General features: G+C 62.9%; 39 protein-coding genes and 1 tRNA gene. 19 read left to right on the top strand and 21 right to left on the bottom strand.

Going from position 1 to position 40,807, the window contains the following annotated elements; genetic code table 11:
- A partial coding sequence (locus H7225_RS00200; protein WP_290658426.1) for a cupin domain-containing protein occupies positions 1-1,092 on the bottom strand: 1,092 nt, incomplete at its 3' end.
- 59 nt (positions 1,093-1,151) lie between these two features.
- On the opposite strand from H7225_RS00200, the gene H7225_RS00195 reads away from it, so the two are divergent.
- On the top strand, positions 1,152-1,676 hold the full coding sequence (locus H7225_RS00195) for a peptidylprolyl isomerase (protein ID WP_290658423.1): 525 nt from the start codon (positions 1,152-1,154) through the stop codon (positions 1,674-1,676).
- A gap of 14 nt (positions 1,677-1,690) precedes the next feature.
- On the opposite strand, the gene dut is transcribed toward H7225_RS00195, so the two are convergent.
- The 6 genes from dut to alaS all read right to left on the bottom strand — a co-directional run bounded on the left by dut (position 1,691) and on the right by alaS (position 9,754).
- Positions 1,691-2,140, bottom strand: a complete 450-nt coding sequence (gene dut / locus H7225_RS00190; protein WP_290658421.1) for a dUTP diphosphatase — start codon at positions 2,138-2,140, stop codon at positions 1,691-1,693.
- A gap of 6 nt (positions 2,141-2,146) precedes the next feature.
- The gene (gene coaBC / locus H7225_RS00185) at positions 2,147-3,382 is read right to left on the bottom strand and encodes a bifunctional phosphopantothenoylcysteine decarboxylase/phosphopantothenate--cysteine ligase CoaBC (RefSeq protein WP_290658420.1); all 1,236 of its coding nucleotides are present in this window, start codon (positions 3,380-3,382) and stop codon (positions 2,147-2,149) included.
- Between the two features lie 36 nt (positions 3,383-3,418).
- Positions 3,419-4,474, bottom strand: a complete 1,056-nt coding sequence (locus tag H7225_RS00180; RefSeq protein WP_290658416.1) for an AraC family transcriptional regulator — start codon at positions 4,472-4,474, stop codon at positions 3,419-3,421.
- Positions 4,475-4,884: 410 nt separating this feature from the next.
- The gene (locus tag H7225_RS00175) at positions 4,885-5,946 is read right to left on the bottom strand and encodes an AraC family transcriptional regulator (RefSeq protein ID WP_290658414.1); all 1,062 of its coding nucleotides are present in this window, start codon (positions 5,944-5,946) and stop codon (positions 4,885-4,887) included.
- A gap of 115 nt (positions 5,947-6,061) precedes the next feature.
- Positions 6,062-6,946 carry a metal-dependent hydrolase gene (locus tag H7225_RS00170; RefSeq protein ID WP_290658412.1) on the bottom strand — a complete coding sequence of 295 codons (885 nt, stop codon included), beginning with the start codon at positions 6,944-6,946 and terminating at the stop codon, positions 6,062-6,064.
- 159 nt (positions 6,947-7,105) lie between these two features.
- Complete coding sequence (gene alaS / locus H7225_RS00165; RefSeq protein ID WP_290658410.1) at positions 7,106-9,754, bottom strand: alanine--tRNA ligase; 2,649 nt, start codon at positions 9,752-9,754, stop codon at positions 7,106-7,108.
- A 136-nt stretch (positions 9,755-9,890) separates the two neighbouring features.
- On the opposite strand from alaS, the gene H7225_RS00160 reads away from it, so the two are divergent.
- The 4 genes from H7225_RS00160 to H7225_RS00145 all read left to right on the top strand — a co-directional run bounded on the left by H7225_RS00160 (position 9,891) and on the right by H7225_RS00145 (position 12,748).
- Positions 9,891-11,378, top strand: coding sequence for an NAD-dependent succinate-semialdehyde dehydrogenase (locus H7225_RS00160; RefSeq protein ID WP_290658408.1), 1,488 nt, complete (start codon positions 9,891-9,893; stop codon positions 11,376-11,378).
- A gap of 7 nt (positions 11,379-11,385) precedes the next feature.
- Entirely contained in the window at positions 11,386-12,315 is a 930-nt protein-coding gene (locus H7225_RS00155) for an aspartyl/asparaginyl beta-hydroxylase domain-containing protein (RefSeq protein ID WP_290658407.1), read from the top strand.
- A gap of 49 nt (positions 12,316-12,364) precedes the next feature.
- The gene (locus tag H7225_RS00150) at positions 12,365-12,637 is read left to right on the top strand and encodes a hypothetical protein (protein ID WP_290658406.1); all 273 of its coding nucleotides are present in this window, start codon (positions 12,365-12,367) and stop codon (positions 12,635-12,637) included.
- 37 nt (positions 12,638-12,674) lie between these two features.
- A tRNA-Gly gene (locus H7225_RS00145) sits at positions 12,675-12,748 on the top strand.
- 10 nt (positions 12,749-12,758) lie between these two features.
- Here H7225_RS00145 and H7225_RS00140 read toward each other — a convergent pair.
- Complete coding sequence (locus H7225_RS00140) at positions 12,759-12,980, bottom strand: hypothetical protein (RefSeq protein ID WP_290658404.1); 222 nt, start codon at positions 12,978-12,980, stop codon at positions 12,759-12,761.
- A 224-nt stretch (positions 12,981-13,204) separates the two neighbouring features.
- Between H7225_RS00140 and trmB the strand changes: the two genes are divergently transcribed.
- On the top strand, positions 13,205-13,921 hold the full coding sequence (gene trmB, locus H7225_RS00135; protein ID WP_290658402.1) for a tRNA (guanosine(46)-N7)-methyltransferase TrmB: 717 nt from the start codon (positions 13,205-13,207) through the stop codon (positions 13,919-13,921).
- 71 nt (positions 13,922-13,992) lie between these two features.
- The gene (gene putA / locus H7225_RS00130; RefSeq protein ID WP_290658399.1) at positions 13,993-17,079 is read left to right on the top strand and encodes a bifunctional proline dehydrogenase/L-glutamate gamma-semialdehyde dehydrogenase PutA; all 3,087 of its coding nucleotides are present in this window, start codon (positions 13,993-13,995) and stop codon (positions 17,077-17,079) included.
- A gap of 9 nt (positions 17,080-17,088) precedes the next feature.
- Here putA and H7225_RS00125 read toward each other — a convergent pair whose 3' ends face one another.
- Genes H7225_RS00125 through H7225_RS00105 form a run of 5 tightly spaced genes read right to left on the bottom strand, consistent with a single transcriptional unit; the run spans position 17,089 to position 20,843 of the window.
- Positions 17,089-17,916: a peptidylprolyl isomerase gene (locus H7225_RS00125; protein ID WP_290658396.1), complete on the bottom strand. Its 828-nt coding sequence runs from the start codon at positions 17,914-17,916 to the stop codon at positions 17,089-17,091.
- Between the two features lie 28 nt (positions 17,917-17,944).
- The gene (locus tag H7225_RS00120; RefSeq protein WP_290658394.1) at positions 17,945-18,214 is read right to left on the bottom strand and encodes a BolA family protein; all 270 of its coding nucleotides are present in this window, start codon (positions 18,212-18,214) and stop codon (positions 17,945-17,947) included.
- A gap of 16 nt (positions 18,215-18,230) precedes the next feature.
- On the bottom strand, positions 18,231-18,875 hold the full coding sequence (locus H7225_RS00115; RefSeq protein WP_290658392.1) for a septation protein A: 645 nt from the start codon (positions 18,873-18,875) through the stop codon (positions 18,231-18,233).
- Positions 18,876-18,906: 31 nt separating this feature from the next.
- A complete protein-coding gene (gene msrB / locus H7225_RS00110) occupies positions 18,907-19,305 on the bottom strand; it encodes a peptide-methionine (R)-S-oxide reductase MsrB (protein ID WP_290658391.1) in 399 nt (132 codons plus the stop codon).
- Positions 19,302-20,843, bottom strand: coding sequence for a protein adenylyltransferase SelO (locus H7225_RS00105; RefSeq protein WP_290658389.1), 1,542 nt, complete (start codon positions 20,841-20,843; stop codon positions 19,302-19,304). Before H7225_RS00105 ends, msrB begins: the two co-directional genes overlap by 4 nt.
- 129 nt (positions 20,844-20,972) lie before the next feature.
- Here H7225_RS00105 and H7225_RS00100 point away from each other — a divergent pair, with 129 nt between their 5' ends.
- Entirely contained in the window at positions 20,973-21,821 is an 849-nt protein-coding gene (locus tag H7225_RS00100; RefSeq protein ID WP_290658387.1) for an undecaprenyl-diphosphate phosphatase, read from the top strand.
- Positions 21,818-22,639 carry a ferritin-like domain-containing protein gene (locus H7225_RS00095; protein ID WP_290658385.1) on the top strand — a complete coding sequence of 274 codons (822 nt, stop codon included), beginning with the start codon at positions 21,818-21,820 and terminating at the stop codon, positions 22,637-22,639. Before H7225_RS00100 ends, H7225_RS00095 begins: the two co-directional genes overlap by 4 nt.
- Before the next feature lies 1 nt (position 22,640).
- Here H7225_RS00095 and xerD read toward each other — a convergent pair whose 3' ends face one another.
- Both xerD and H7225_RS00085 read right to left on the bottom strand, forming a co-directional pair.
- Positions 22,641-23,561, bottom strand: coding sequence for a site-specific tyrosine recombinase XerD (gene xerD / locus H7225_RS00090; RefSeq protein WP_290658383.1), 921 nt, complete (start codon positions 23,559-23,561; stop codon positions 22,641-22,643).
- Positions 23,545-24,183, bottom strand: coding sequence for a chalcone isomerase family protein (locus tag H7225_RS00085; RefSeq protein WP_290658382.1), 639 nt, complete (start codon positions 24,181-24,183; stop codon positions 23,545-23,547). The genes xerD and H7225_RS00085 overlap by 17 nt, the downstream gene beginning before the upstream one ends.
- Positions 24,184-24,419: 236 nt before the next feature.
- Between H7225_RS00085 and H7225_RS00080 the strand changes: the two genes are divergently transcribed.
- Positions 24,420-25,004, top strand: coding sequence for a hypothetical protein (locus H7225_RS00080; RefSeq protein ID WP_290658381.1), 585 nt, complete (start codon positions 24,420-24,422; stop codon positions 25,002-25,004).
- Positions 25,005-25,063: 59 nt separating this feature from the next.
- Here H7225_RS00080 and ilvC read toward each other — a convergent pair whose 3' ends face one another.
- From ilvC to H7225_RS00065, 3 genes are all read right to left on the bottom strand, one after another.
- Complete coding sequence (ilvC, locus tag H7225_RS00075) at positions 25,064-26,080, bottom strand: ketol-acid reductoisomerase (RefSeq protein ID WP_290658380.1); 1,017 nt, start codon at positions 26,078-26,080, stop codon at positions 25,064-25,066.
- 75 nt (positions 26,081-26,155) lie between these two features.
- Entirely contained in the window at positions 26,156-26,647 is a 492-nt protein-coding gene (ilvN, locus tag H7225_RS00070; protein WP_230179539.1) for an acetolactate synthase small subunit, read from the bottom strand.
- A gap of 175 nt (positions 26,648-26,822) precedes the next feature.
- Positions 26,823-28,556: an acetolactate synthase 3 catalytic subunit gene (locus H7225_RS00065; protein WP_290658379.1), complete on the bottom strand. Its 1,734-nt coding sequence runs from the start codon at positions 28,554-28,556 to the stop codon at positions 26,823-26,825.
- 266 nt (positions 28,557-28,822) lie between these two features.
- On the opposite strand from H7225_RS00065, the gene H7225_RS00060 reads away from it, so the two are divergent.
- The 5 genes from H7225_RS00060 (at position 28,823) to H7225_RS00040 (ending at position 32,151) form a co-directional block, all read left to right on the top strand.
- Positions 28,823-29,407, top strand: coding sequence for an RNA polymerase sigma factor (locus H7225_RS00060; RefSeq protein WP_290658378.1), 585 nt, complete (start codon positions 28,823-28,825; stop codon positions 29,405-29,407).
- Positions 29,408-29,424: 17 nt separating this feature from the next.
- Positions 29,425-30,081, top strand: a complete 657-nt coding sequence (locus H7225_RS00055) for a DUF3619 family protein (protein ID WP_290658377.1) — start codon at positions 29,425-29,427, stop codon at positions 30,079-30,081.
- Positions 30,078-30,881, top strand: coding sequence for a DUF3106 domain-containing protein (locus H7225_RS00050; protein WP_290658375.1), 804 nt, complete (start codon positions 30,078-30,080; stop codon positions 30,879-30,881). The genes H7225_RS00055 and H7225_RS00050 overlap by 4 nt, the downstream gene beginning before the upstream one ends.
- 80 nt (positions 30,882-30,961) lie before the next feature.
- Positions 30,962-31,507 carry an RDD family protein gene (locus H7225_RS00045; RefSeq protein ID WP_290658373.1) on the top strand — a complete coding sequence of 182 codons (546 nt, stop codon included), beginning with the start codon at positions 30,962-30,964 and terminating at the stop codon, positions 31,505-31,507.
- A gap of 11 nt (positions 31,508-31,518) precedes the next feature.
- Complete coding sequence (locus H7225_RS00040; RefSeq protein WP_290658371.1) at positions 31,519-32,151, top strand: TIGR00730 family Rossman fold protein; 633 nt, start codon at positions 31,519-31,521, stop codon at positions 32,149-32,151.
- Positions 32,152-32,178: 27 nt separating this feature from the next.
- Here the strand turns inward: H7225_RS00040 and H7225_RS00035 are convergent, their stop codons facing one another.
- Both H7225_RS00035 and H7225_RS00030 read right to left on the bottom strand, forming a co-directional pair.
- Positions 32,179-32,517, bottom strand: coding sequence for a P-II family nitrogen regulator (locus H7225_RS00035; RefSeq protein WP_230179533.1), 339 nt, complete (start codon positions 32,515-32,517; stop codon positions 32,179-32,181).
- A gap of 63 nt (positions 32,518-32,580) precedes the next feature.
- Positions 32,581-34,299, bottom strand: a complete 1,719-nt coding sequence (locus H7225_RS00030; RefSeq protein WP_290658367.1) for an NAD+ synthase — start codon at positions 34,297-34,299, stop codon at positions 32,581-32,583.
- A 48-nt stretch (positions 34,300-34,347) separates the two neighbouring features.
- On the opposite strand from H7225_RS00030, the gene H7225_RS00025 reads away from it, so the two are divergent.
- Positions 34,348-35,565 carry a GNAT family N-acetyltransferase gene (locus tag H7225_RS00025; RefSeq protein WP_290658365.1) on the top strand — a complete coding sequence of 406 codons (1,218 nt, stop codon included), beginning with the start codon at positions 34,348-34,350 and terminating at the stop codon, positions 35,563-35,565.
- 61 nt (positions 35,566-35,626) lie between these two features.
- Entirely contained in the window at positions 35,627-36,145 is a 519-nt protein-coding gene (locus tag H7225_RS00020; protein ID WP_290658363.1) for a hypothetical protein, read from the top strand.
- 12 nt (positions 36,146-36,157) lie between these two features.
- Here the strand turns inward: H7225_RS00020 and H7225_RS00015 are convergent, their stop codons facing one another.
- Entirely contained in the window at positions 36,158-37,747 is a 1,590-nt protein-coding gene (locus H7225_RS00015; RefSeq protein ID WP_290658361.1) for a serine/threonine-protein kinase, read from the bottom strand.
- Between the two features lie 134 nt (positions 37,748-37,881).
- Here H7225_RS00015 and H7225_RS00010 point away from each other — a divergent pair, with 134 nt between their 5' ends.
- Both H7225_RS00010 and H7225_RS00005 read left to right on the top strand, forming a co-directional pair.
- Positions 37,882-39,045 carry a sensor domain-containing diguanylate cyclase gene (locus tag H7225_RS00010; RefSeq protein ID WP_290658359.1) on the top strand — a complete coding sequence of 388 codons (1,164 nt, stop codon included), beginning with the start codon at positions 37,882-37,884 and terminating at the stop codon, positions 39,043-39,045.
- A gap of 131 nt (positions 39,046-39,176) precedes the next feature.
- On the top strand, positions 39,177-40,619 hold the full coding sequence (locus H7225_RS00005) for an NAD(P)/FAD-dependent oxidoreductase (protein ID WP_290658357.1): 1,443 nt from the start codon (positions 39,177-39,179) through the stop codon (positions 40,617-40,619).
- The last annotated feature ends 188 nt before the right edge of the window (positions 40,620-40,807 follow it).

Raw genomic sequence — 40,807 nt, 5'->3', positions numbered from 1 at the left:
GGCCTTGGCCACGGCAGAAGCGCTGAGTTGACGGCGATCGGCCAGGGCACGCATCAAGCGTGCATCGGCCCCTGCCGCCAACCACGATTCGCCGTTGGCAAAAATGCGCTTGTCGTCGTAGACCATGCGAGTTTTGGCGTCCAGCACCACGCCCGCACCATCGGGCAAAGGCTCACCGGATTCGAACCAGACGCGGGGTTTGAGTTCCGTCAAAGACTCGCCCAAAGCGGCCTGGATCTTTTGTGGATCGTTCAGAAAGCGCTGCACAGCATCAAGCGCAAACTGCTGCAGGTCGACCGGGATGCGCCCTGGCTGATCGGTCGCGGTTTGTTGTGGGTCTCTGTACAGACGGGGCTTGGGGGCCGCCTCCATGGCTTCGGCACACCGGCCCAACACCTCACGGGTGATCTCGACGGCCTCGGGCGCACGAAAACCGATCGAGCAGGTCATGCATTCGCCCTCGGCCACGCCGTCGTGGCCCCACATGGGCGGCAGGTAAAGCATGTCGCCGGGCTCAAGCAGCCATTCTTCTTGCGGCTCGAAGTTGGCCAACACCTTCAGAGGCACATCAGGCCGCAGGCTGGCATCCTTGAGCGGCCCCACGCGCCAACGGCGGCGTCCGTGAACCTGCAGCAAGAACACATCGTAGGAATCGTAGTGCGGCCCGACCCCGCCGCCATCGCTGGCGTACGAGATCATCAGGTCGTCCACACGAGCCTGGGGCACGAAGCCAAATTGCCTCAGCAGCGCGTGGGCTGCCGGCACGTGCAGGTCAAGGCCTTGCACCAGCAGGGTCCAGCCGGGCTGCTCCAACTTGGGCACGGCGCGCCGGGGAATCGGGCCCTGGCGCAAACGCCATTCTTTGCTGACCGGATCTTGCACGATCAGGCGGGATTCGACTTCGTCCTGGCCCGCCAAGGCGAACAAGGCAGAGCGGCCCACCGGGGGCTTGACGCCGGGCATGGCCTGGCGGATCAACAGGGGTTTTTTCTGCCAATGGCGGCGCATGAATTGCTGGGGCGACAGGCCGCCCAGCAAGGTCGATGGCGCGTCCAGGGGCGCGTGGTTCAGATCGTTGGTGGTCAATGTCATGGCCGCCATTGTGCGACCTCTGACGCCAGCCGCCATGGCGTCCATGAGATGATTGAGGGATGATGATTTCCTCCCCCTGCGTCGTCAGCCTGGTCTGGCGACTCGAAGATGCGCAAGGCCAACTGATCGACGAACTGCCTGAACCCATGGAGTTCTTCGTCGGTGGCAATGACCTGCTGGCCAAGGTCGAAGAGGTCCTGATCGGGCAAGCCCCGGGCTTCACGGCCGACCTGAACCTGGCGCCCGAAGAGGCTTTTGGCGACTACAAAGCCGAGCTGGTTTTCTTTGAAACCCGCGACATCTTTCCGGCCGAAGTGGACGTTGGCATGCAGTTCGAAGGCCCCCCTGTGGGCTCGACCACCCCCGACTTGCCGCCAGACGTGCTTTACACCGTGACCGAGGTGTACGACACCCACGTCGTGATGGACGGCAACCATCCATTGGCTGGCGTGGCCCTGCGCCTGTCCATGAAGGTAGAAGGTGTGCGCACGGCCACGCTGGAAGAGATCGAGCAAGGCTCGGTGGCCGAATCGGTGTTCACGCTGGCGCCCAATCTAGCCCCCCCTGGCTCAGTGATGCACTGAGTTCAAGGGCCTCCTCAGCCGCGCCCTGTGGACCCGAAGCCACCTTCGCCCCGCGCGGTGGCCTCGAATGAATCCACCTGCCGAAAGCTGGCTTGCACGATCGGCACGATGATCATCTGCGCGATGCGCTCCATCGGCTCAATGGTGAAGGGCGCATTGCCACGGTTCCAGCAACTGACCATCAAGGGTCCCTGGTAATCGGAGTCGATCAGCCCGACCAGGTTGCCCAGCACGATGCCGTGCTTGTGGCCCAGGCCTGAGCGCGGCAGGATCATGGCCGCCAAGCCGGGGTCGGCCAGGTGCATCGACAAGCCCGTGGGGATCAGTTGGGCCTGCCCCGGCTCCAGCACTACGGCTTGGTCAAGGCAAGCGCGCAAGTCCAGCCCCGCGCTGCCCGGCGTGGCGTAAGCGGGCAAGTGGTCGGCCATGCGTGCATCGAGTACTTTGATGTCAACGGTCGTCATGTCAATTCAGTTCACAGGAAGAAGGTTCAGTCGGCGGGCCAGCTCCAGCATGAGTGCGCGCGCCAGCACCAGCTTGTCGGCCTTGCTGCCGTCCTCGGGCAATTGGCGCTGGTCGGTGGCATCCACCAACACCAAGGCATTGTCATCGTGGCCAAACGTGGCGGGGCCCAGGTTGCCGATGATCAAAGGGATGCGCTTGCGCAGCAGCTTGGCCCGCGCGTGCGCCAGCAGGTTCTCGCTTTCGGCGGCAAAGCCCACACAGTAAGGCGCTTTGGGCAGGGCGGCCACGGCGGCCAGGATGTCGGGGTTCTCGGTCAGCTCGAAAGTGGGCGCCACTTTCTTGCCTTCTTTCTTGATCTTGTGCTGGCTCAGTGAAGCTGGGCGCCAGTCGGCCACCGCCGCCGTGGCGATGAACACGTCGTGGTCGCCGGCCAACGGCAACACAGCGTCCTGCATCTGCAATGCAGACATCACGTCGATGCGGCGCACGCCCCGGGGTGTGGGCAGATGAACCGGCCCGGCGATCAGGGTGACTTGGGCACCCGCTTCCACCGCAGCGCGTGCCAAAGCAAAACCCATCTTGCCGCTGGAGTGGTTGGTGATGCCGCGCACCGGGTCAATCGATTCGAAGGTGGGCCCGGCGGTGATCAACAGGCGCTGGCCTTGCAAGATCTTGGGCTGGAAAAAGGCGATCAGGTCGTTCAGCAGATCAGCAGGTTCGATCATCCGGCCATCACCGACTTCGCCGCAGGCCTGGTCACCACTGTCGGGGCCGAGCAAGATGGTGCCGTCCTCTCGCAGGGTTTGCGCGTTGCGCTGCGTGGCCGGGTGCGACCACATCTCGCGGTTCATGGCGGGGGCGACCAACAAGGCGCAACGCTCACGAGGCCGCGCCAAGCACATCAGGCTGAGCAGTTCATGCGCACGGCCTTGCACCAGTTGCGCCATGAAATCAGCGCTGGCGGGCGCCACCACGATGGCATCGGCCTCTCGGCTGAGGTTGATGTGCGCCATGTTGTTGGGCTCGCGCGCATCCCATTGGCTGGTCGCCACGGGCCGACCGGACAGTGCCTGCATCGTCACCGAGGTGATGAAGGCTTGCGCCGCGTCGGTCATGACGACTTGAACGGTGGCACCTGCCTTGATCAAAAGGCGGACCAGTTCGGCCGATTTGTAGCAGGCGATACCGCCTGTCAGGCCCAGCACAATGTGCTTGCCCAGGAGATCTGAACGTTCTGACATGGGCCGGACTCTAGCAGGCTTGTCCAGCCCGCCAGATCAAGGATGCCGCAAAGCCGTCACAGGTGACTGAAGAACCCGCGCACGGTAGGTGCTGGGCGAAATGCCCGACCATCGTTTGAAAGCGTAGGTGAAAGCACGCCGGTCGGAAAAACCCAGCTCGATGCTGATGATTTCCATGCTGATCGCTTTTTTGCTCAGCATTTGCCGGGCACGGGCGTATTTGGCCTGGGCTTGCAAGTCGGCGAATTTGAACCCTTCGGCCTGCAGGCGCCGCTGCAAGGTGCGGGCATGGATGCCCATGGACTCGGCCGCCTCGTCCAGGCCGCCTTTGAGCAGTTCGGGCTGGCCTTCAAAGGCCTGGCGTACGGCTTCGGTTGCGGCAAAGTGCGGCTTGCTGGCCTCCAACTCGCGCACGATGGCCTGGCGCGCCTGGCCGTGGATGGAGGGCAGCGCGCCTTGCAGCGGGACATCCAGCATGGCTTTGGGAAACACCAAGGCATTGCGGGGGGCCCCAAATTGAACATGGCAAGGGAAGAAATCCTGAAACAAGGCGGCATTGTCAGGCCGCGCCCTTTGAAACTGCACGGCATGCAGCGGCTGCGAAAACAGCGCCAACGAACGACCCAGCATGGCCTTGGCAAATTTGCGGCAAGCAGCCAGCACGATTTCAATCACGAAGGGCGCTTCGGTACGGCGGGCCAATTCGGGATCAAGGGTCACCACAATGGCTGCTTCGGTGTCGGTCTCTTCCAGGCTGACCCACAGCCAGGGCAGTTGCATGGCCCGGATCCAGGGCAAGGCTTCAATGGCCTCTCGCATCGTGGGGCTGGTGGCCAGAAAAGCCTCGACCTGGGGGAAGCGGTCAAACACATAGGCCTCGCCCAATGCCAGGGGGAAATAGTGTGTGGTGGAGTGCTTGACACACACCTCAATGGCCCGCAGCAGCGCATCGGCGGTCACCATGCCAACGTGGGGCTTGTTCACATCCAGCTCAACACCCGCCTCCTGGAAAGCGGACTCGATCGGGAAGCCGCAACGGGCGGCGGCACGAACCCAACTGGGCACGCCAAACATGGGAATGGTGGCGGACAAGCTCGAAATCTCCGGGCTCCAGGAGGCCTGCTCCACACTTGGCTTTAATTGGACATTGGAGGTGAGCAAAATCATTTCCAATCAATATCTGAATACGTACGTTTTCTAATTTATGAGGGAATTCAACGAATATCGAACGATCGTATGAATTGGATAATCCAATCTATTTAAATTCTCGGCCCACCACAAGCTTTTCAGGCATCAAAACGGGAATAAATGACGACATTGATCAAATCCGTGTCGATAATCACGGTTCGTCGGCCACGGCATGGCAGGGAGTTCATGGGCCAAGGCGGCGGCGACGACACGGACAGCGACCGGTCGGCAGGACCATTTGGAAACGAACGTTGTCCGCACTCCAGGCCGTCATCAGGCCTTCGTCAGGCCACATTCAGGCCTGATTCAGCGGCTCACGCCCTGCCCTGCTGATCGCGCCAGTTGCTGGGGGTGCAACCTTCCCAACGTTTGAACGCTGCGGTGAAGGCCCGGCGGTCGGAGAAGCCCAGGCGCGCGCTGATGTCGTCGATGGACATGTCACCCTTGCGCAGCCAATCGCAGGCCAGTCGGTGGCGCATGCGGGCCTGCAGGTGCAGGTAGCCATCGCCTTCGTCCTTCAGACGGCGCTGCAGCGTGCGGGGATGCAGGTTCAGGCGCTCGGCCATGTCTTCCACGCCCAGGGCCAAGAGCCCTGGTTTCAGGGCGATGATTTCTTCGATCTCGGCGGCCACGCCCTGGCGACGGGCCTCTTTGCCCAAGCGCTGCTCGGCCAGGAAGTGCGCCTGCTCGTGCAGGGCCGGGAAGGCGCCTTCCAGCGGCAGGTCAAGGATGCGGCTTTCAAACACCAGCGCGTCCATGGGCTGGTTGAAGTTGACGGGCACCTCGAAGAACTGCTGCAGCTGCTCGGCATACGGTGGCGGAGGCCGTTTGATGGACACCGACACGAAGCCATCGGATGAGCCTTGCAAGGAACGGCCGAACTTGCGGACACAGGCCAGCAGGGCTTCGATCACATAGTGCAACGGCAGGCCGAGGGTTTCAACGTCGACCACGGGCACTTCAAAGCTGATCGCCACGTAGGCCAGATCGCCTTCTTCGCGGATGTCGAACTGTGCCCAGGGCAGCACCATGCGCTTGGCCATTTCAGCCACATCCAGGGCCTGGCGCAAGGTGGGGCTGGTGGTCAGCAGGGTTTCAAACTCGGGCAGGGATTCAAACGCGAAGGTGTCGCCCAATACCACCGGGAAATGCTTGTGGGGCGACATGGCCACGCACTGCTCCAGCACCGAGATCAACTGCAAGGGCGACACACGGGCGTCTTCCAGGCGGATCAGGTCGATGGTGATGCCGGCCTCTTTGAACAGCGGTTGCACGTTGAACCCGCACTTGGCGGCCGCCTTGATCCAGCTGGACAGCATGAACAGCGGAATGGGCTTGATGCCCAGAGCTTTGAGAACGATCGATGGAATCTGCATAAATGAAAACGGCCCACTCAAGGTGAGTGTGCCGCAGTCTACCGAAGATCGGGGTTTCAATAACGACGCAAAAAAAAACCTCCGTCACCGGAGGCCTGCTGGGTCGTCAGCTTGATCACATGGCGAGGGTTTGGCGCATTTGCTCGCTGGCCTTGACCGGGTCGCCACCGCTGCTGTTGAAGGCGGCCAGCCACTCAGGGTAGCCGTGCTGCGTGGACTCTTGCCACGGGTGGAAGCCCACCTTGTAGTAAGTCCAGTAAGCCTTGGCCATGGGGGCCAGCAAGCCATTGGGCTTGATCAACCACCAGATGCCACCAGCCATCAGCTTGATGCGTTGCGTCAGGGTGAAACCATCATGAATCAACATCTTGCGCTGGATGTAGAAGATGGTGACAGGGAACAGGATGGTGGCATCGACCAGGGCCAGCACACGCTTGAAGTAACCCACCTTGGCGACATCGACCATGACGTCGTAGGCAACACCCTTGTGCTCGACTTCTTCAATGGCATGCCAAGCGTACATGGCGCGCACGCGGGGGTCGGCTTCCTTCAGCAAATCGCGCTTGTCGAACATGCTGTGGGCAATGATCGACGTGAAGTGCTCCAGCGCGGCGGTGACCGCCACGGTATAGCTGCGGCTGTACCACTTGCGGTAGCGGTTGGTCAGAAAGTTCTCGACCCAGGCGCTCAGGCTCTCGGTGTCGATGCCTTGCTTGCGGATGCGTTCGTTGTCCTGACGGTGGACGATGCCGTGCTGGGCTTCTTGCTTGTTGAAGTCCTTGATCTCTTGCAGCATCTTCGGGTCGGTGACTTGGTCGCGGAAATCGCGCACACAGGTCATGAAGAACTTTTCACCGGGTGGAAAGATGATCGACAGAGCATCCCAGAAGCGCGACTTGAAAGGGTCGCCGCCAAACCAGTACTTGGGGATGTCGCCGTCCAGGTTGAAGTTCAGCTTCTCGCGGGGGACGATGGGATGGATTGCAACGGGGGTGGTCATGAGCAACACCTTTCTTGTAGTAAGTCGGTCCTCGGTGATTGAACTATAGGGATGCGGTGGCGTCGCTCACAGGATGCTGGATGACAAGATGGCATTGGCGCCGACATTCGCACAAAGAAAAAGGCTCCCGAAGGAGCCTTTTGGGTTGAACTCACGACATCAGAGTCGCTCATTCACCCATGCGGGCACGCCGGCGAGGGCTTGTGCCAGTTTGGAGGGGTCGGTGCCACCAGCCATGGCCATGTCAGGTTTGCCGCCACCCTTGCCACCCACCTGCTGGGCCACGAAGTTGACCAGCTCACCGGCCTTGAGTTTGCCGATGCTGTCGGCGGTCACGCCAGCGGCGATCTGCACTTTGCCACCCTCGACCGAGGCCAGCACGATGGCGGCCGTCTTGAGCTTGTCCTTGAGCTTGTCCATCGTGTCGCGCAGTGCCTTGGCATCGGCGCCATCGAGCACGGCGGCCAGCACCTTGATGCCCTTGATGTCGACGGCCTGGGCCATCAGCTCGTCGCCCTGGCTGGAAGCCAGCTTGCCCTTGATGGCGGCGAGTTCTTTTTCCAGCGCGCGGATCTGATCTTGCGCGGCGGCCACGCGGGCAGACACTTCGGCAGGCGCGGCCTTGAGCAGGCTGGCCAGTCCTTGCACAGTGCTTTCCAGCGACTGCAGGTAGCTCAGGGCATTGATACCGGTGACGGCTTCGACGCGGCGCACGCCAGCGGCCACGCCGCTTTCGGCCACGATCTTGAACAGGCCGATGTCGCCGGTGCGCTTGACGTGCGTGCCACCGCAAAGCTCTTTGGATGAGCCGATGCTGAGCACGCGGACTTCATCGGCGTACTTCTCACCGAACAGCATCATGGCGCCAGTCTTTTGAGCGTCTTCCAGGCCCATCACGGCAGCATTGGTGCCCTCGTTGAGCAGGATCTCGGCGTTCACCAGCTCTTCGACCTGACGGATTTCATCGGCCGTCATGGGCGCGTTGTGCGCGAAGTCGAAGCGCGTGCGGTCTGCCGTGACCTGCGAGCCCTTTTGCTGCACGTGGCCACCCAGCACTTCGCGCAAGGCTTTGTGCATCAGGTGGGTGGCGCTGTGGTTGCGGATGGTGCGGGCGCGCACATCGGCATCAACGCGGGCATTCACCGTGTCGCCCACCTTGATCTCGCCTTCGACCACGCGGCCGTGGTGACCGAACACATCGGCTTGGATCTTGTGCGTGTCTTCGACGACGAAGCGCGAGGTGCCGTTGCGCAGGTCGCCGCTGTCGCCAGCCTGGCCGCCGGACTCGGCGTAGAAGGGGGTGTCGTTCAGCACGATGACGGCGTCGTCACCCGCGTGGGCGGATTGGGCGGGGCTGCCGTCCACGTAGACGGCGGTGACCTTGGAGCCTTCGTGGGTCAGGTGGTCGTAGCCGTGGAAGGTGGTGGGGGTGCCGGTGTACGCCAGGCCGGTGGCCATCTTGAACTTACCGGCGGCGCGGGCTTGTTGGCGCTGGTGGGTCATGGCGGCATCGAACGCCACCGTATCAACGGTAAGGCCATCCTCACGACAAACATCGGCTGTCAAATCGACAGGAAAACCAAAGGTGTCATGCAACTTGAAAGCCAAGGCGCCGTCAAGTACCTTTGCGCCCTGCCCCTTCTCAAGAAACAGTTCTGCAATCGCCGAGCTGAGCATTTGCATACCGTTCTCGATGGTCTGGAAGAAGCGCTCTTCTTCGGTCTTCAGGACCTCGGTGATGCGCTTTTCGTTCTGGCGCAGTTCGGGGTAGGCATCGCCCATCTGCTCGACCAAGGCACCGACCAGCTTGTGGAAGAACGGCGTGCGGGCACCCAGTTTGTAGCCATGACGGATGGCGCGGCGCGTGATGCGGCGCAGCACGTAGCCGCGGCCTTCGTTGCTGGGGATCACGCCATCGGCCACGGTGAAAGAGCACGCGCGGATGTGGTCGGCGATGACCTTCAGGCTGGGGCTCGATGCATCGACATCACCACCGCCAGCGGCGTCTACCGCTGACTTGGCCGCAGCCAGTAAAGCCACGAACAAATCGATCTCGTAGTTGCCATGCACACCTTGCAGCACAGCGGCGATGCGCTCCAGGCCCATGCCGGTGTCCACGCTGGGCTTGGGCAACTTGTGCATCACGCCCGCTTCGTCGCGGTTGAACTGCATGAACACGTTGTTCCAGATCTCGATGAAGCGGTCGCCATCTTCATCGGGGCTGCCGGGCGGGCCGCCGGGGATGTGGTCACCGTGGTCGTAGAAGATCTCGGTGCAGGGGCCGCAGGGGCCGGTGTCGCCCATCATCCAGAAGTTGTCGGAGGCGTAGCGGGCGCCCTTGTTGTCGCCGATGCGGATGATGCGCTCAGCCGACACGCCGATCTCTTTGTGCCAGATGTCGTAGGCTTCGTCGTCGTCGGCGTACACCGTGACGGTGAGCTTGTCTTTGGGCAGCTTAAAGACCTCGGTCAGCAACTCCCAAGCGAAGCCAATGGCGTCGCGCTTGAAGTAGTCGCCGAAGCTGAAATTGCCCAGCATCTCAAAAAAGGTGTGGTGGCGGGCGGTGTAACCCACGTTGTCCAGGTCGTTGTGCTTGCCGCCAGCGCGGATGCACTTTTGCGACGAGGTGGCACGGGTGTAGGGGCGCTTGTCGAAGCCCAGGAACACGTCCTTGAACTGGTTCATGCCCGCGTTGGTGAACAGCAGGGTCGGGTCGTCACCGGGCACCACGGGGCTGGAGGCCACGATGGTGTGGCCCTTCGACTCGAAGAACTTCAGAAACTTGGAGCGGATCTCGGCGGCTTTCATCTGGGGGCTTCCGGTTCAGAACGTGGGGCGGGGCGACCCGGGCCTGATGGCAACCGGGTAAAGCAAAGCTTCTGATTATAGGTTTCAGGGGGGTGGCCTATCATTCTGGCCCGTGCATGCTTTCCCGAGAACCGCCATGACCGATTTTCCTGCCCCCCTGGCCGCGCTGAAAGACCCTTCCCTGCTCAAGACCCACGCCCTGATCGACGGGCAATGGGTGGATGCCGCTGAGCGCTTCGACGTGCGCGACCCGGCCACTGGGCAATTGCTGGCGCAGGTGCCGAACCTGGGTGCCACCCAGACCGAAGCGGCCATCGCCGCCGCCAACCGCGCCTGGCCCGCTTGGCGTGCCCTGACCGCCAAGGCTCGGTCCACCATCATGATGAAGTGGTTTGCCCTGCTGATTGACAACGCGGACGACCTGGCCCGGATCATGACCGCGGAGCAAGGCAAGCCGCTGGCAGAATCGAAAGGCGAAGTGGCCTACGGTGCCAGCTTCATCGAATGGTTCGCCGAAGAAGCCCGCCGCGTGTATGGCGAAACGGTGCCCAGCACCGACGCCAGCAAGCGCTTTTTGGTGATCCGCCAGCCGATTGGCGTCTGCGCGGCGATCACGCCCTGGAACTTCCCCATCGCCATGATCACCCGCAAGGTGGCGCCTGCCCTGGCCGCTGGCTGCCCCGTGGTCATCAAGCCGGCCGAGGCCACCCCACTGTCGGCGCTGGCCGTGGCCGAATTGGCCTTGCGCGCCGGCATGCCGCCGGGCGTGTTGAACATCATCACCGCCGATGCGGAGCGGTCGATTGAAGTGGGCAAGGTGCTCTGCGCCAGCGACACGGTGCGCCACCTGTCCTTCACCGGATCAACCGAGGTGGGCCGCATCCTGATGAAGCAGTGTGCGCCCACCATCAAGAAGTTGTCGCTGGAGTTGGGCGGCAACGCGCCCTTCATCGTGTTCAACGATGCCGACATCGACGCGGCCGTGGAAGGCGCGCTGATCGCCAAGTACCGCAATGCGGGCCAAACCTGCGTGTGCGCTAACCGCCTGTACGCGCAAGCCGACATCCACGACGAGTTCGTGGCCAAGCTTTCAAAACGTGTGGCGCAGATGAAAGTGGGCAACGGTTTTGAAGCCGGCGTGGTGCAAGGCCCGTTGATCGATGACCAAGCCTTGGCCAAGGTTGAAGACCTGGTGGCCGATGCCGTGGCCAAAGGCGCCAAGGTCGTCACGGGTGGCAAGAAAGCGCCCGTGGACGGCGGCAACTTCTACACGCCCACGGTACTGTCCAACGCATCAAGCGACATGCGCTTGGCGCGCGAGGAAATTTTCGGCCCCGTGGCCCCTGTCTTCAAGTTCGACACCGAAGCCGAAGCCATCGCCATGGCCAACGACACCGAGTTCGGCCTGGCCAGCTATTTCTACAGCCGCGACATCGGCCGCATCTTCCGCGTGGGCGAAGCGTTGGAATACGGCATGGTCGGGGTCAACACTGGCCTGATTTCAAGCTGCGAAGTGCCCTTTGGTGGCGTGAAGCAATCCGGCCTGGGCCGCGAAGGCGCGCGCCAGGGCATGGACGATTACCTGGAAGCCAAGTACCTTTGCCTTGGCGGATTGGACAAGTGAGCCGAACATGACTTTTCTGCACGATTTGTGGCCTTTGGCGCCACGCCACTGGGTGCTGCTGGCTTTCATCGCCGCCGCGTTGCACTCGCACCTGCGCGGCAAGATGCGCTTTGGCCTGGTGCGCGCATTGACCGACTTCACCGTGCTGATTGCACCGCTGAACTCGCTGATGGTGATGTTCTCGAAGGTGGGCTCGCAGCCTTACCTGGACCCTAAAAAGTTCCCGGAGTTGCAACTGCTGCAGGACAACTGGGAGGTCATGCGCGAAGAAGCCTTGCACCTGGACGGGCGCGGCAACATCAAGGCGGCCGACAGCTACAACGACATCGGCTTCAACTCCTTTTTCCGAACAGGCTGGAAGCGTTTCTACCTGAAGTGGTATGGCGACGATCTTCAATCAGCCAAAGACCTGTGCCCCAAGACAGTGGCGTTGCTCAAGCAGATTCCTGGCGTCAAGGCCGCCATGTTTGCCTCGTTGCCGCCCGGTGCCCGCCTGGTGCGCCACCGCGACCCCTATGCCGGCTCGCTGCGCTACCACCTTGGCCTGATCACACCCAACGACCCCGGCTGCTACATCGACGTCGATGGTGAAAAGTACCACTGGAAAGATGGCGAAGTCGTGATGTTCGACGAGACCTACATCCACTACGCCGAGAACACCACCGACCACCCGCGCATCATCTTGTTCGCCGACATCGAGCGCCCGGTCTACACGCCCATCATGCGCTGGATCAACCGTGGCTTTGGCTCGCTGGTGATGACGGCGGCCGCCACGCAGAACGTGGAAGGCGAACCCGTGGGTGGCCTGAACAAGTTCTTCTTCCACTTCTACCAATTGCGCGCCAAGGCCAAGGTCTTGAAAGCGCGCAACCGCACGGCCTACTATGTGGGCAAGTGGGTGCTGATTGGCGGGCTGCTCTGGGCCATCTTTTATTGATCAGAGATCAGCCTTTTCCAAACGCCATGGCAAATGCCAGGAGCCCTTCATGTCCCATGAATTCATCAGGCAACTTGTGTTGACGGCCGTACTGACCGCCACCTGCGCCATCGCCAGCGCGGCAGAGCCGCCTCAATTTGTCACCGCTGCGGCCAGCAAAGCCTCGTCGGTGGCGGCCAAGATCGAAAAATCTGTTAAGCATGGCCTGCAAAAAGCGGCCAGCGCAGTTGAACGCGGCGCCTCCGCCACAGGCAGTGCCATCAACAAAACCGCCAGGAAGCTCGGCTTGCCCACGCCACCAGCTTCTTCTGCCAGCGAATGAAGAAGTCCGAACTGTGGGTTTAGAATGCGGCCTGTCTGCGGGTGTCGTTCAATGGCAGGACTCTTGCTTCCCAAGCAAATAACGTGGGTTCGATTCCCATCACCCGCTCCAGGCACAAGCGCTATCGGCGCCGCGACCGGCCCAACCCATGCAGGCCAATGGCGACCAGGCCCAGGGCCAACAAAGCAAAACTGGGCGGCTCGCTCACGGCGGCCACGGGGCTGGACGCCCGGTCTTTGGCTTTGCCCAACATCCCGGGTTCAGCATAGGCACTCATGCCGACCAGCAAGCTGAACGCCAACACACAGCGACTGGCATTCAGCAACATTGGGACTCTGCTCACGTTCAAAACTCCACTCAGGCCATTGGCGGTCAAATCCGCTCAGGCAATGATGCGCGCCCGCTCCTTTGAAAAGCGGACTCATCACCCCCCAGATGAATGGCCGCCCAACACCGATCGGGCTTCTGCGTGATTTAGTACCCTGTCCGCTTTAAGGGACAGCCCTAGTGCGGCCGTTAAAGGACAATGGCGGCCTGTCCCCAGCCAGCATTTCCCCGACTTCACCCATGAGCACCGCCCTGCCCCCCGACGACAACGACCCGCCATCGTCCGGCTACCCCCACCGCACCATCCGCAGCTTTGTGATGCGCGCCGGGCGGACCACGGAAGGCCAGGCCAAGGCCTTGGTCGAACTGGGCCCCAAGTACCTGTTGCCTTACGACAAGGCGCATCTGGACTACGCCGGCACTTTTCAGCGCCAGGCACCGGTCGTGCTCGAAATCGGCTTTGGCATGGGCGATGCCACCGCCACCATCGCGCAAACCTTGCCCGACGTGGACTTCATCGGCGTTGAAGTGCACGAACCCGGCGTGGGCGCCCTGCTCAAGCGCATTGGCGACCAGCACATCACCAACCTGCGATTGATCCGCCACGACGCGGTCGAGGTGCTGGACCACATGATCCAGCCCGCGTCGCTGGCCGGCGTGCACATTTTTTTCCCCGACCCGTGGCACAAGACGCGCCACAACAAGCGCCGCTTGATCCAGGCACCTTTGGTGGCCCACCTGACCTCGCGCCTGGCCCCTGGCGCCTACCTGCACTGCGCCACCGACTGGGAGCCCTACGCCCGCCAGATCCTGCAAGTGCTGAGCGACGAGCCTAGCTTGGCCAACACCGCCGAGGGCTACGCGTCCAAGCCCGCCTACCGGCCGCTGACCAAGTTTGAGAACCGAGGACTGAAACTCGGCCACGGTGTTTGGGACTTGGTGTTCAAAAAGCGCTGAAAAGCCCCTCTCATGACCTAGACCCCACGCACCCGTTGACGTTACGCTGAAGACGTTGACTGGAGTGCGCTGTGAATAAACTCTCCGACCGCTTACCGCTACCCTGGGCCGATGAAGCCGCGCAAATCGACAAGCTGAGGCTGCGCCTGCAAGACAAGCTCGACTGGGGCATCGTGCGCCAGCAATGCGAGCCCTGGGTGCGCGGCATCCGCCACCGCCCGCCGCCCTTCTGGGCACTTGAATCCCTGCTGCAAGAGTTTCCGCTGTCCAGCACCGAAGGCCTGGCTTTGATGCGCCTGGCCGAAGCCCTGTTGCGCGTGCCTGACCAAGACACTGCCCAGGCCCTGATCGGCGACCAGTTAGCCCAGGCCGACTTTGCCAAGCACGCCGACAACGGCTCGGCCCATCCCTGGTTGTCCAGCGCCTCGGCCCGTGTGCTGGACCTGGCGCACCAGTTGCTGCCTTCACAAGATGGCCGCACCGCCGCGCCCACCTTGGTCCAACGCCTGGGGGGGCCCACCGTGGTGTCCGCCACCGCGCGCGCGCTGCAGTTGCTGGGTCGCCAATTCGTGCTCGGCCAGACCGTGGACGAGGCCTTGGCCCAGGCCCGCAAGCAAACCCGGGCCGACGCCGACCAAGGCCTGACCACCCGCCACAGTTTCGACATGCTGGGCGAAGGTGCCCGCACCTGGGCTGATGCCGACCGCTACCTGGCGTCTTACCAGCGGGCCTTGTCGCAACTGGGCCAGCCCGGCGACAAGAAAGCGCAGCAATTGCCGTTTTCTCAGCGCCCTGGCCTGTCGATCAAGCTGTCTGCCCTGCACCCGCGCTTCGACCCCTCGCAACACGAAGCCCTGGTGCGCGAACTGCTGCCCAGGCTGGAGCAACTGGCCCACCAAGCCGACGAGGCCGGCGTGCTGCTGACCCTGGACGCTGAGGAGTCTTTCCGGCTGGAGTTGCAGCTTGACCTGCTGGCCCGCCTGATGCCCGCCGCTGGCGATGGCCTGGGCCTGGCCGTGCAGGCCTACCAGCACCGCGCCCTGGCCGTGATCGACGAAGTGCAACGCCTGGCCACCCTGCACGACAAACGCCTCACCGTGCGCCTGGTCAAAGGCGCTTACTGGGACACCGAAATCAAGCGCGCCCAAGAGCTGGGCCTGAACGGCTACCCCGTCTACACGCACAAGGCCAACACCGATCTTTCTTACCTGGCCTGCGCCGATGCCCTGCTGGCCTGCAGCGATGTGCTTTACCCCCAATTCGCCACGCACAACGCGGCCACCATCGCCGCCGTCATGCAATTGGCCAGGCAACATGGTGTCGGCCCGGAGCGCTACGAATGGCAGCGCTTGCACGGCATGGGCGAAGGCGTGTACCGCGAATTGCGCCACCTCAAGGCCTCACCTGAAACTGGCGCCGCCCTGCGCATTTACGCCCCCGTGGGCGAACACCGGGACCTGCTGGCCTACCTGGTGCGGCGCCTGCTGGAGAACGGCGCCAACGCCTCGTTTGTGCACCAACTGGCCGACCCGCAGGTCAGCCTGGATGAGTTGCTGGCCTCGCCCTGGCTCACGGCCATCGACACCGAACACGGCCCTGGCGTGGTGCCACCCGCCAGGCTCTATGGCCCCGACCGACGCAACGCGATTGGCCGCGACCTGAACTGCCAGATGCACCGCGATGCGCTTGAGGCCGCCATTCACGTCAGGCGCGCGCAAGCCACCGTGCCCTCGCCTTGCCACGCCCTGTGCGCCGCCGAGGCCCAGGCGCTGATGGAATCGCTCAGCCAAGGCTGGCAAGACTGGGAAGAAACGCCCGCACCCGCTCGCTGCGCCGTGCTCGACAAAGTGGCCAACCTGCTGGAAGCCGAGTTCGACAGCTGGGCCGCCGACCTGGTGGTGGAAGCCCGCAAGACCATGAGCGATGCCGTGGCCGAGGTGCGCGAAATCATTGATCTGGCGCGCTATTACGCCCAGCAAGGCCGCCATCACCTGAAATCGCAAGCGCTGCCCGGCCCCACCGGCGAAAGCAACGACTGGCAGTTGCGCGGCCGTGGCGTGTTCGTCTGCATCGCGCCGTGGAACTTTCCACTGGCGATCTTTGGTGGGCAGGTGATGGCCGCGCTGGTGGCCGGCAACGCCGTGGCCGCCAAGCCCGCTGACCAGACCCCCGACATCGGGCGCCGCTTCGTGGCGCTGCTGCACCAGGCTGGCGTGCCCGCCGACGTGCTGGGCTGCGCCTGCGGGCCGGGTGCCGTGGTCGGTGCCGCGCTGGTGGCCAGCAAGCACTGCGCGGGTGTGGCCTTCACCGGCTCGGTGGCCACGGGCAAGCGCATCCAGCGCATGCTGGCCCAGGGCGATCGCCCGATCGTGCCCTTGATCGCCGAGACCGGCGGCCTCAACGCCATGGTCGTGGACAGCACCGCCTTGCCCGAACAGGTGATGGACGCCGTGGTGGCCAGCGCCTTTTTGAGCGCAGGCCAACGCTGCTCGGCCTTGCGCCTGCTGTGCCTGCACAGCGCCACGGCCGACGCGTTGGAAGCGATGCTGGCGGGCGCTTTGCAAACCCTGGTGATGGGCGACAGCGCCGAATGGGCCACCGACGTGGGGCCCGTCATTGATGCCAATGCGCACGATCTGCTCAATGCCCACTTGGCCGAGTTGGACCACCAGGCGCAGCAACCCCTATCCGGTGTGCGCCTGATTGGCCGGGCCACCTTGGCCTCGTCGTCAAACGCACCGCACATCGTGCCCCCCACCGCCTACACCTTGCCCCGCGTCAGCGCTCTCACCGCCGAGCACTTTGGCCCGATCCTGCACGTGGTGCGCTGGGGCCCGGGCACGCAGGCGCCCGACATCGACGCGCTGATTGAGCAGATCAATGCCACCGGATATGGTTTGACTTTGGGGGTGCAGACGCGCATCGACTCGCGCGCGCAGCACATCGCCCGCCGCACGCGTGTGGGCAATGTGTATGTGAACCGGGGAATGACTGGCGCCGTGGTGGGGTCGCAACCCTTTGGCGGCCAGGGATGGAGCGGCACCGGCCCGAAAGCCGGCGGCCCTCACTACCTGCTGCGGTTTTGCACCGAGCAAGTGATCAGCATCAACACGGCGGCAGCAGGCGGCAATGCCGCGCTGCTGACGCGAGGACGCTGACCCGATCGATCAGTTGGCAGCAGCAGGTGCGCTGAACTTGAAGTCGGTCTTGGCCTTGGCCTTCAGGTCGTCGCGGTACTTGGCCAGCTTGGCTTGCGCATTGCGCTGTTGCAGCTGCACCTTGACTTCATCATAGGGTGGGAACTGGGTGGCGCGCGAGTCTTCCAGCTTGATGATGTGGTAGCCGAATTGCGATTTCACCGGGGTTTCGGTGAACTTGCCTTTTTCCAACTTGGACATGGCTTCGGAGAACTCGGGCACGTAGTTGCCAGGCGCAGCCCAATCCAGATCGCCACCGTTTTCGGCAGAGCCCGGATCCTTGGAGTTCTTCTTGGCCAGGTCTTCGAACTTGGCGCCGGCCTTGAGTTGGGTGATGATGGCCTTGGCTTCGTCTTCCTTCTCGACCAGGATGTGGCGAGCGCGGTATTCCTTGTCGCCGTTCTGAGCCTTGATCTTGTCGTACTCAGCGCGCAAGTCGGCTTCGCTGTCCTTGGACTTGGCCTGGAAGTCGGTGAACAGAGCCTGGATCAGGATCGACTGACGCGCGAATTCCATTTGCGTCTTGTAGTCGCTGGTGGCGGCAATGCCTTTCTTTTCGGCCTCTTGCACGAAGATCTCGCGCAACACCAACTCTTCCCTGACCTTGGCTTCCAGGTCAGGCGTCTTGGCCTGTTGGCCCTGCTTGACGATCTGGGTCATCATGGCGTCGAACCGGGCTTTGGGCACGGGCTTGCCATTGACGATGGCGATGTTCTGGGCCATCACCAGAGGAGCGGCCAGCGACAGGGTCGCGGCCAGAACGGCGGACTTGATGACATGGGTGCGGAAAGTCTTCATGAGCGAATTTTGTTAGGTTGTTTCGTTGTCAGACAGGCTCGGCCTTGATGGCCAGCGCATGGATGCCCTGCGGTATCAAATCGCGAAGAGCATCATACACAAGGCGATGCCGTTGAACGTGTGACAGTCCGTTAAAGCACTGGGCACGCAAATGCACGCTGAAATGCCGTCCTGACTTGGCGCCTTCGTGCCCGGCATGGAGGTGACTGTCATCGGTCACGTCAATGCTGAGCGGCTGCAACGCCGTTGTCAGGGCGGCTTGAATTTGTTCGGCGGTCACGCCTTGAAGTGGAGTCATGGTCAGGCCTGAAAGTTCACTTAGCTTTGGCCGGAGCATCGTCGGGCAATGGGGGCATGTGGCGACTCAGGTACAAACCCTGAGCCAGCATGAACAACAGCATCAGGCCTGAAGCGCCCCAGACCTTGAAGCTCACCCACTGCTCTTCGGTGTAGTTGTAGACCACGTACAAGTTGAGCACGCCCATGAAGGCGAAGAATCCAACCCAGGCCCAGCCCAACTTGATCCACACGGCATCGGGCGCGTCGATCTGGCCGCCCATCATCTTGTGCAGCACGCGGCGCTTCATGATGATCTCGGCCACCAGGAAACCGGCGCTCATCAGCCAGTACAGCACCGTGGGCTTCCACTGGAAGAAGATGGCACTGTGCAGCCACATCGACACCCCGCCCAGCACGGTCCCCACGATCAACGTGCCCCACAGCATCACGTCCACCTTGTGGCGCAGGATCTTGAGCGCGGCAATCTGGACCACACCGCAAGCCACCATCACCACCGTGGACAGCAGCATGGGTGCCTCTTTGGCCGCCACGATGCCGCCAGACACCAGGAAGCCCAGGTACTGGGTCATCCACTCAGCCGCCAGTTCCTTGTGGCCACCGGCCCAGGTGTAGGCGCCGAAGAACAGCAGCAGGGGTAACAGGTCAAAAAATATCTTCATGGGGAACCGGGTTGAGGGTCACAGGCGCGGATCAGCGCGGCTCGAAGTCTATCGCGGCCGAGTTGATGCAGAAACGCTCGCCGGAGGGCGCCGGTCCGTCGTCGAACACGTGGCCCAGGTGGGCACCGCAATTGTTGCAGCGCACCTCGACGCGCACCATGCCGTGGGCTTTGTCAATCACGCGCTCGACGCTGCTGTCGTCCACCGCCTGGGAGTAGCTGGGCCAGCCGCAGCCCGCGTCGAACTTGGTGCTTGATTCGAACAACTTGGCGTTGCAACAGATGCAGCGGTAGGCGCCGTCCACAAAGTGGTCCCAATACTGGCCGGTGAAGGCCCGTTCAGTGGCCGCCTGGCGCGTGACTTCGAATTGCATCGGGTCCAACTGGGCACGCCATTCCGCGTCGGACTTCTTGACTTTGTAATCGCTCATGATGAACAGGACACCTCGATGGATTGAGCCCAGTCGGGCGGGAAATCGGCATCGGCCTCACAGCCGGGTTGCTCGTCGCAGGGGGTTTGCAATAGCCGATGCAAGCGCCGCACTTCGGAGTCGTCACCGGCCTGAGACAGACGGATCGCTGTTTCGGCCAAATGGTTCCGCAAAATGTAAACCGGGTTGACGCGGCGCATGCGGTCGCGGCGTTCGGCATCCACGCTGTTTTCCAGCTTCAGGCGCTCGGCATAGCGGCGCGCCCAGGCGTCAAAAGCCTCGCGGTTGATGAACAGGTCGCGCACCGGGGCGTTGGCGGCGTCATCGGGCGGCAGGCTGCTTTGGTAGTCGCCCAAGCGGCGGAAGGTGATGGTGAAATCGGTGCGGTGCTCGGCCATCACGGTGAGCAAATCCACGGCCAGGGCACCGTCGCCCTCCTGCTCGGTGGCCAGGCCCAGCTTGGCACGCCAACGATCAGTCATGGCTTGCGGAAAGCGCTGCTCGTAGGACTTGAGCACGTCGATGATGACGCTCTCGTCGCCCTCAAACTCGGGGATCACCGGCACCAGCGCCTGGGCCAACGCGCGCAGGTTCCAGTAGCCAATTTGGGGCTGGTTCTGCCAGGAGTAGCGGCCCTGGTCATCCGAATGGTTGCAGATGTGCTGCGGGTCAAAACCATCCAGGAAACCGTAAGGGCCATAGTCGATCGTCAGGCCCAGGATCGACATGTTGTCGGTGTTCATCACGCCGTGGCAAAAGCCGACCGACTGCCAGGCAGCCATCAGGCGGGCGGTGCTGTCGACCGCGTATTGCAGCAAGGCCACGGCGCGCTGGGGGGCGTTTTTCAATTCGGGCACTTGGTGTTCGACCACGTGGTCCACCAGGGCCTGCAAGACCTCGTGGTGGCCGGCCTCGCCGCTGTGCGCGAAATGCTCGAAGTGGCCGAAGCGGATGAAGCTGGGGGCCACGCGGGTGACCACGGCGGCGGTCTCCATGGTTTCACGCCGCACAAATTGCGGCGAGGCGGTCAAGGCCAGGGCCCGAGTGGTGGGGATGCCCAGCGCGTGCATGGCCTCGCTGCACAAGAACTCGCGGATGGACGAGCGCAACACGGCCCGACCATCGGCCCGCCGCGAATAAGGCGTCGAGCCCGCGCCCTTGAGCTGAAACTCGCGCGTGCCCAAGGCCGTTTTCAACTCGCCCAGCAACAGCGCACGGCCATCGCCCAACTGGCCCGCCCACACGCCGAACTGGTGCCCGCTGTAGACCGTGGCCACGGGCTGCATGCCCGGCCATTGCGCATTGCCGGTAAAGACACGTAAAGGCAGATCACCCTCGCGCCAATCGGCGGGCCAACCCAGCTCATGCGCCAGTGAGTCGCTCCAGGCCACCCAGCGCGGCTCGGGCAAGGCTTGCGCCTTCACCGCCGTGGCCATGGGCGCCTGCAAACGTGCGCGCCACGACTCGCTCAGCAGCGCATAGCGGTTGACCCAGTCGTGGGCGGGCGGGGCGAAAACAGCATCGAGATCAGAAGACATGTGGCGAAGTGTAGACAAGACCCCCCATCCAAGGGTGCCCGAGGGCAATTTCTGCCGGTGGCCATGGGGGTTTGAAGCGCGCGCCCTGCCCTAAGATGCCGCTTTGCTTGCAACACAGGACTGGCCGACGTGGATACCTTGCTGTTTTTCAAAGCCGTGTTGATGGGCATCGTCGAGGGGCTGACCGAGTTCCTGCCCATCTCCAGCACCGGGCACCTGATCCTGGCGGGATCGCTGCTTGATTTTCAATCCAATGTAGGCGCCGACAAGGCCAAGGTGTTCGACATCGCGATCCAGTCGGGCGCCATTTTTGCCATCGTGTTGGTGTATTGGCAACGCCTGCGCGAAACCGCATTGGGCCTGGGATCGCAGCCCAAAGCCCAGCGTTTTGCGCTCAACGTCATCGTGGCATTCTTGCCAGCGGCCATTCTGGGCCTGGCCTTTGGCAAGGTCATCAAGGCACATTTGTTCAATGCCCCGGTGGTGGCCAGCGCCTTCATCGTCGGCGGCCTGATCATCTTGTGGGCCGGGCGCCGCGCCACCAAGGCCGGCACCAGCCACTACCGCGTCCAGACCGTGGACGACATGAGCCTGGCGGATGCTTTCAAGGTGGGTTGCATCCAGTGCCTGGGCATGATCCCTGGCACCAGCCGCTCGGGCGCCACCATCATCGGTGGCATGTTCCTGGGCTTGTCGCGCAAGGCCTCCACCGAGTTCAGCTTCTTTTTGGGCATCCCGACCCTGGTCGGTGCGGGCTTGTACAGCCTCTACAAAGAACGCGCACTGCTGTCGATGGACGATCTGCCGCTGTTCGGCGTCGGCTTGGCGTTCTCGTTCCTGTCGGCCTGGGTGTGCGTGCGCTGGTTGCTGCGCTACGTGGCCACGCACAATTTCGTTCCCTTCGCCTGGTACCGGATCGCCTTCGGCATCGTGGTGCTGGTGTCGGCCCAGCAGGGCTGGATCACCTGGGCTGAATGAACACGCTCCGACATCAGGCCCTCCAACTTTTGCTGACCAGTGACCCTGAGGCAAAGGCCAAGGGCACCATGGCACTCGACCTGAATGGCACGCTGTGCTCTGCCGAAGCGTTGGCAGAGCCTGCCGGCATCCCTGGCCGCCCGCCGCACCCTGAGCTGGTACATCCAACCCAACTCAAGACGCGTTCAGTGCGCAATCCTGAGGGGCACGCCGCGCTGATCCACGCCCTAGCGCACATCGAACTCAACGCCATCGATTTGGCGCTTGACCTTGCTTGGCGTTTTCCTGGCATGCCAGACGAGTTCTACATGGATTGGCTGGGCGTCGCCAAAGAAGAGGCCTTGCACTTCACCCTGCTTCGCAACCACCTTGTGAGCCTGGGCTTCGACTACGGCCACTTTCAGGCGCACAACTCCCTTTGGGAAATGGCCGAGAAAACAAAGGGCGACCTGCTGGCTCGCATTGCCCTGGTACCGCGAACAATGGAAGCGCGTGGGCTTGACGCATCGCCGCCCATCAAAGCAAAGCTGTTGACGATTGATGACCAGCGCGGCGCAGCCATCCTGGACATCATCTTGAGGGATGAAATCGGGCACGTGGCGGTGGGCAACAAGTGGTATCGCTTTCTCTGCGCTGATCGAGGCCTCGATCCTCTGTCGACCTATGCGGAGCTTGCTACGGCGTTCAGCGCCCCACGGCTCAAAGGCCCCTTCAACATGGAGGCCCGCCGTGCTGCCGGCTTCGAAGAAGATGAGCTGTACGCACTGGAACAGCTCTGGACATCCAGGCAAGAGGCCCCGCCACTGAAGCTGCAGTGAATCAGCCGCGCGGATGGTGTTGCGCGTGCAGCAAACGCAGCCGCTCACGCGCCACGTGCGTGTACACCTGGGTGGTCGAGATGTCGGCATGCCCCAGCAGCATCTGCACCACGCGCAAATCGGCGCCATGGTTCAGCAAATGCGTGGCAAAGGCATGGCGCAAAGTGTGTGGCGACAAGGCCTGGCTGATGCTCGACAGCACCGCGTATTTCTTGACCAACTTCCAGAACATCTGCCGCGTCATGGGGCCACCGCGCCCCGTGACAAACAAGGCATCACTGCTCTGCCCATTCAGGATGAACGCGCGCGAATCGATCAGATAACGCTGAAGCCAAACACCGGCCTCGGCCCCAAAAGGCACCAGCCGCTCTTTGCTGCCCTTGCCGGTGATGCGCAGCACGCCTTCGTTCAGGCCGACGTGCACGGTCTTGAGTTCGACCAGTTCGCTCACACGCAGGCCACTGGCGTACATCAGCTCCAGCATGGCGCGGTCACGCAAGCCCAAGGTTTCGTCGGCATCGGGCGCGGCCAGCAAAGCTTCCACCTGCGATTCGGTCAAGGTGCCTGGGGTGCGCTGGCGCTGGCGGGGCGCGTCCATGCGCAAGGTCGGGTCCTGGGTCGTCAAGCCTTCGCGCAGGGCCCAGCGGTAAAACCGTCGGAACACACTCAAACGCCGCCCGACCGAGGTGGGCTTGGATTCGGCGTGGCGGTGGGCAGCGTAGCCCTGCAAGTCAAGCTCACGGGCCTGGATCAAGGTGGGGGCATCCGGCTGTTTGGCCAGCCAGACGGCCAGCCCCGCCAGGTCGCGCCGGTAAGCGGCCAGGCTGTTGGCGCTCAGGCCATCTTCCAGCCAAAGGGCGTCGATGAAGCGGTGCAAGTGCGGGTCGTCAGACGCCCGCGCCTCGTCAGGCAGCCGAACCACGCAGCAACCCCGCCTTCATGCGTTTGTCCACGGGCCGCTCGCCAATGAAGATCTTCAAGATGGCCCGGTAGAAATCGTCGCCCGCGATGGGCTTGGACAAGGCCTTGCCATTGAACACCAACAGCGTGCCTTGGCCGGGCACGAAGTCCAGATCGAGCACATCGCCCGGACGGAAGGTGCCGATGCTGTCCAAGCCAGCGGCCAGCACGTCGACGCGGTCCAGCAACTGGGCATGAACCTCGGCGGGTTCATTGCGTTGCACGCCCTTTCGCATGGACTTGGTCATCTCAACACTGGGCGCCTCAAGCATGACCTTCAAGCGCAGGCGCTTGGGGCCTTGCATGGCCAGAATCTGCGAAGGATCCTTGGACGGCGCCGCCAGGTAAAGGCCGGCCACAAATGCCTTGACCCAGGCCACGCCCCGCAAGCCCAGGCCATTGAGGCGCAGGGTGCGGTCGGACAGCACCAAGGTGTCGTCAAAACGCTGCCCTTCCAGCTTGGCCGCTTGAGCAACGCCCGGCGGCACAGGCACTGGCAGGCCAAAGGCCCCTGACAGCAGCATCAGGGCAGCGGCAACCATCAGTTGCCTCAAGGCCAGCGTGGCAATGCTTGTGGAGTTCATGGGTGTACAACGTGGGGGCGCACTACCGCGCCGACAAGGGCGGGTCAACCCGGTGTAAAGCTGCGTAAACCGTTGCCCATGCCGCCATGCTGGATCGCCTGTCGTTGTTGTGCCATCAATTGATTGATCGTGACAGGTTTTGCCCCACGCCGTCATCCCGACCTGAAACAACCATGCTCAGCATGAGCAGGGCGCCTAGACTCCACCATCGAATCTGAATACGCAAATAATCTGATATGAAGTCGTCATCGTTTGCCTTGTTGTGGCTGGCCAGCGTTGGCTCCGTGCAGGCCCAAACCGCCTCGGCGCCCGAAGCCGCCAAGCCCCCCACCCAGCAACAGCTGTTTGCCCTGCGCTGCCCTGCCCGCGTGCAGACGTTGCTGGACGCTGCCATCCCGGCCAGCACGCCAACGACAGAAGCGGTGAAGTCAATCTGCGCCTGCGCCCAGGCCAAGCTGGACGCATTGGGTGACATGCCCGCGGACGAAAGCGGTCCCAAGACCTTGAGCCTGGCCGCCTTGAGCTGCGCCAAACCGGTCATCACGTCGCACAACCAGGGCTTCATCGCCAAGCAGTTCGGGCCCGACCTGTTGCAACGGGGCTGGAAAGCCGCTGAAGTCACCCAATTTTCTAATTGCTTTGCCGAAACCCACTGGCAGCAAACCTTCGAAGCCGGGCTGCAAAGCCGCCGCAACAAGGGGGCCAGGCTGGACGGCTTGTGGCAACAGTGCGCGACGGCAGCGGGTCATGCGGACACGCCCCAGCCCAAGTCACCGGCTGCGGCACCGCCGACCTCCAGCGCCACGTCCAAAGCGTCCTGACATGAAAAAAGCCGCCGGGTTACCCCAGGCGGCTTTTCAATTCAAGCGCTGATCGGTGATCAGTTCTTGGACTGGTCAACCAGCTTGTTCTTGGCGATCCAAGGCATCATGGCGCGCAATTCAGCGCCCACGGTCTCGACCGGGTGAACGGCGTTCAAACGACGGCGAGCGGTCATGCTCGGGTAGTTCGTCTTGCCTTCTTGAATGAACATCTTGGCGTATTCGCCAGTCTGGATGCGCTTCAGAGCGTTGCGCATGGCGGCGCGCGATTGCTCGTTGATCACTTCGGTGCCGGTCACGTACTCGCCGTATTCGGCGTTGTTCGAGATCGAGTAGTTCATGTTGGCGATGCCGCCTTCGTACATGAGGTCAACGATCAGCTTGAGTTCGTGCAGGCATTCGAAGTAGGCCATTTCAGGCGCGTAACCGGCTTCGGTCAGCGTCTCGAAGCCCATCTTCACCAGCTCGACCGCGCCACCGCACAGCACGGCTTGTTCGCCGAACAGGTCGGTTTCGGTTTCTTCGCGGAAGTTGGTCTCGATCACGCCACCCTTGGTGCCGCCGTTGGCCGCCGCGTACGACAGGGCGATGTCCTTGGCCTTGCCAGACTTGTCTTGGTAAATGGCGATCAGGGAAGGCACGCCGCCGCCCTTGAGGTACTCGGAACGCACGGTGTGGCCAGGGCCCTTGGGGGCGATCATGATCACGTCCAGGTCAGCACGGGGGATGACTTGGTTGTAGTGCACGTTGAAACCGTGGGCAAAGGCCAGCACGGCACCTTGCTTGATGTTGGGCGCGACGTTGTTGTTGTACACCTCGGGGATGTTCTCGTCGGGCAGCAGGATCATGACCACGTCGGCGCCCTTGACGGCGTCATCGACTTCACAAACTTTGATGCCAGCGGCTTCAACCTTGGACCAGGAAGCGCCACCCTTGCGCAGACCGACCGTGACGTTCACGCCAGAGTCGCGCAGGTTTTGGGCGTGGGCGTGGCCTTGCGAGCCGTAGCCGATGATGGCGACATTCTTGCCCTTGATCAGGCTCAGGTCAGCGTCTTTGTCGTAATAAACCTTCATGTTCAGCTCCGTCGAAAAATCAGTTGATTCGGTTGAATGGGGGGGTGCTGCTTGCAGCGGAAAAAGCGGGAAAGTTCAGACGCGCAAGATGCGCTCGCCACGCCCGATCCCGCTGGTCCCGGTGCGCACGGTTTCTAAGATGGCGGCGCGGTCAATGGCTTCGATGAAGGCATCGAGCTTCGAGGCGTCGCCCGTCAATTCAATGGTGTAGGTCTTGTCGGTCACGTCGATGATGCGGCCGCGGAAGATGTCGGCCATGCGTTTCATCTCTTCGCGCTCCTTGCCCACGGCGCGCACCTTGATGAGCATCAGCTCACGCTCGGTATACGGGCCCTCGGACAGGTCGACGACCTTGACGACTTCAATCAGGCGGTTGAGGTGCTTGGTGATCTGTTCGATCACGTCGTCCGAGCCGCTGGTGACGATCGTCATGCGCGACAGGGAGGCATCCTCGGTGGTGGCCACGGTCAGGCTCTCGATGTTGTAGCCCCGGGCGGAAAACAAGCCGACCACACGCGACAGCGCGCCGGGTTCGTTTTCAAGCAGCAATGCAATGATGTGTTTCATGTCAGGATCGTCCTTCGCGCTCTTGAGCCAGCGGGCGGTAACCCGATGGCCGTGGCCACGTTGTTCGATGAATCAGAAGTGTTGGAACCCCGGCACCGCTTGAGGAACCGCCCGCACAGGCACCGGCAAGCACCTGGCTGCGGCCCCCTTGCGAGCGGCCGGGAACAAGGTGGCCTTACAGGTCTTCAGACCCCAGCAGCATTTCGGAAATGCCCTGGCCCGCCTTCACCATCGGCCAGACGTTTTCGGTCGGGTCGGTGCGGATGTCCAGGAACACGGTGCGGTCCTTCAGCTTGATGGCTTCGCGCAAAGCGCCTTCCACATCAGACGGACGCTCGATCAGCATGCCGACGTGGCCATAAGCCTCGGCCAGCTTCACGAAATCGGGCAGCGCGTCCATGTAGCTGTGCGAGTAGCGGCTGCCGTAGTCCAGCTGCTGCCACTGGCGCACCATGCCCAGGTAGCGGTTGTTCAGCGACAGCACCTTGACCGCGGTCTGGTACTGCAGGCAGGTCGACAGCTCCTGGATGCACATCTGGATCGAGCCTTCGCCGGTCACGCAGAACACGTCGGCATCGGGCTTGGCCAGCTTGATGCCCATGGCGTAAGGCAGGCCCACGCCCATCGTGCCCAGGCCCCCGGAGTTGATCCAGCGACGGGGTTCGTCAAAGGGGTAGAACTGCGCGGCGAACATCTGATGCTGGCCCACGTCCGACGTGACATAACAATCAGTGCCACGGGTCAGGCGAGCCAGCGTTTCAATCACGAACTGCGGCTTGATGACGTCTTCAGAAGTCTTGTACTTCAGGCATTCGCGCTTTTTCCACTCGCCGATCTGGTTCCACCAAGCGGCCAGAGCGTTCGGGTCGGCGCGCTGCGTCGACTCCTTGATCTGCGCGATCAATTCTTGCAACACGTCCTTGACGTCGCCCACGATGGGGACATCGACCTTGACGCGCTTGGAAATCGACGAAGGATCGATGTCGATGTGGATGATCTTGCGTTCGACCTGGGCGAAGTGCTTGGGGTTACCGATCACGCGATCGTCGAAGCGCGCACCCACGGCCAGCACCACGTCGGCGCTTTGCATGGTCATGTTGGCCTCATACGTGCCATGCATGCCAAGCATGCCCAGGAAGGTCTTGTCGGACGCGGCGATGGCGCCCAAGCCCATCAGGGTGCTGGTGGTGGGGTAGCCCAGCAGATTGACCAGCTCGCGCAACTCAGCAGCTGCGTTGGCCAAAATCACGCCGCCACCGGTGTAGATGTAGGGGCGCTTGGCACCCAAAATCAGTTGCACGGCCTTGCGGATCTGCCCGCCATGGCCCTTGCGCACCGGGTTGTACGAACGCATCTCAACCGTTTCAGGGTAGCTGAACGCGGTCTTGTTGAGGGAGACATCCTTCGGGACATCGACCACCACCGGGCCGGGGCGGCCAGTGCGGGCGATGTGGAAAGCTTTCTTCAGGGTGACGGCCAGGTCGGCGACATCCTTCACCAGGAAGTTGTGTTTGACGATGGGGCGCGTGATGCCGACGGTGTCGCACTCCTGGAAGGCGTCCAGGCCGATCGCGGGCGTGGGCACCTGTCCGGTGATGATCACCATGGGGATCGAGTCCATGTAGGCGGTGGCGATGCCGGTGACGGCATTGGTCACGCCGGGACCGGAAGTCACCAGCGCAACGCCAACGTCGCCCGTGGCGCGCGCGTAACCATCAGCGGCATGAACAGCGGCCTGTTCGTGGCGCACCAGCACGTGCTGGATGGTGTCTTGTTTGTAGAGGGCGTCGTAGATGTACAGAACGGCGCCGCCGGGGTAGCCCCACATGTACTTGACACCTTCGGCCTGCAAGCAGCGCACGAGAATGTCAGAACCATTGAGAACTTCAGGTGTGGTGGGAGAGGACATGTCCATGATGTAAAAAGACCTTTCGGATTTTTCTCTAACGAAAAATGATCGGTACCCCTCCTCAACAGCATCTGCGGTGACGGATCACCAGCGTGCTCGCCCTTGTGAGGCGGATTTGGAGCCTGCGCGGCCTGCCACCGAAACCGGTTGGGGTAACGATTCAGACCAGATCGGGATGGCGCAAAGACAAATATTATCGCACTGAAAATTCCTGGGCCGGTGCCATAATCCGCCCTCGCCGATCTGGCGCCGCAAGTCTTCGTGTCTTGACCCCCCTGCCCAGCCCCTCCACCTTAGACGAGCTCAACAACTTCCTGATAAGTGTTGAGCGCCGCGCGTTCAAACGCACCGCTTTTGCCGTGCGCGACGAGGATTCGGCGCTGGACATCGTGCAGGACGCCATGATCCGCCTGACGCAAAGCTACGCCGACCGGCCTTCCAACGAATGGCCCATGCTGTTCGCCCGGATCTTGTCCAACGCCACGCTGGATTGGTTTCGGCGCCAAAAAGTGCGCAACGCCGTTTTCCAGAACCTGGGAGACTTCGAGTCATCCTCGGACGACGGCGATGGCGACTTCAACCTGCTGGATTCCCTGAGGATCGACAATCCAGGCACGGAAGGTGCTGAGGACACCGCCAGCCGGGGCGAAACGCTCAAGATCATCGAAGTCGAAGTTGGAAAATTGCCCGCGCGTCAACGGGAGGCCTTCCTGCTGCGTTACTGGGAGGAGTTGGACGTCGCTGAAACGGCGGCCGCCATGGGTTGCTCCGAGGGCAGCGTGAAAACGCACTGCTCGCGGGCGGTCCAGGCGCTGTCCAAAGCCATGCATGTTCGCGGAATATCCTTGTAAATCAAAGCAGTCATATCGTGAAAAGTCCAAACACCCCATTGTCGAGCGCGCAAATCGAGGCCATTGAAGCCCGCTTTGCCCTGCGCGTCAGTGCGCGGCTGGATGATTCGGCCAAGGCACTGCCCCACGACATCACCGAGCGTCTGCGCGTGGCACGCGAGCAGGCCGTGCGCGGGGCCGTGCTGGCCCGCCCTCAGGTGGCCGTGGCCAGGGCCCCCGAGTACGCGCCTTCCCGCCAACTGGCCGGCGTGAACATGGCGGGATCGGGCTCGTCTGGTCAGGCCTCGCTCTCTCTGTCAGGCTGGGGCGCCGGGAGGCAGCACCGCGACCCAAGCCATGGCCGAAGCATGGACGACGGCCCCCTGCCCTGGGGCTGGCGCTTGGCGTCCGCGCTGCCGGCGCTGGCGCTTGTGTTGGGCTTGTGGGGCATCCACAGTTGGTACCAGTCTGAAAAAGTGCAAGCCGCCTCCGACGTGGACATGGCGCTGTTGACCGACGACCTGCCCCCCTCAGCCTATGCCGACCCCGGTTTTGAAGAGTATCTGCAGACCGAACCGCCGATCAGTGCGGAGCCTGCCGCGCTGGAAACCGACGAAGCGCCCCTGGCCAAATCAGACAGTGAAGCCAGCGACGACAGCGAAAGCAGCGATGGCGGGGCAGAGGCGCAGCCATGACACAAACCGTGACGGCATGGGCGCTGGCGGTGTTGTGCATGAGCCTGGCCTGCTGCCAACTGAGCACGGCAGCCCCGCCGGCGAAGAACACCTCAGTGGCGGTTGCGGCCAGCGCTTCGTCAGGCGGCTCAAACTCATGGGCCAGCCTCACTGGATCTCAACGCCGGGCTTTGCAACCCTTGGCGGCTTTGTGGCCAACGATGGAAATATCGAACAAAAAGCGCTGGATGAACGTGTCCAACCGGTTCGGCAGCCTGTCACCCCAGGAACAGCAGCGCATGCAGGAGCGCATGACGCAATGGTCAAAATTGCCACCGCAACAGCGGGGTGAGGCTCGTTTGCGCTTTCAACAAACTCGCCAACTGTCGCCTGAAGAGCGTCAGAAAAAATGGGCGTCCTATCAAGCACTGAGCCCCGAAGAGCGTGGCGAACTGGCCCAGCAGGCCCGTCGCAAGCAGCAACCGGTGGTGCTGAGCGACAACATGGCTGGCCCCCGCGAGCGGGCCCAGCAGGCGTCCAAGCGACAACGCGACAACGAATCCACCAGCAAATCCAACTGGGTGCCTGGCGCCACACCCAATGCCCCGGCGCAGGTGGCCGTGGCCCCATCCCTGATCAAGGCTGGGCGCGGTGCCACCACCACGCTGGTCAGCCAGCGGCCCACGCCGCCCCTGCACCAGCAAACGGGTCTGCCCAAAATCGCCGCCACCAAGGGCTTCGTGGACCCGGTCACCTTGTTGCCAAAAAAGGGCGCGCAGGCGGCGGCCATGACGGCCGTGCCGGCCTCGCAATCTCGCTGACATCCCCAGGCCACCGCATGGCGAGTTGAGTGCATGGACGCGTGGTGTATTGTTCGCGCCTTGCCCTGCTTGCCCTGCCGATGAAATCCCGTCCCGCCGTCCCTTTTGTGCCTTTGCCTGCCGCCGAATGCGCGGTGCGCGCCCAAGGCCATGCCCCTGCTTTGCGCCGACGCCTGGCCGCCTTCCTGTACGAAGGCGTGCTGCTGTTCGGGGTGGTGATGGTGGTTGGCTTGATTTTTGGCGTGATCGTCGGCCAGCGCCATGCCTTGCAACACCGCCAAGGCCTGCAGGCCACGGTGTTCGTGGTGCTGTCGATGTATTTCATGTGGTTCTGGACGCACGGCGGGCAGACCCTGGCCATGAAGACCTGGCAGTTGCGCATCGTGTCCATCGATGGTGCGGGCCTGAGCCTCCAACAGGCCCTGATGCGCTACTTCAGCTCCTGGCTGTGGTTCGCGCCAGCGCTGGTGGGCGCCTGGCTGGTGGGCTGGCATCAATCCAAATGGCTGTACGGCGCGCTGTTCGGCTGGATGGCCATCTACGCGCTGCTCAGCTGGCTGCACCCTCAGCGGCAGTTTCTGCACGATGCTTTGTGCAAGACCCGCCTCATCGACACCCGACCCTGAGCTCTTCACCCATGGCTGCTTTTTCAGTGTGCGTTTACTGCGGTTCCCGCACGGGCAACGAGCCGGCCTTTGAAGCCGCCGCCCGAGAGGTGGGCCGCGAGATCGGCCTGCGAGGCTGGCAACTGGTGTACGGCGGTGGCAGCACGGGCCTGATGGGCGCCGTGGCCGATGCGGCCCTGGAACACGGGGCTTCGGTGATCGGTGTGATCCCCCACCGGCTGGTGCAACGCGAGCTGGGCCACTCGGGCCTGACTGACTTGCAGGTGGTCGACACCATGCACGAGCGCAAGCACAGCATGGCCATGCAATCCGATGCCTTTGTGGCGCTGCCTGGCGGCATCGGCACCATGGAAGAGATCTTCGAGGTCTGGACTTGGCGGCAACTGGGTTACCACCAGAAACCAGTGGGCCTGCTCAATACAGCCGGCTACTACGACGACTTGCTGAAGTTCATCGACCGCAGCCGAGATGGCGGCTTTTTATGGCCCGACGTTCAAGAGTTGCTGCTGCTGGACACGCAAGCCGGCAGCCTGCTGGACCAGTTGCAGGCCGACGCACTGCGGCTCAAGGCCCTGGACGCCCAAAAGCAAACGCCGCCGGGCGCGAACGAAATCGGCCCAGGCGGCGTATCGCCTGACGTCTGAATTGACCGCCGCTGGGGCGGCCCTGCCTCAAACCGCGGCTTCGTCGGTCTCGCCAGTGCGGATGCGCACCACTTGCTCAACCGCCGTCACGAAAATCTTGCCGTCACCGATCTTGCCGGTCTTGGCAGCCTTGACGATGGCCTCGATGCAGCGGTCCACATCGCCCGTCTTGACGACCACTTCGATCTTGACCTTGGGCAGAAAATCAACCACGTACTCGGCGCCACGGTACAACTCGGTGTGGCCCTTCTGGCGGCCAAAACCCTTGACTTCGGTGACCGTCAAACCGGTGACACCGACTTCAGCCAGCGCTTCGCGGACTTCTTCGAGCTTGAAAGGTTTGATGACGGCGGTGATTTGTTTCATGGAAGGCTCCGGGAATTTCTGCGAAAGAATAGTGATTATTTAAGCACGATCGCTTGATTATCGTCAGGCGCGGAACTTGGAGGTGATTGGATAACGCCAATCCCGGCCAAATGCACGGTGCGTGATGCGCACCCCAACTGGGGCTTGGCGGCGCTTGTACTCATTGACCTTGATGAGCCGGGTGACCTGGTCCACGTCGGCGCGCTTGAATCCCGCCGCCACGATGTCCTCGATGGACTGGTCATGTTCCATGTAGCGTTCCAGGATGGCGTCCAGCACCTCGTAGGGTGGCAGGCTGTCCTGGTCGGTCTGGTCGGGGCGCAATTCGGCCGATGGCGGCCGCGTGATGATGCGCTCGGGGATGGGCTCGACCTGGCCGGCAGCCACGGCCTGTTCGTTGCGCCAGCGCGAGAGCTTGTAGACCAGCGTTTTGGCCAGGTCCTTGATGACGGCGAAGCCGCCCGCCATGTCGCCATACAGCGTGCAATAGCCCGTGGCCAACTCACTTTTATTGCCCGTGGTCAACACGATGGCGCCCATCTTGTTGGACAAGGCCATCAGCAAGGTGCCCCGGATGCGGGCCTGGATGTTCTCTTCGGTGGTGTCCTCGGCACGGCCCGCGAACAGCGGCGCCAGCGAGGCCTTGAAGTCGTCGAACATCGGGGCGATGGCGATCTCGTCGTGCTGAACGTGCAACCGGTCGGCCATGTCGCGCGCGTCGATCCACGAGATGTCGGCCGTGTAGGGCGAGGGCATCATCACGGTGCGGACCTTGTCGGCGCCCAGGGCATCGACCGCTATCGCCAGGACCAACGCCGAATCGATGCCGCCCGACAGGCCAATGATGATGCCGGGAAAGCCGTTTTTGCCGATGTAGTCGCGCACGCCACACACCAGCGCCGCCCAGATCTCGGCCTCGGTCGACAAGTGATCAGCAATCGGGCCCTGGACCGCGCCGCCGGGCTGGAGCGTGACGTGCAAGGTGGCGGCTTCAAAACTGGGGGCACGGGCCTGGACCTGGCCTTGCGCATCGACCGCGAAAGAGGCGCCGTCGAAAACGACTTCATCCTGCCCCCCGACCTGGTGGGCATAGAGCAAAGGCAGGCCCGTCTGGCGGGCCCGCTCGGCCATGCTGGCTTCCCGCTCGGCGCGTTTGCCAGCGTGGAAGGGCGAGGCATTGATGACCACCAAGGCCTGCGCGCCCAGCGCCTTGGCCGACAAGGCGGGCTCGTCAAACCAGGCGTCTTCGCAGATCAACAGGCCCACGCGCCACTCGCCCACGTCGATCACCACCGCGCCCAGGCCAGCCTCGCGCCCGCTGACGAAATAGCGTCGCTCGTCGAACACCTGGTAGTTGGGCAGCTCGCGCTTGGCGTAGCTGGCAATGAGCTGGCCGGCGTTCAGCACCGAGGCCGCGTTGAGCAGGCTGGGGGCCGACACCGAGCGGGTGCGGATCTCTTCGGCCTGACCAGCGCGGGGATGACCCAGCACCAGGTGCAGATCAGGCAAATGGGCCAGCGCGCGCGCGATGTCCTGGACTGCCGCGTCACAAGCGATCAAGAAGGCCGGGCGCATCAGCAGGTCTTCAGGTGGGTAGCCACACAAAGCCAGCTCAGGCGTGACGATCAGGCGGGCCCCCTCGGTGTAGGCTTGCAGGCTGCCTTCAATGATCTGGCGGGCGTTGCCGGCCAAGTCACCCACCGTGGGGTTGAATTGCAGCAGGGCCACGGACAAGGGCACGGTGGCGGACACTGGCGACGCAATGATTGAAACGGAACTCATGATCAAAACGACAACCCATGATGGCGCGCCGGATGCGCGCAGGTCAACATGGTAGCCGCCCTCACCCTGGACCTGACGGCGCAATGGCACGATCACCCTGGTGCCATCGATGCAACGCAGTGGGATCGGCTGGTGGCCGGCATCCCGGGCGGCACTCCGTTCATGCGCCACGGCTTTTTGTCGGCCATGGTGGACAGTGGCAGTGCTTGCGCCAAAACAGGCTGGCAGCCGCTGTTCTTGACGCTGCACGACGCCACCGGCCAATTGGTGGCCGCCTGCGCCACCTTCGCCAAGTCGCACTCTTATGGTGAGTATGTGTTTGACTGGGCTTGGGCCGATGCGCATGACCGGGCCTTTGGTGCCGCGGGGGCGAGCTACTTCCCCAAATTGCTGGGCGCGGTACCGTTCTCGCCGGTGCCGGGGCCACGTCTGCTGGTCAACCCGGCGGCCGCGCCCGGTGCCCAGCAAGCCTTGCGTGAAGCATTGCTGCAGGCGATCAGCCAGCAGGTGCAACAGCAAGCCTGGTCATCGGCCCACATCCTGTTCGTGTCTGATCAGGAGGCCGAGGCCGCCAAGGCGCAAGGTTGGCTGGCACGCCATGGCGTGCAGTTCCACTGGCAAAACCGCCAGGGCGAACCTTACTTTGACTACGAGGATTTCCTGGCCAGCCTGCACCGCGACAAGCGCAAGAAGATCCACCAGGAACGGCGCAAGGTGCGCGACGCCGGGGTGAGCTTCGAGGTGCTGGAGGGCGCGCAGATCCTGGAGGCCGATTGGGATTTCTTTCACCGCTGCTACACGCAGACCTATTGGCAGCACGGGCAACAGCCCTACCTGAGCCGTGAGTTCTGGCGCCTGGCCAGCGAATCACGCCCGCAAGACTGGGTGCTGTTCGTGGCCAGCCGCGAGGGCGAGCGCATGGCCTGCGCCTTGCTGGCGGTGGACACCGAACAGGGTCTGGCCTACGGTCGCTATTGGGGAGCGCTGAGCACCGTGTCCTGCCTGCATTTCGAGGCTTGTTATTACCAACCCATGGCCTGGTGCATCGCCAAGGGCTACCAGCGTTTCGAGGGGGGTGCCCAAGGCGAACACAAGCTGGCACGTGGCCTGCTGGGAACTCCCACGCAGTCGGTGCACTGGTTGGCCCACCCGGGCTTCAAACAGGCTGTGGCTGATTTTTTGCATCGTGAAGGCCAGCAAATTCAGCACTACATCGATGAATTGGATGACCGAAAACCGTTCAAACCCTTGGATGCACCCGATTAAACGAGTGCGAGACTAGGGTCTGAATAACCCAACAAGCACCAGGGTCCAGATGTCGTCGTTCATGCCCACCTTTGCCTCCGTTGACTACCCCCCGCCCGTCCTCGACATCGAGGCGTCCGGGTTCGGCTTGGGCAGCTACCCAATTGAAGTGGGGATCGTGATGCCCGATGGCCGATCCTGGTGCAGCCTGGTCAAGCCCGAACCCGAGTGGCAACACTGGGACCCCAGCGCAGCGGCCGTTCACCACATCACGCGCGACAACCTGGAGCGTCATGGTCGCTCTGCCCTGGAGGTGGCCGATGCCCTGAACGACTGGCTGGAAGGCATGGTCGTCTACTCGGACGCCTGGGCACACGACTACACCTGGCTGAACCGCCTGTTTGACGCCGCCGACCGCACGCCGCATTTCAAGCTGGAAAACCTGCGCGCACTGCTTTCGGAAAGCGAGGCCGCCACCTGGCACGAACTCAAAGGCCAAGTGGCCATGGGCATGATCCTGCAGCGGCACCGCGCCAGCTCGGACGCGCGCCTGCTGCAATCCACCTTGAAGGCCTTGAGACAGCAAGCCGCCGCGGCCTGATCAAGCTCAGGCTCAGGGGAACGCGGACCGCTGCCCCTGCTCCTGCTCGGTCATGCGTTTGCACTCGGCGTGGCCGGCGTAGGCAGGACGCGAGCAATGCAGCTTCATGCAGATCGCCAGCGAGATGAAAGTGCGTGATCCGCAGGCCTGCCGGGGGTTGAGCGGCTCCGATGCATCGGCAACATTGCTGCCCGTGCGCTTGCGCGTTTTGCTGGTTTGATCGTCTTCAAGCCCGGCCTCACTTTTCGCCGCCGCTTTGGCAGGCACCACTGGCTTGCCGGGTACGCTGGCTTTGGCACCAGCCGCGCTGGCCGTGGCGACGCCCATCGGCAGGTCTTGAGACTGCGGACGAGTCGAGTTTCGCTGCGCCCAAAGCCCGGAGGCTGCCACCACCACCACGAAGGCCATGCCCATGACCCAACGCCGGTTCAGGGCTGATTCAATGCCCTTGGCCGGCGCCGACTCCGAGGTGGGGGGCGAGATGGTCTTCTGGCCCTTGGCCACCGTGACCGGCCATTTCGGCAGTGCCCGCAAGGTGCCGGCTGCGGGAATCGTGGTCAGGTAGGCACGCGCGTCGGCGGCCTCGTGCCCTGCCGGCTTCTGACCATCCGCGGGCCGAACCAGCACGGTTTGCGGCACCCAGCCATCGCCCTGGGTCAGGCCCTGCTGGCCCACATTGACGATGCCCGACAACTCCTGGCGCCAAGCGGCGACCGAATCAGGACGGTCTTGAGGGCGCACCGCCAGGGCATGGTCGATGGCGTTGACGAAACTGCTGCTGTAGTGCCGGTCAAAGCCGCTGGCCAGGCCTTCGCTCATCTGGGTCAGGCCGGGCAGGTCGTCGTGCACGGCGCGCGCGGTGGCCGGCGTGGGTGGCCGGCCGGTGATGCAAAAGTGGACCACGGCCGCCAGGGCGTACAGGTCGGTCCAGGCTCCTTGGCGCAACTGCACGGTCTCGGCGTATTGCTCAATGGGCGCGAAACTGGGTTTGAGGATGGCGGTCAGCGATTGGGTGTGGTCGCCAATCACGTGGCGGGCCGCGCCCAGGTCCAGCAGCACGGGGCGCGGGCCTTCATCGCCCTCACCCTCGTCCAGCAAAAGGATGTTGTCGGGCGCGATGTCGCGGTGGAAGACTTGCTCGCGGTGCAGACAATCCAAGGCGCCCAGCACGGGCTCGATGACGTGGCGCAACCAGTTTTCATCCGGTGGCACCGTCATCTCGCGGCGGGCGTTCTGCACCGTCTGGCCACGGTAATAAGGCATCACCATGTAGGCGGTGCGGTGCTCTTCCCAGAAGCGGTAGACCTTGACCAGCGCGGGGTGGTCAAACCGCGCCAGCAGGCGGGCTTCGTTGATGAACGAGCGCAATCCCAGGGCAAAGGTGTCGGCGTGGCTGGCCGCGCGCAGGCTCACCCCCAGGCCCTGCCCACGGACGGCCAAGGCCACCGGCATGTATTCCTTGATGGCAACCTGACGCTGCAGCGCGTGGTCGAAAGCCAGGTACACGATGCCGAAACCGCCCACGCCCAGCACGCGTTCAATCTCGAACTCGCCAAGGCGTGTGCCAGTGGGCAGGGCGTCGTGCTCAGCTACAGGGGGCATGGCAAATGGGCATCTCCAGTCGGGTCATGCAGCTTACTCCACATGCATGGGCGGCTTTCATGGTCATTTTTAACGCTTAAGTTCACCGCTATCAGTCCGAAAATCGAGGTGCTGTCTTTGCAGTCGGGGTGTCCATGAATTCGTTCCTTACGATGATCGTGGGGACGCCCAATCGGTTTCGTCATCCTTCTGCCAGGGTGTTGGCTTTGCCCATGCTGGCCTCCCTGGGTGTCGGATACGAGCTGTCGTCCTCTTCCAATCTGGTGACTCAAGCCGGATCGTTGCTGCTGTTGAGCCTATTGGGGCTTCAATGCTGGCGAATGCAACGCCAGCAGTGGACGAAGCCGGGGCCTGCGCCCGCCAGCGTGCCCGCCATGGCAGAGCCGGCGTCCAAGCTGCAGAACTTGTCGTCACGGGTACTGCAAGCCTGTGGCGATGCCGTGGTGGTGAGCGATGGGCTGGACCGCATCGTCATGGTCAACCCAGCTTTTTTGGCGATGACGGGCCTGAGCCCTTCCGAAGTCATGGGCCACAGCGCCGAGTTGCTGGGCATGGCGCCGTTGCGGGACTCGCACCTGAACGGCGTGCGCAGCTCGCTGGAAGCAGACTTGCGCTGGTCGGGTGAAAGCGCTCAAACCTGCGCCGATGGCCAGCAGATCGACACCTGCCTGACCGTGACCGCCCTGCGCAACGAGGCGAGCCAGATCACCCAGCACATCCGCACTTTCAACGACATCACGCCACTCAAGCAACAACAGCGCGTGTTGGCAGAACAAGCCCGTCATGACAGCCTGACGGGGCTGCCCAACCGCCGGGCTTTTGGCGAACGCCTGCAGCAAGCCATGTCGCGGGCCCGCCGCCAGCCTCAGACCCTGGCGGTGCTCTATGTGGACCTGGACGGCTTCAAATCGGTGAATGACCTGCACGGACACGCGGTGGGCGACCAACTGCTGGTGGAAGTCGGCCAGCGCCTGGACGCCTGCGTGCGCCTGACCGACTGCGTGTGCCGCTTGTCTGGTGACGAGTTCACCGTGATCCTCGAAGGCGCCGGCCACCCGGACGAGGTGCAACGCGTTGGCAACCGCATGCTTGAACGATTGAGCTTGCCTCATTGCCTGAAAGGCCAATCGATGGTGGTCACGCCCAGCATTGGTGGCACCCTCTTCATCTTGGGCGACAACGCCAGCACCTTGTGCCAGCGCGCCGACGAAACCATGTACGAGGCCAAACGTTCAGGCAAGGCCAGGTTCATCCTGAACCTTCTTCAACCGGAGTTGCAACACGCCCAAGGCACTTGATTTGGGGTGAAAGGGCGAGTCGGTCCCCATGATCAAGGGATGCACCACGAACGTGCGGCGCCACATGAGCCAATTGGCGGCTGGTATAAACACTGATTCCGATCAAACGCCCTTTTTCATACCGGCCCTGCATGAATCGACCGACCAACGCCATCTCCACTCCTGACGCCGCCAAGACCTCCGCCGTGCCCCGCGTCGTCATCGTCGGTTGTGGCTTCGGCGGTCTGGAGGCGGCCAGGGTGCTGTCCAAGGCGGCGGTCGAGATCATCGTGGTCGATCGGACCAACCACCACCTGTTCCAGCCCCTGCTTTATCAAGTGGCCACAGCCGGTCTGCCGGCCCCTGCCATTGCTGGCCCAATCCGGCACATCCTGCGCGGCGAGATCGCACGGGGCAACCTGACGGTGTTGATGGGTGAGGTGATGTCGATTGACACCGCGTCAAATTGCGTGGTGATGGACGGTGGCGAACACCTGCATTTCGACCACTTGATCCTGGCCTCCGGCGCCACGCACAGCTATTTTGGCCGTGACGACTGGGCCAAATACGCTCCGGGCCTGAAGACTCTGGGCGACGCCTTCACCATCCGCCGTCGGGTGCTGACCGCTTTCGAGCAGGCGGAGCGCGAAACCGACTTGGCCAAACGCGAGCCCTGGCTCACCTTCGCCATCGTGGGCGCGGGGCCGACCGGCGTCGAAATGGCCGGCACGCTCTCGGAGATCGCCCAGCACACCTTGCATGCAGAGTTCCGCCGCATCGATTCGCGGCGCGCCCGCGTGATCTTGCTGGAAGGGGCCGCAAAGGTGCTGGGCAGCTTCCCGGACGACCTCTCGCAACGCGCGAAAGAACAACTGGTGGACCTGGGTGTCGAAGTGCTGGTGGGCGCCAAGGTGACGAACATCACCGCGTTTGGCATCCACTACGACATGGTGGACGTGGCCGCCGACGGCACCAGCCAGACGGTCTCGCACTTCCTGCCCTCACGCACCGTGATCTGGGCCGCCGGCGTGGCCGCCTCGCCACTGGGCCGCTCGCTGGCCAAAAGCACGGGCTGCGAAGTGGACCGCGCCGGACGCGTGATCGTGCAGCCCGAACTGAACCTGGCCAGCCACCCCAACATCTACGTGGTGGGCGACCTGGCCAGTGCCAAAAGCTACCTCGACCCCAAGAACCCCACCGTGGTCCCGGGGGTCAGCCCCGGCGCCAAGCAGATGGGCCGCACAGCCGCGAAGAACATCATCCGCCGCCTGCAGGGCAAGGAGGCGGGGGCCTTTCGCTACCTGGACTACGGGGCGCTGGCCACCATTGGCCGACGCGCGGCCATCGCAGCGGTCGATGTGCCCTTCACCTCCATCAAGATCAAGTTCAGCGGCTTGTCGGCCTGGTTGTTCTGGTTGTTCGTGCATGTCTATTTCCTGATCGGCTTTCGCAACCGCATGCTCGTGTTCATGGACTGGGCGTGGGCCTATTTCACCTCGCAGCGGCACGCACGGATCTTCATAGCCCCCTATTTGCGAGACACCCATCAGACGGTTGCCCGCAGCGAGCCACCGGCCCCGCCGCCACCGGTCTGATGCAGATCATGGCAACATAGGGCCATGACTTATTCGACCATTCCTCAGCGCCTGGCGGCCTTGCGCCAACACATGAACCAGCAAGGCTGGCAAGCCTGCCTGGTGCCCAGCAGCGACCCGCATTTGTCGGAATACCTGCCCGAGCGCTGGCAGACACGCGAATGGCTGAGCGGATTCACCGGCTCGTC

Source organism: Aquabacterium sp. (assembly GCF_014378415.1).
Lineage (GTDB): Bacteria > Pseudomonadota > Gammaproteobacteria > Burkholderiales > Burkholderiaceae_C > Aquabacterium.
This window is presented reverse-complemented; position numbering and strand designations above follow the sequence as displayed.

Coding starts and splice junctions, on each gene's coding strand:
- H7225_RS00105 (WP_290658389.1), bottom strand. CDS start 20,843: ATGTCTTCTGATCTCGATGCTGTTTTCGCCCCGCCCGCCCACGACTGG.
- H7225_RS00040 (WP_290658371.1), top strand. CDS start 31,519: ATGGCTGCTTTTTCAGTGTGCGTTTACTGCGGTTCCCGCACGGGCAAC.
- H7225_RS00170 (WP_290658412.1), bottom strand. CDS start 6,946: ATGACCACCCCCGTTGCAATCCATCCCATCGTCCCCCGCGAGAAGCTG.
- ilvC (WP_290658380.1), bottom strand. CDS start 26,080: ATGAAGGTTTATTACGACAAAGACGCTGACCTGAGCCTGATCAAGGGC.
- H7225_RS00045 (WP_290658373.1), top strand. CDS start 30,962: ATGAAATCCCGTCCCGCCGTCCCTTTTGTGCCTTTGCCTGCCGCCGAA.
- H7225_RS00160 (WP_290658408.1), top strand. CDS start 9,891: ATGACCGATTTTCCTGCCCCCCTGGCCGCGCTGAAAGACCCTTCCCTG.
- H7225_RS00085 (WP_290658382.1), bottom strand. CDS start 24,183: ATGAACTCCACAAGCATTGCCACGCTGGCCTTGAGGCAACTGATGGTT.
- coaBC (WP_290658420.1), bottom strand. CDS start 3,382: ATGTCAGAACGTTCAGATCTCCTGGGCAAGCACATTGTGCTGGGCCTG.
- H7225_RS00175 (WP_290658414.1), bottom strand. CDS start 5,946: ATGCAGATTCCATCGATCGTTCTCAAAGCTCTGGGCATCAAGCCCATT.
- H7225_RS00195 (WP_290658423.1), top strand. CDS start 1,152: ATGATGATTTCCTCCCCCTGCGTCGTCAGCCTGGTCTGGCGACTCGAA.
- H7225_RS00020 (WP_290658363.1), top strand. CDS start 35,627: ATGCCCACCTTTGCCTCCGTTGACTACCCCCCGCCCGTCCTCGACATC.
- H7225_RS00030 (WP_290658367.1), bottom strand. CDS start 34,299: ATGAGTTCCGTTTCAATCATTGCGTCGCCAGTGTCCGCCACCGTGCCC.
- H7225_RS00050 (WP_290658375.1), top strand. CDS start 30,078: ATGACACAAACCGTGACGGCATGGGCGCTGGCGGTGTTGTGCATGAGC.
- H7225_RS00010 (WP_290658359.1), top strand. CDS start 37,882: ATGAATTCGTTCCTTACGATGATCGTGGGGACGCCCAATCGGTTTCGT.
- H7225_RS00035 (WP_230179533.1), bottom strand. CDS start 32,517: ATGAAACAAATCACCGCCGTCATCAAACCTTTCAAGCTCGAAGAAGTC.
- dut (WP_290658421.1), bottom strand. CDS start 2,140: ATGACGACCGTTGACATCAAAGTACTCGATGCACGCATGGCCGACCAC.
- trmB (WP_290658402.1), top strand. CDS start 13,205: ATGAGCACCGCCCTGCCCCCCGACGACAACGACCCGCCATCGTCCGGC.
- H7225_RS00065 (WP_290658379.1), bottom strand. CDS start 28,556: ATGTCCTCTCCCACCACACCTGAAGTTCTCAATGGTTCTGACATTCTC.
- H7225_RS00155 (WP_290658407.1), top strand. CDS start 11,386: ATGACTTTTCTGCACGATTTGTGGCCTTTGGCGCCACGCCACTGGGTG.
- H7225_RS00125 (WP_290658396.1), bottom strand. CDS start 17,916: ATGAAGACTTTCCGCACCCATGTCATCAAGTCCGCCGTTCTGGCCGCG.
- H7225_RS00080 (WP_290658381.1), top strand. CDS start 24,420: ATGAAGTCGTCATCGTTTGCCTTGTTGTGGCTGGCCAGCGTTGGCTCC.
- H7225_RS00150 (WP_290658406.1), top strand. CDS start 12,365: ATGTCCCATGAATTCATCAGGCAACTTGTGTTGACGGCCGTACTGACC.
- H7225_RS00015 (WP_290658361.1), bottom strand. CDS start 37,747: ATGCCCCCTGTAGCTGAGCACGACGCCCTGCCCACTGGCACACGCCTT.
- alaS (WP_290658410.1), bottom strand. CDS start 9,754: ATGAAAGCCGCCGAGATCCGCTCCAAGTTTCTGAAGTTCTTCGAGTCG.
- H7225_RS00005 (WP_290658357.1), top strand. CDS start 39,177: ATGAATCGACCGACCAACGCCATCTCCACTCCTGACGCCGCCAAGACC.
- H7225_RS00025 (WP_290658365.1), top strand. CDS start 34,348: ATGGTAGCCGCCCTCACCCTGGACCTGACGGCGCAATGGCACGATCAC.
- msrB (WP_290658391.1), bottom strand. CDS start 19,305: ATGAGCGATTACAAAGTCAAGAAGTCCGACGCGGAATGGCGTGCCCAG.
- ilvN (WP_230179539.1), bottom strand. CDS start 26,647: ATGAAACACATCATTGCATTGCTGCTTGAAAACGAACCCGGCGCGCTG.
- H7225_RS00095 (WP_290658385.1), top strand. CDS start 21,818: ATGAACACGCTCCGACATCAGGCCCTCCAACTTTTGCTGACCAGTGAC.
- H7225_RS00115 (WP_290658392.1), bottom strand. CDS start 18,875: ATGAAGATATTTTTTGACCTGTTACCCCTGCTGCTGTTCTTCGGCGCC.
- H7225_RS00120 (WP_290658394.1), bottom strand. CDS start 18,214: ATGACTCCACTTCAAGGCGTGACCGCCGAACAAATTCAAGCCGCCCTG.